Origin of the sequence: Halobaculum sp. CBA1158 (assembly GCF_021431925.1) — an archaeon.
In the GTDB taxonomy this organism is placed as follows: Archaea; Halobacteriota; Halobacteria; order Halobacteriales; family Haloferacaceae; genus Halobaculum.
On record NZ_CP090371.1, the window covers coordinates 660,639 to 715,440 of the forward strand.

General features: G+C 71.0%; 58 protein-coding genes, 1 tRNA gene and 1 pseudogene (1 of these 60 running past the window's edge). 35 read left to right on the forward strand and 25 right to left on the reverse strand.

Annotated features, from left to right (window positions below; all coding sequences use genetic code 11):
* The 5 genes from Hbl1158_RS03480 to Hbl1158_RS03500 all read right to left on the reverse strand — a co-directional run.
* Positions 1 to 8 carry the 5' portion of a PfkB family carbohydrate kinase gene (locus tag Hbl1158_RS03480; protein ID WP_234298679.1) on the reverse strand. It extends 931 nt beyond the left edge of the window, so 8 of the gene's 939 nt are visible here — the first part of the coding sequence; its start codon is at positions 6 to 8; the stop codon falls past the left edge of the window.
* A 65-nt stretch (positions 9 to 73) separates the two neighbouring features.
* Entirely contained in the window at positions 74 to 583 is a 510-nt protein-coding gene (locus Hbl1158_RS03485; RefSeq protein WP_234298680.1) for a copper resistance protein CopD, read from the reverse strand.
* Between the two features lie 121 nt (positions 584 to 704).
* Complete coding sequence (locus Hbl1158_RS03490) at positions 705 to 1,013, reverse strand: cupin domain-containing protein (protein WP_234298681.1); 309 nt, start codon at positions 1,011 to 1,013, stop codon at positions 705 to 707.
* Positions 1,010 to 1,396 carry a cupin domain-containing protein gene (locus tag Hbl1158_RS03495; protein WP_234298682.1) on the reverse strand — a complete coding sequence of 129 codons (387 nt, stop codon included), beginning with the start codon at positions 1,394 to 1,396 and terminating at the stop codon, positions 1,010 to 1,012. Before Hbl1158_RS03495 ends, Hbl1158_RS03490 begins: the two co-directional genes overlap by 4 nt.
* Positions 1,397 to 1,644: 248 nt before the next feature.
* On the reverse strand, positions 1,645 to 2,055 hold the full coding sequence (locus Hbl1158_RS03500; RefSeq protein WP_234298683.1) for a DUF2237 domain-containing protein: 411 nt from the start codon (positions 2,053 to 2,055) through the stop codon (positions 1,645 to 1,647).
* A gap of 101 nt (positions 2,056 to 2,156) precedes the next feature.
* On the opposite strand from Hbl1158_RS03500, the gene Hbl1158_RS03505 reads away from it, so the two are divergent.
* Positions 2,157 to 2,792: a hypothetical protein gene (locus Hbl1158_RS03505; RefSeq protein ID WP_234298684.1), complete on the forward strand. Its 636-nt coding sequence runs from the start codon at positions 2,157 to 2,159 to the stop codon at positions 2,790 to 2,792.
* A gap of 51 nt (positions 2,793 to 2,843) precedes the next feature.
* On the opposite strand, the gene Hbl1158_RS03510 is transcribed toward Hbl1158_RS03505, so the two are convergent.
* The gene (locus Hbl1158_RS03510) at positions 2,844 to 3,905 is read right to left on the reverse strand and encodes a zinc-dependent alcohol dehydrogenase family protein (protein ID WP_234298685.1); all 1,062 of its coding nucleotides are present in this window, start codon (positions 3,903 to 3,905) and stop codon (positions 2,844 to 2,846) included.
* A 100-nt stretch (positions 3,906 to 4,005) separates the two neighbouring features.
* Positions 4,006 to 4,803: a creatininase family protein gene (locus Hbl1158_RS03515; protein ID WP_234298686.1), complete on the reverse strand. Its 798-nt coding sequence runs from the start codon at positions 4,801 to 4,803 to the stop codon at positions 4,006 to 4,008.
* Between the two features lie 171 nt (positions 4,804 to 4,974).
* Between Hbl1158_RS03515 and Hbl1158_RS03520 the strand changes: the two genes are divergently transcribed.
* From Hbl1158_RS03520 to Hbl1158_RS03540, 5 genes and pseudogenes are all read left to right on the forward strand, one after another.
* On the forward strand, positions 4,975 to 6,105 hold the full coding sequence (locus tag Hbl1158_RS03520; protein WP_234298687.1) for an ABC transporter ATP-binding protein: 1,131 nt from the start codon (positions 4,975 to 4,977) through the stop codon (positions 6,103 to 6,105).
* Positions 6,102 to 6,917 carry an ABC transporter permease gene (locus tag Hbl1158_RS03525; RefSeq protein WP_234298688.1) on the forward strand — a complete coding sequence of 272 codons (816 nt, stop codon included), beginning with the start codon at positions 6,102 to 6,104 and terminating at the stop codon, positions 6,915 to 6,917. The genes Hbl1158_RS03520 and Hbl1158_RS03525 overlap by 4 nt, the downstream gene beginning before the upstream one ends.
* A 58-nt stretch (positions 6,918 to 6,975) precedes the next feature.
* Entirely contained in the window at positions 6,976 to 7,404 is a 429-nt protein-coding gene (locus Hbl1158_RS03530) for a DUF6684 family protein (RefSeq protein ID WP_234298689.1), read from the forward strand.
* 54 nt (positions 7,405 to 7,458) lie between these two features.
* Positions 7,459 to 7,800, forward strand: a pseudogene (locus Hbl1158_RS03535) (glutaredoxin domain-containing protein); the annotation flags it as partial.
* 166 nt (positions 7,801 to 7,966) lie between these two features.
* Positions 7,967 to 9,076: an NAD(P)-dependent alcohol dehydrogenase gene (locus Hbl1158_RS03540; protein WP_234298690.1), complete on the forward strand. Its 1,110-nt coding sequence runs from the start codon at positions 7,967 to 7,969 to the stop codon at positions 9,074 to 9,076.
* A gap of 41 nt (positions 9,077 to 9,117) precedes the next feature.
* On the opposite strand, the gene Hbl1158_RS03545 is transcribed toward Hbl1158_RS03540, so the two are convergent.
* Both Hbl1158_RS03545 and Hbl1158_RS03550 read right to left on the reverse strand, forming a co-directional pair.
* Entirely contained in the window at positions 9,118 to 9,768 is a 651-nt protein-coding gene (locus Hbl1158_RS03545) for a nucleotidyltransferase family protein (protein ID WP_234298691.1), read from the reverse strand.
* On the reverse strand, positions 9,765 to 10,982 hold the full coding sequence (locus Hbl1158_RS03550; RefSeq protein ID WP_234298692.1) for a molybdopterin molybdotransferase MoeA: 1,218 nt from the start codon (positions 10,980 to 10,982) through the stop codon (positions 9,765 to 9,767). Before Hbl1158_RS03550 ends, Hbl1158_RS03545 begins: the two co-directional genes overlap by 4 nt.
* Positions 10,983 to 11,197: 215 nt before the next feature.
* Here Hbl1158_RS03550 and Hbl1158_RS03555 point away from each other — a divergent pair, with 215 nt between their 5' ends.
* The 18 genes from Hbl1158_RS03555 to Hbl1158_RS03640 all read left to right on the forward strand — a co-directional run bounded on the left by Hbl1158_RS03555 (position 11,198) and on the right by Hbl1158_RS03640 (position 29,286).
* Positions 11,198 to 11,845: an SRPBCC domain-containing protein gene (locus Hbl1158_RS03555; RefSeq protein WP_234298693.1), complete on the forward strand. Its 648-nt coding sequence runs from the start codon at positions 11,198 to 11,200 to the stop codon at positions 11,843 to 11,845.
* Positions 11,842 to 12,456 (forward strand): (2Fe-2S)-binding protein, encoded by a 615-nt coding sequence (locus tag Hbl1158_RS03560; RefSeq protein WP_303647435.1) that lies wholly within the window; start codon positions 11,842 to 11,844, stop codon positions 12,454 to 12,456. The genes Hbl1158_RS03555 and Hbl1158_RS03560 overlap by 4 nt, the downstream gene beginning before the upstream one ends.
* A complete protein-coding gene (locus tag Hbl1158_RS03565) occupies positions 12,453 to 14,933 on the forward strand; it encodes a xanthine dehydrogenase family protein molybdopterin-binding subunit (protein ID WP_234298694.1) in 2,481 nt (826 codons plus the stop codon). The genes Hbl1158_RS03560 and Hbl1158_RS03565 overlap by 4 nt, the downstream gene beginning before the upstream one ends.
* Entirely contained in the window at positions 14,933 to 15,820 is an 888-nt protein-coding gene (locus Hbl1158_RS03570; RefSeq protein WP_234298695.1) for a xanthine dehydrogenase family protein subunit M, read from the forward strand. The genes Hbl1158_RS03565 and Hbl1158_RS03570 overlap by 1 nt, the downstream gene beginning before the upstream one ends.
* 93 nt (positions 15,821 to 15,913) lie before the next feature.
* Positions 15,914 to 16,831 carry a MoxR family ATPase gene (locus Hbl1158_RS03575; protein WP_234298696.1) on the forward strand — a complete coding sequence of 306 codons (918 nt, stop codon included), beginning with the start codon at positions 15,914 to 15,916 and terminating at the stop codon, positions 16,829 to 16,831.
* On the forward strand, positions 16,828 to 18,147 hold the full coding sequence (locus Hbl1158_RS03580) for a VWA domain-containing protein (protein ID WP_234298697.1): 1,320 nt from the start codon (positions 16,828 to 16,830) through the stop codon (positions 18,145 to 18,147). The genes Hbl1158_RS03575 and Hbl1158_RS03580 overlap by 4 nt, the downstream gene beginning before the upstream one ends.
* Before the next feature lie 3 nt (positions 18,148 to 18,150).
* Positions 18,151 to 19,293, forward strand: coding sequence for an XdhC/CoxI family protein (locus tag Hbl1158_RS03585; RefSeq protein ID WP_234298698.1), 1,143 nt, complete (start codon positions 18,151 to 18,153; stop codon positions 19,291 to 19,293).
* Entirely contained in the window at positions 19,290 to 19,487 is a 198-nt protein-coding gene (locus tag Hbl1158_RS03590; protein WP_234298699.1) for a hypothetical protein, read from the forward strand. The genes Hbl1158_RS03585 and Hbl1158_RS03590 overlap by 4 nt, the downstream gene beginning before the upstream one ends.
* A 202-nt stretch (positions 19,488 to 19,689) precedes the next feature.
* A complete protein-coding gene (locus tag Hbl1158_RS03595; RefSeq protein WP_234298700.1) occupies positions 19,690 to 20,856 on the forward strand; it encodes an ABC transporter substrate-binding protein in 1,167 nt (388 codons plus the stop codon).
* Positions 20,857 to 20,919: 63 nt separating this feature from the next.
* Positions 20,920 to 22,032, forward strand: a complete 1,113-nt coding sequence (locus Hbl1158_RS03600; RefSeq protein ID WP_234298701.1) for an iron ABC transporter permease — start codon at positions 20,920 to 20,922, stop codon at positions 22,030 to 22,032.
* On the forward strand, positions 22,029 to 22,919 hold the full coding sequence (locus tag Hbl1158_RS03605; protein ID WP_234298702.1) for an ABC transporter ATP-binding protein: 891 nt from the start codon (positions 22,029 to 22,031) through the stop codon (positions 22,917 to 22,919). Before Hbl1158_RS03600 ends, Hbl1158_RS03605 begins: the two co-directional genes overlap by 4 nt.
* Positions 22,920 to 23,026: 107 nt before the next feature.
* Positions 23,027 to 23,761, forward strand: a complete 735-nt coding sequence (locus tag Hbl1158_RS03610; protein ID WP_234298703.1) for a molybdopterin-binding protein — start codon at positions 23,027 to 23,029, stop codon at positions 23,759 to 23,761.
* A gap of 134 nt (positions 23,762 to 23,895) precedes the next feature.
* Positions 23,896 to 24,975, forward strand: coding sequence for a zinc-binding alcohol dehydrogenase (locus Hbl1158_RS03615; RefSeq protein WP_234298704.1), 1,080 nt, complete (start codon positions 23,896 to 23,898; stop codon positions 24,973 to 24,975).
* Positions 24,976 to 25,103: 128 nt separating this feature from the next.
* Positions 25,104 to 25,478 (forward strand): DUF5684 domain-containing protein, encoded by a 375-nt coding sequence (locus Hbl1158_RS03620; protein ID WP_234298705.1) that lies wholly within the window; start codon positions 25,104 to 25,106, stop codon positions 25,476 to 25,478.
* Positions 25,479 to 25,662: 184 nt separating this feature from the next.
* Complete coding sequence (locus tag Hbl1158_RS03625; protein WP_234298706.1) at positions 25,663 to 26,742, forward strand: DUF4129 domain-containing protein; 1,080 nt, start codon at positions 25,663 to 25,665, stop codon at positions 26,740 to 26,742.
* Positions 26,739 to 27,458, forward strand: a complete 720-nt coding sequence (locus Hbl1158_RS03630) for a hypothetical protein (RefSeq protein ID WP_234298707.1) — start codon at positions 26,739 to 26,741, stop codon at positions 27,456 to 27,458. The genes Hbl1158_RS03625 and Hbl1158_RS03630 overlap by 4 nt, the downstream gene beginning before the upstream one ends.
* 41 nt (positions 27,459 to 27,499) lie before the next feature.
* The gene (locus tag Hbl1158_RS03635; protein WP_234299463.1) at positions 27,500 to 28,795 is read left to right on the forward strand and encodes a DUF58 domain-containing protein; all 1,296 of its coding nucleotides are present in this window, start codon (positions 27,500 to 27,502) and stop codon (positions 28,793 to 28,795) included.
* Entirely contained in the window at positions 28,783 to 29,286 is a 504-nt protein-coding gene (locus Hbl1158_RS03640) for a hypothetical protein (RefSeq protein ID WP_234298708.1), read from the forward strand. The genes Hbl1158_RS03635 and Hbl1158_RS03640 overlap by 13 nt, the downstream gene beginning before the upstream one ends.
* Before the next feature lie 43 nt (positions 29,287 to 29,329).
* Here Hbl1158_RS03640 and Hbl1158_RS03645 read toward each other — a convergent pair whose 3' ends face one another.
* Complete coding sequence (locus Hbl1158_RS03645) at positions 29,330 to 30,304, reverse strand: AAA family ATPase (protein ID WP_234298709.1); 975 nt, start codon at positions 30,302 to 30,304, stop codon at positions 29,330 to 29,332.
* Positions 30,305 to 30,416: 112 nt separating this feature from the next.
* Between Hbl1158_RS03645 and Hbl1158_RS03650 the strand changes: the two genes are divergently transcribed.
* Positions 30,417 to 30,501: transfer RNA gene (locus Hbl1158_RS03650), tRNA-Ser, on the forward strand.
* A gap of 660 nt (positions 30,502 to 31,161) precedes the next feature.
* On the opposite strand, the gene Hbl1158_RS03655 is transcribed toward Hbl1158_RS03650, so the two are convergent.
* From Hbl1158_RS03655 to Hbl1158_RS03670, 4 genes are all read right to left on the reverse strand, one after another.
* A complete protein-coding gene (locus Hbl1158_RS03655) occupies positions 31,162 to 31,635 on the reverse strand; it encodes a redoxin domain-containing protein (protein WP_234298710.1) in 474 nt (157 codons plus the stop codon).
* A gap of 243 nt (positions 31,636 to 31,878) precedes the next feature.
* A complete protein-coding gene (locus Hbl1158_RS03660; protein ID WP_234298711.1) occupies positions 31,879 to 32,208 on the reverse strand; it encodes a hypothetical protein in 330 nt (109 codons plus the stop codon).
* A 132-nt stretch (positions 32,209 to 32,340) separates the two neighbouring features.
* The gene (locus tag Hbl1158_RS03665; RefSeq protein WP_234298712.1) at positions 32,341 to 32,679 is read right to left on the reverse strand and encodes a hypothetical protein; all 339 of its coding nucleotides are present in this window, start codon (positions 32,677 to 32,679) and stop codon (positions 32,341 to 32,343) included.
* Positions 32,680 to 32,869: 190 nt separating this feature from the next.
* The gene (locus Hbl1158_RS03670; protein WP_234298713.1) at positions 32,870 to 33,250 is read right to left on the reverse strand and encodes a DUF192 domain-containing protein; all 381 of its coding nucleotides are present in this window, start codon (positions 33,248 to 33,250) and stop codon (positions 32,870 to 32,872) included.
* Positions 33,251 to 33,404: 154 nt separating this feature from the next.
* Between Hbl1158_RS03670 and Hbl1158_RS03675 the strand changes: the two genes are divergently transcribed.
* From Hbl1158_RS03675 to Hbl1158_RS03690, 4 genes are all read left to right on the forward strand, one after another.
* The gene (locus tag Hbl1158_RS03675; protein ID WP_234298714.1) at positions 33,405 to 33,548 is read left to right on the forward strand and encodes a rubrerythrin-like domain-containing protein; all 144 of its coding nucleotides are present in this window, start codon (positions 33,405 to 33,407) and stop codon (positions 33,546 to 33,548) included.
* A 33-nt stretch (positions 33,549 to 33,581) separates the two neighbouring features.
* Positions 33,582 to 34,178, forward strand: coding sequence for a hypothetical protein (locus Hbl1158_RS03680; RefSeq protein ID WP_234298715.1), 597 nt, complete (start codon positions 33,582 to 33,584; stop codon positions 34,176 to 34,178).
* 115 nt (positions 34,179 to 34,293) lie between these two features.
* Positions 34,294 to 34,848, forward strand: a complete 555-nt coding sequence (locus tag Hbl1158_RS03685) for a GMP synthase subunit A (protein ID WP_234298716.1) — start codon at positions 34,294 to 34,296, stop codon at positions 34,846 to 34,848.
* Positions 34,849 to 35,032: 184 nt separating this feature from the next.
* Positions 35,033 to 36,967 carry a DUF2070 family protein gene (locus Hbl1158_RS03690; protein WP_234298717.1) on the forward strand — a complete coding sequence of 645 codons (1,935 nt, stop codon included), beginning with the start codon at positions 35,033 to 35,035 and terminating at the stop codon, positions 36,965 to 36,967.
* A 54-nt stretch (positions 36,968 to 37,021) separates the two neighbouring features.
* On the opposite strand, the gene Hbl1158_RS03695 is transcribed toward Hbl1158_RS03690, so the two are convergent.
* The 7 genes from Hbl1158_RS03695 to Hbl1158_RS03725 all read right to left on the reverse strand — a co-directional run bounded on the left by Hbl1158_RS03695 (position 37,022) and on the right by Hbl1158_RS03725 (position 43,574).
* On the reverse strand, positions 37,022 to 37,963 hold the full coding sequence (locus Hbl1158_RS03695) for a methyl-accepting chemotaxis protein (RefSeq protein WP_234298718.1): 942 nt from the start codon (positions 37,961 to 37,963) through the stop codon (positions 37,022 to 37,024).
* 101 nt (positions 37,964 to 38,064) lie between these two features.
* Entirely contained in the window at positions 38,065 to 38,709 is a 645-nt protein-coding gene (locus Hbl1158_RS03700; RefSeq protein WP_234298719.1) for an HAD family hydrolase, read from the reverse strand.
* Positions 38,710 to 38,924: 215 nt separating this feature from the next.
* Entirely contained in the window at positions 38,925 to 39,227 is a 303-nt protein-coding gene (locus Hbl1158_RS03705; RefSeq protein WP_234298720.1) for a hypothetical protein, read from the reverse strand.
* 87 nt (positions 39,228 to 39,314) lie between these two features.
* A complete protein-coding gene (locus Hbl1158_RS03710) occupies positions 39,315 to 40,499 on the reverse strand; it encodes a Xaa-Pro peptidase family protein (protein ID WP_234298721.1) in 1,185 nt (394 codons plus the stop codon).
* Positions 40,500 to 40,627: 128 nt separating this feature from the next.
* Positions 40,628 to 41,683, reverse strand: a complete 1,056-nt coding sequence (locus tag Hbl1158_RS03715; protein ID WP_234298722.1) for a metal ABC transporter permease — start codon at positions 41,681 to 41,683, stop codon at positions 40,628 to 40,630.
* The gene (locus Hbl1158_RS03720; RefSeq protein ID WP_234298723.1) at positions 41,680 to 42,492 is read right to left on the reverse strand and encodes a metal ABC transporter ATP-binding protein; all 813 of its coding nucleotides are present in this window, start codon (positions 42,490 to 42,492) and stop codon (positions 41,680 to 41,682) included. The genes Hbl1158_RS03715 and Hbl1158_RS03720 overlap by 4 nt, the downstream gene beginning before the upstream one ends.
* The gene (locus Hbl1158_RS03725; RefSeq protein ID WP_234298724.1) at positions 42,489 to 43,574 is read right to left on the reverse strand and encodes a metal ABC transporter substrate-binding protein; all 1,086 of its coding nucleotides are present in this window, start codon (positions 43,572 to 43,574) and stop codon (positions 42,489 to 42,491) included. Before Hbl1158_RS03725 ends, Hbl1158_RS03720 begins: the two co-directional genes overlap by 4 nt.
* Before the next feature lie 248 nt (positions 43,575 to 43,822).
* Here Hbl1158_RS03725 and Hbl1158_RS03730 point away from each other — a divergent pair, with 248 nt between their 5' ends.
* The 3 genes from Hbl1158_RS03730 (at position 43,823) to ftsZ (ending at position 46,128) form a co-directional block, all read left to right on the forward strand.
* Positions 43,823 to 44,497 (forward strand): zinc ribbon domain-containing protein, encoded by a 675-nt coding sequence (locus tag Hbl1158_RS03730; protein WP_234298725.1) that lies wholly within the window; start codon positions 43,823 to 43,825, stop codon positions 44,495 to 44,497.
* A gap of 220 nt (positions 44,498 to 44,717) precedes the next feature.
* Complete coding sequence (locus Hbl1158_RS03735) at positions 44,718 to 44,909, forward strand: ribbon-helix-helix domain-containing protein (RefSeq protein WP_234298726.1); 192 nt, start codon at positions 44,718 to 44,720, stop codon at positions 44,907 to 44,909.
* 1 nt (position 44,910) lies between these two features.
* Positions 44,911 to 46,128: a cell division protein FtsZ gene (ftsZ, locus tag Hbl1158_RS03740; protein ID WP_234298727.1), complete on the forward strand. Its 1,218-nt coding sequence runs from the start codon at positions 44,911 to 44,913 to the stop codon at positions 46,126 to 46,128.
* Positions 46,129 to 46,272: 144 nt separating this feature from the next.
* Here the strand turns inward: ftsZ and Hbl1158_RS03745 are convergent, their stop codons facing one another.
* Positions 46,273 to 47,289, reverse strand: a complete 1,017-nt coding sequence (locus Hbl1158_RS03745; protein ID WP_234298728.1) for a TIGR00269 family protein — start codon at positions 47,287 to 47,289, stop codon at positions 46,273 to 46,275.
* Between the two features lie 83 nt (positions 47,290 to 47,372).
* Between Hbl1158_RS03745 and Hbl1158_RS03750 the strand changes: the two genes are divergently transcribed.
* Positions 47,373 to 47,840 (forward strand): DUF4442 domain-containing protein, encoded by a 468-nt coding sequence (locus Hbl1158_RS03750; RefSeq protein ID WP_234298729.1) that lies wholly within the window; start codon positions 47,373 to 47,375, stop codon positions 47,838 to 47,840.
* A gap of 68 nt (positions 47,841 to 47,908) precedes the next feature.
* Positions 47,909 to 48,556, forward strand: a complete 648-nt coding sequence (locus tag Hbl1158_RS03755; protein WP_234298730.1) for a hypothetical protein — start codon at positions 47,909 to 47,911, stop codon at positions 48,554 to 48,556.
* 48 nt (positions 48,557 to 48,604) lie between these two features.
* Here Hbl1158_RS03755 and Hbl1158_RS03760 read toward each other — a convergent pair whose 3' ends face one another.
* The 3 genes from Hbl1158_RS03760 to Hbl1158_RS03770 all read right to left on the reverse strand — a co-directional run bounded on the left by Hbl1158_RS03760 (position 48,605) and on the right by Hbl1158_RS03770 (position 52,742).
* Complete coding sequence (locus tag Hbl1158_RS03760; protein ID WP_234298731.1) at positions 48,605 to 49,477, reverse strand: class I SAM-dependent methyltransferase; 873 nt, start codon at positions 49,475 to 49,477, stop codon at positions 48,605 to 48,607.
* A gap of 531 nt (positions 49,478 to 50,008) precedes the next feature.
* Positions 50,009 to 51,538: a carboxypeptidase M32 gene (locus Hbl1158_RS03765; RefSeq protein WP_234298732.1), complete on the reverse strand. Its 1,530-nt coding sequence runs from the start codon at positions 51,536 to 51,538 to the stop codon at positions 50,009 to 50,011.
* A gap of 58 nt (positions 51,539 to 51,596) precedes the next feature.
* A complete protein-coding gene (locus tag Hbl1158_RS03770; protein ID WP_234298733.1) occupies positions 51,597 to 52,742 on the reverse strand; it encodes a M20/M25/M40 family metallo-hydrolase in 1,146 nt (381 codons plus the stop codon).
* A gap of 134 nt (positions 52,743 to 52,876) precedes the next feature.
* On the opposite strand from Hbl1158_RS03770, the gene Hbl1158_RS03775 reads away from it, so the two are divergent.
* A complete protein-coding gene (locus Hbl1158_RS03775; protein WP_234298734.1) occupies positions 52,877 to 54,754 on the forward strand; it encodes a PINc/VapC family ATPase in 1,878 nt (625 codons plus the stop codon).
* Positions 54,755 to 54,802 lie beyond the last annotated feature (48 nt).

Here is a 54,802-nt window from a genome sequence, read left to right on the forward strand (position 1 = left end):
TCCGTCATCGCCTGTCTGGTATACCCGTCCGTGCTTCAAAAGAAGTGCTCTGTCGACATCGGCAGGGGCGATGTCACGGTGCGACCCCGCCGGCGAGCAGCGCGGCGTCGACGAGCAGCAGGACGGTGAGCGCGGTCGCCGCGAGGAAGTACGGCCGGGCGACGCCGACCAGCGCACGAGGGTCGGCATCGGCCCCCAGCCCGAACCGTTCGACCGTGTGGCGAGCGAGTCCCGGCGGGTCGCCGTCGGCGACGCGCATCCGGTAGACGCCCAGCTCGACCAGGCCGTTCATCACGCCCCACAGGAGCAGCATGCCGAGTACGAGGTGCCCACGCGTCGTCCCCAGCAGCCGCGAGGTGGGGTAGAGCCGCCAGATCTGGTACGCGCCGGTGAGCGGCAACACCACGCCCGTCGCCCGCGTCACCTGGAGGAGCAGATCGACGGCCCGCCCCAGGCCCTGAGCGGTCACCTCGCCGCGTCGGGCTGCCGGCAGGAGCGCGACGGTACCGTACGCGACGCCGCCGGTCCACAGGCCGCCGGCGACGACGTGCAGGACGTACGAGAGCGTGAGCAGCGCGGTCACGCGTGAGGGTCGAGGGCGGGTGGGAAATAAATCCGCTCCGACCGATGCGCTCCGGTTCGGTTCACTCCGGTGCGATTCATTCCGATTCGGTTCATTCCGATTCGATTCGCTCCGGCTCGGTTCACTCGTCCTCCGATCGCTCCGCCAGGACGATCACAGCGACGCTGTCGTCGAGGGCACGGGGCGAGATATCTCGATCGCCGGAGAACCGGGCAACGTCGCCGGCGGTCACCTCGTGGGTCGCCCCGCCGACCTGCAACTCGATCGCTCCCTCGATCAGGTGGAGGACGATGTCGCGGCCGGGGTGCGTGTGCGGGGCGACCGACTCGCCGGCGTCGAGGGCGAGTCTGATCGTCTTCGGTTCCGCGTCCGGGAAGACGGTCGCGTGCGGTTCGCCCGTCAGTTCCTCGAGGGTTCGGACCGCCGTCACGCCGACTCACCCCGCGGGTCGAACTCGCCCGAGCGAAGCCCCTCCCGCACCGGTTCGTGTTCGGCGTCGGTCGGCGGTGGGGCGGTGACGAGCAGCGCCTCCAGGCGTCCGTCGGCGTCGGCTCGCACGCCCCGCTCGGTGCCCGCCTCGACGGCGACCACGTCGCCCGCCTCGACCCGGTGGTCCTCGTCGCCGTCGCGGACCACGCCGGTCCCCGACCGGACGTGGATCACCACGTCGCTGTCGGGCGCGTGGACCGGAATGAACTGTCCGGGCTCGAAGTAGCCGCAGACGGCCTTCACCCGGTCGGTTCGGAACGCCTCGACGGCCGAGAAGCGCTCGTCGTCGTACCGCCGCTCGGCGTCGAAGTCGGTCGCCGTCACCGCGATCCCTCCGCGTGAACCGCGCGGTCGACGGGGCCGCCGCCCGCGACGTGGGTGCGGGGCCGACCCGTCCCGTCGACCGGGTGTTCAGGATGGCCTACGTCCATGCGGTGGGAGTACGCCAGAGGGAGCAATGGGAGTTCAGCCGAACGTGTTCCGCGGCGTGGTCGGCCGTCGCGGTCGACCGACCGTCCGCACCGCCGACCGACCGTTCGCACCGCCGACGGATCGTCCGCATCGCCGACGAGTCAGTCGGCGTCGACGGCGTGGTCCCGGAGCGTCGCCAGCGGCACTTCCTCCAGCACGGCCTCGTTCGTCGCCGCGAGAACGACCGGCGGCGCGACGCCGGCGGTCCGCGCCTCCTCCCACCGCGGGAGACACAGACACCAGCGGTCGCCGTCCGAGAGCCCCGGAAACCCCAGGTCCGGACGCGGCGTGATCAGGTCGTTCCCGCGGTCGCGGGAGTACTCGAGGAACTCGTCGGTGACGACCGCGCACACCTCGTGGCGTCCCGGATCCCGGGCGAGGTGGCGGCAGTTGCCGTCGCGCAGAAATCCGGTCTCGGGATCGCCGCTGCACTCCCGGAGCGGCTCGCCGAGGACGTTCCGCTCCGGTTCCTCGGCGTCGACGCCGTCGGTGTCCGTCTGTGGGTCACTCATGCCTGACGGACGAACGGACGCGACGATGAAAAGACCGCGGCGGTCGACGGAGGCGGCCGCGGCCGGAACACCGAAGTCCCACCCCCGAGACACGCCCCCCGATGCCCTCCCTGCTGGAGCGACTGCTCGGAGCCGACACGCCCGACGAACAGGCCGACCTGGAATCGCGCCAGGAGACCGCCGACGAGGCGCTTCGGGACGCCGTCGACCACGCCGGTCATCCGGTCGAGGACTGCGGGATCACCGCCGTCGCGGTCGTCAACGAAGGACCGGACGGCGAGCCGGTCGTCGTCCCGGTCGCGCGGTTCTCGCTCGGCGAGCACGTCGAGGAGCCGGACCGCGACCTCGTGTGGGATCTCGTCGCCGAGGCCGCCGCCGCGCTGCGCGAGCCGTTCTGGGACGTGTTCGTCCGCCACTACGACGTGCAGTTCACCTTCGATGGCGACGAACTGTTCGAGGCCGAGACGTGCCGACGAGTGCTGCTCACGACGGACCTCGTCGACCGCTTCGCGACCGAGGCGGGCCGCTCGGTCGCGGACCTCCGTGCGGCCGTCGAGGCGGCCGACGACATCGACGACGAGGTCGCCCCCGTCGCGTGGGGCGAGCCGGTCGATTACAGCCGGACCGACGACGCCGCGGTCGTGGTCGGCGGGACCGCCGCCGCGGCGGCCGCGAGCGCGAGCGCCGCCAGTTGCGCCGGTGCCGGCGCTGCGGCGGGCGGCGGCGGCACCTGCTGACCGCTCTGCCGCCGACGTGGCGGCCGACACGCCCTCGCAGCCGCCCGTTTCTCAGAACTCGTCGATGACCGGGATCCCGACCGTGCCGAAGTCGGTCATCGCCGACAGCTTGTCGTTCACGTCGTCCAGCGACACCGTCTCGCTGACGACGGCGCTGGGGTCGAGTTTGTCGCGGGCGACCATCCGGAAGATCTCGTCGTAGCGCGTCGGCGGCAGGCCCAGCGAGCCGACGAACTCGATCTCCTTCATCACCATCGCGTCCGTCGGGAGGCTCACCATCCCCTCCTCCTCGGCGGTGGTGAGCCCGATCTGGACGTGCGTGCCGCGCGTGCCGAGGCTGTGCACCGAGTTGCGACACGTCTCGGCGATGCCGAGCGCGTCGACGGAGACGTGACAGCCGCCGCCCGCGAGCGCCTGCACCGCTCCCGGAACGTCGTCGGCGTCGCCGGCGTTGACGGTCTCGGCCGCGCCGAGGTCCTCCGCCGTCGAGAGCTTGTCGTCGTCGAGGTCGACGGCGACGACGTTCGCGCCGAGGGCGTCGGCGACGTGGACCGCCGAGAGGCCGACGCCGCCGCAGCCGTGGACGGCGACCCAGTCGCCCGCCTCGACGGGTGCCCGGTGGGCCAGCCCGTGGAAGGCGGTCATGAACCGGCACCCCAGCCCCGCCATGTCGACGGAGTCCACGCCGTCGGGCAGGTGGACGAGGTTGTGGTCGGCCGCGGGGACGTGGACCAGCTCGGCGAACGCGCCGGGGACCGGCTCGACGAACCCCAGCGGCATCGGGCTCTCGCAGGTGTTTCCGTGACCGGTCCGACACTGCATGCAGGTGCCGTCGCCGAGGTTGAACGGCACGGCGACGTGGTCGCCCTCGGCGAAGTTCGTCACGTCCTCCCCGACGGCGGTGACGCGTCCCGCCGGCTCGTGACCCAGGATCTGCCCGGGCTGGGGCTGGATGCCCAACCAGTCCCAGTCGCCCTGCCAGCCGTGCCAGTCGGACCGACAGATCCCGCACGCCTCGACCTCGACGACGACCCCCTTCGGCTCGGGCTCGGGATCGTCGACCTCGGTTACGTCGAGCGGTTCGCCGTGTTCGCGCAGGACTGCTGCTCGCATTATACACGATCATTGGTCACAATTAACATAGCTGTTCCTGTCAGTTCGGCCGACGCGGTCGATCGGCGTACGGTCGGTGGCTACCTCCACGGACGACCGGCTATCCGTCGGTCTCGTCGTCGAGTCCGGCGAGCGCGTCCACGAGCTGCGCGACGTTGGTCACCACGTCCTCGACCATCGCCTCGCCCTTCTCGCGGGTGGCGACGCTCGCGTCGCCGAGGTTGCCAGTGTCGGTCAGCTCGTCCATCCGGTCGGCCGACAGCGCCCACCCGACGCGGTTGTCGCCGTAGGCGTCGTAGTCGGTCATCGGGAGCGCGTCGTCGGGGGGGTCGACCGACGCCGCGCGGTCCATGTCGACCAGGTCCGGGAACAGCTCGAGCATCATGCTGGTCTCGAACTCGGAGGCGTGAAACGACACCTCGCTCGTCCGGACCGCCGTCGCGGCGTCCTCGAACCCGGAGACGAGCGGGACGTGGAACGCCCGCACGCCGTGTTCCGTGGTGAGTTCGCGAACGACCACGTCGAGTTCCGGGTCCTGGACGAGGTAGTGTCCGTTGACGAGCAGGACGTTCTCGACGCCCCAGTCGGCGGCGGACACGCAGACGTCGCGGACGTAGTGTTGGAACGTCTCGCTCCGGACGGTGAACGTGCCGGGCTTGAACGTGTGATGCGGGCTGACGCCGTACCAGATAGGCGGCGCGAGCAGACAGTCCGTCCGTCGGGCCACGCGCTCGGCGACGGCCTCGGGCATGTACACGTCGACCCCGAGGGGCATGTGTTCGCCGTGCTGTTCGGTGCTGCCGACCGGCAGGAGCATCGTCCGCGTCTCCTCGAGGGCCGCCTCGACCTCCCGCCAGGTCATGTCCGCGAGTCGGTAGACGTCGTCCGTTGCGAGCACGTGGAGCCGTTCCTCGGCGATCGGCTTAGTGTCGAGTGTCGACGGAGGCGATCGCCTCCGACGCCTCGACCGCGGCCGCCGGCGGACGGACCCGCGGGGCCGCCGGCGACCGGGAGGGTGGCCACCGCCGTCGCCGCGCCCCTTATCGGCCTCGCGCGACTACACCGTTCGATGGCAGCGACGACGCCCGCCGACCGCGACGCGGTTTCCGAGTCGACGCCCGCACTCGTCGCCGAGGGGGTCTCGAAGCGGTTCGGCTCCGGCGGCGACGCCGTGCTGGCGGTCGACGACGTGTCCCTCACGGTCGAGCGCGGCTCGGTCGTCGGCCTGCTCGGCCCCAACGGCGCGGGCAAGACGACGCTGATCAAGTCGATCCTCGGGACGGTGATACCCGACGAGGGGACGATCCGCGTGCTCGGCCGCGACGTGCGCGACGGCCGCCGCGCCACCTACGCCGACGTGGACGCGATGCTCGAGGGCGCGCGCAACGACTACTGGCGGCTCACCGTCCGCGAGAACCTCCGCTACTTCGCGACGATCGGCGGCGTCGCCCCCGACTCCGTCGCCGACCGCCACGACCGGCTGCTCGAGCGCCTCGACCTCGCGGACAGGGCCGACACGCCGGTCCGCGAGCTCTCGCGGGGGATGAAACAGAAGGTGTCGCTGGCGAGCGTGCTCGCGGGGGGCGCGGAGCTGGTCTTCCTCGACGAGCCGACGCTCGGGCTGGACGTGGAGGGCTCGCGGACGCTCCGTCGGGAGATCCGCCGGCTCGCCGACGAGGAGGGGCTCACGGTCGTCGTGAGCAGCCACGACATGCAGGTCATCGAGGACACCTGCGACCGCGTGGTCGTCATGCGCGACGGCTCGGTCGTCGCCGACGACGCGGTCGAGAGCCTCATCGGCGGCGTCGACGACCGCCGCGTTCGGGTCGAGAGCGCGGACCTCACCCCGGCGACGATCGACCGACTCCGAGAGGCGGTCGACCTGCTCGCGGCCGACCCCGTCGTCGACCCCGTCTCCGACCCGACCGCGGGTCCCGGCCGCGTCGAGGTCGCCGCCGGCGGCGACGCGGTGTACGAGCTGTTCGAGGCGCTCCGCGCGGCCGGCGTCGCGATCGACCGCGTCGACACCCTCGAACCGGATCTGGAGGACGTGTTCGTCCGACTCACCGGCGGCGACGCGGCGGAGGTGGCCGACGGCGACGCGGTGGACGTGACCGACCGCGACCGCGACCGCGACGGCGACGAATCGGGCCACGCCCGGCCGCCGACCGCGGCCGGCGACCTGGGGGAGACGCCGTGACGGCCGCCGACGCGACCCCCGGCGACGACGAGCCTCGGCCGGCGACGTACCTCGACCTCGCCCGGGCGGTCCTCTACCGAGAGTTCCTGATCTTCGTGCGGTACCCGGCGAACGCGATCGGCGGGATCGTGATCTCGCTGGTGTTCTTCGGGCTGTTGTTCTTCGGCGGTCGGATCCTCGCGGGTCGGGCGCTCGACGACTCGCTGGCGGGGATCGTCGTCGGCTACTTCCTGTGGACGCTGGCGGTCGGGGGGTACTCGTCGGTGTCCAACGACATCGCCAGCGAGGTGCAGTGGGGCACCCTGGAGCGCCACGTCGCCACGCCGTTCGGCTTCGCGCCCGTCGCGCTGCTGAAGGGCGTCGCCAAGGTGATCCGGACGTTCCTCACCTCCGCGGTGATCCTGGCGGTGATGCTGCTGGTCACCGGGGCGCGACTCCGGATAGACCCCGTAACGGTGGTCGTCGTCGCGGGGCTGGCGATCGTGTCGGTGTTGGGGCTGGGCTTCGCGGCCGGCGGGATCACCGTGTTGTACAAGCGGATCGGGAACTGGCTGAACCTCCTGCAGTTCGGCTTCGTCGTGCTCGTCTCCGCGCCGGTGCTCGACGAGCCGTGGCTGCGGGCGCTGCCGCTGGCGCACGGGAGCGCGATGCTCCAGCGGGCGATGGTCGACGGCGTCCGGCTGTGGGCGTTCCCGCTCGCGGACCTGGCGCTGCTGGTCGGCGTCGCCGTCGGCTACCTCGCGGCCGGGGCCGTCGTCTTCCACTACGCGACGCGGCGGGCGCGTCGCCTCGGCATCCTCGGCGACTACTGAGTCGCCGACCGCGGACGAAACGTTCAGGCCCGATCAGTCGCTGGGATCGCGTGACTCCGTGACCGACGACAGCGCCGGCGACACCGACCGCCGCGACGGTGACAGCGCCAGCGACGCCAACAGCGACGAGGGATCCGCAGACGGCACCGATTCCGTGTTCTCCGGGCGAACGCTCTCCGACCTCCTCGTCAACGCGGTGCCGCTCGCGATGCTCGCCGCGTTCGTCGCGGGGTTCGAACTGCTCTCGCCGGCCGGCCTCGACACGGACCCGCTGGTGGGGTTCCACGCCGCGCTCATCGCGGGCGTCGTGCTCGTGAGCTACGTCGCCGCCCGCGCCGTCGTCGCCGCCGGCGGCGACCTCGACGGCGAGCGTTCGGTGTCGCTGTACGACGATGGCGACGATGGCGACGAGGGCGACGATGGGAGCGACGAGGGCGACGTGGGCGACGACGGGAGCGACGATGAGGGGGATCGCGACGACGCGTGATCGCCGTCCGCCTCACGCGCCACACCTAACACGCTCGGGCCGGTACGGTGTGGTATGACGTTCGACCCGGCGAACCAGGGGATCGACGCCGAGGAGGCGCGCGAGCGCGTCGCCGACGCGATCGACGACCACGAGGTTGTGTTGTTCATGAAGGGCGACGCGCGGATGCCGCAGTGCGGCTACTCCAAGCGGGCGCTCGGACTCATCTCCCAGTACCGCGCGGACGTGGCGACCGTCGACACGCTGCAGAACCTCGACGCCTTCCGCGAGGCGCTGGAGGAGGAGAGCGGCTGGGAGACGATCCCGCAGACGTTCGTCGACGGGGAGTTCGTCGGCGGCAGCGACGTGCTCGCCGAACTTGACGAGCGCGGCGAGCTCGCGGAGACGCTGAACGCCGACGCCGGGGTCGACGCGGCGGACTCGACCGCCGGCGACGCCGCGGAGTCCTCGGCCGGGCCTGACGCCCCGTTCTGAGGTTCGATCGTCGTCCGGCCGCGGCGGATTCTCCTCTCACACGGAATGATGGGAGCGCTATTAGTAGGTGTGGTATCATGGAACGTCCATGGAGATCCGTGCCGCGGTGACCGAGGAGGAGGGCGGGGCGTTCGAGGTACAGACGCTCGAACTCGAGGAGCCGGACGCGAACGAGGTGGTGGTCCGGGTCGTCGGGGCGGGCGTGTGTCACACCGACATGATCGTTCGGGATCAGGAGTACCCCTCGCCGCTGCCGATCGTTCTCGGGCACGAGGGCTCCGGCGTCGTCGAGTCGGTCGGCTCGGCGGTGTCGACGGTCGAGCCGGGCGACCGGGTCGTGATGAGCTTCGACTCCGACGGCACCTGCCGCCACTGTCGGGAGGGGCACCCGGCGTACTGCGAGGACTTCTTCGCACACAACTTCGGCGGCCTGCGTCCGGACGGGACCTCCCCGCTGTCGCGCGACGGCGAGCCGGTCCACGGCCGCTTCTTCGGGCAGTCGTCGTTCGCGACCCACGCGATGGCGACCGAGCGCAACGTCGTTCCCGTGGACGACGACGTGCCCCTGGAGCTGCTCGGCCCGCTCGGCTGCGGCGTCCAGACGGGTGCCGGCGGCGTGATCAACACGCTCGACCCGCAGGCCGGGTCGACGATCGCCGTCTTCGGAGCCGGCTCGGTCGGTCTCTCGGCGGTCATGGCCGCCGACCTGAAGGGCTGTACGGACGTCGTCTCGATCGACCTGAAGCGAAACCGCTTGGAGAAGGCGGCCGAGTTGGGCGCGACCGCGACGGTCAACCCCGAGGCGGTCGACGACGTCGTCGCGGCCGTGCGGGAGGCGACCGGCGGCGCGGTCGACTACGCGGTCGAGACGACGGGCGTCGCGGCCGTGGCTCAGCAGGCGATCGACTCGCTCACCCAGCGCGGGACGGTCGGGATCATCGGCGCGCCGCCGCTGGGGACCGAGGCGAGCTTCGACGTGAACGACCTCATCCTCAACGGCCGCACCGTCACCGGGATCGTCGAGGGCGACTCCACCCCCACGGAGTTCATCCCCGACCTGATCGAGCTGTACCGGCAGGGGAAGTTCCCGTTCGACGAGCTGGTGACGTACTACGACTTCGAGGAGATCGAACAAGCGGTCGCCGATTCCGAGTCGGGCGAGACCATCAAGCCCGTGTTGCGCGTGAGCGAGCCGTGAGAACGTAGCGTCGGTCCGACGTTTTGACTCGCACTCTTCGGTCACCGGTGCCGCGCGAGGTCCGCGGGCGTGTCGACGTCGACGGCGACGCCCCGGTCGTCGACGGCGACGAGCGCGGCGTCGTCGCTCCCCAGCAGCACCGCCCGTCCGCCGGTGTCGCCCTCGATTCCGGCGAGCGCCTCGAAGTGGCGACGGTCGAACAACACGGGGTTCCCGCGGCGGTCCTCGTGTGCCGGCGCGAGCGCGTCGCCCGCGCCGGCGGCGTACGCGTCCACGAGCGTCCGGACCGTCTCGGCGTCGACGAACGGCATATCGCCCGGGAGAAACGTCGCCGCTGCGGCGTCGTCCGCGGCGTCGACGACGGCGGCGATCCCGCGTCGGACCGATGCGGCCTGCCCCGTCGCGTAGTCGTCGGCCTCGACGACCCGTTCGCCGTCGTCGGGGAGCGCCTCTCGAACCGCCTCGGCCTCGTGACCGACGACGACGATCACCGGGTCGAGCTCGGCCGCCGTGAGCGTTCGGAGGGCCCGCCGGACCAGCGGCTCGCCCTCGACGGTCGCCAGCAGCTTGTTGGCCGCCCCGAAGCGACTGCTCGTCCCCCCGGCGAGGACGACTCCGGCGACGCGGGGGGACCGCGTCCCCGACTGCTCGATCGCCGCGGGGTCGACGATCGGGAGGTCGGGATCGGTCACTCGATCACCCCGTAGGGCGTGACGGCGACTCGGTCGCCGGCGGCGACGTCGTCGTCGGTGACGAGCAGCCCGTCCGCGAGCGTCGCCCGAGTGGCGGAGGCGACTCGACCGGGACGGAATCGCTCGCCGTACAGGGCCTCCGGGCCGTCGCCCTGCCCGACCGGCGTCACGTCGCCGTCGTCGAGGGCCACCGGGACCGCGTACTCGACGGAGTCGGACGGGAATGCGACCCGGCTCGTCGCCGTCGCTGTCACGGTCGCCGCGTCGGCCGAGTCGACCAGCGCCGGTCCGAGCACCAGCGTCGCGGCGGTGTGTGCCGCCAGCGGCTTCCCCGGAAACGCACAGACGGGCGTCCCGTCGACGACCGCCGCGGTCGTCGGGCGGCCGGGACGGAGCGCGACGCCCGCGAACAGCGGGTCGTGGTCGGCGAGCGCGTCGCCGACGTGATCGCCCGCGCCGACGCTCGTGCCGCCGGCGGTGACGACGAGGTCGTGGTCGGCGGCGGCGGCCTCGATCGCCGACGCCACGCGCTCGCGCTCGTCCGGGACCGGGTCAAGCACCGTCGGCACGCACCCCCACCCGCGGAGGAGGTTCGCCAGCATCGCCGAGTCGCGGTCGGGCTGGTCGCCCCGGACGATCTCCGTTCCGGTCGCGAGCACGGCCGCCGAACGGCGGGGCGCGACCGCGAGGCGATCGATCCCCAGATCGCACAGCAGCGCCGCGTGACGCGGCGCGAGCCGTCGCCCCGGCTCGAACAGCACCTCCCCCTCGGTCGCGCTCGCGCCCGCCGGGAACAGGTGTGCACCCGGCTCCGGTACCGGTGCGGCTCCGACGAGGCGGTCCCCCTCGACGGTCGCGTGCTCGACGGGCACGACGGCGTCGGCTCCCTCGGGAAGCGGCGCGCCGGTCGCGATCCGGACGGCCGTTCCGTCGGCGAGCGCGCCCGGGTCGTCCGCCGGGTCGACGCGGCCCGCGATCCGCCGCGGCGCGTCGTCGCCGGCGGCGAGGGCGAACCCGTCCATCGTGGCGAACGGGCGCGCCGGAACGGTCGACGGGGCGACGACCGCCTCCGTAAGGACCCGTCCCCCGATCGCCTCGGGACCGACGGTCTCGCTCGCGGACCCGCCGGTGTCGGTCGCCTCGATCGCCGTCGGTCCGGCGTCGAACCGCGTTCGCAGGCGATCGACCGCCGCCTCGCGCTCGATCTCGTCCATCATCGCACCCCCGTCGCGATCGAGGGCTCTCGCCGGCCGCTTCGTCCCCGAGGGCCGTCGGTTGTGCGCACTACCGATTTCGATGGATCGCTTGAAGTTACTAGTTGTGGTTTCATTTTTCCATACTGACTGATTATTGCAAACACTTATGCTAACATAGTCGCGGTACCATATGTATGTGTTTCACACGCACACCGCGGAGGTAGGATCGACTGATGAACTTCAACGGCACGTTCGAACTGGAGGACACGACCGTCGAGGAGGTGTGGCTCGCGCTGTCGGACCCGGTGTTGATCGCCGACTCCCTCCCCGGCTGTGAGTTCCTGTTGCACGTCGAGAGCGACGACGTGGACTTCGAGGAGCTCTCCGAGCGGGCGAGCGAGCGCGACGAGGAACTGACGGGCGACCCGGAGACGATCGCCGAGCGGGCGTTCCGCGAGGGCGAGTGGTACGCCGGGCTGGTGCAGGTGAGCGTCGGGCCGGTGAATCCCACCTTCGAGACGGTCGTCCGGATCGACGAGCGCGACCAGCCGCGGATGCGAGCGTCGGGCGAGGGAAGCTCCGGGGACAGCTCCTTCGAGATGTCCTCGGGAATGGAGCTCCGCGAGACGGACGACGGCGGCGTCGCCGTCGAGTGGGAGACGGACGCCGACGTGTTCGGCAAGGTCGCCGGCATAGGCCAGCGCGTCATCAACCCCGTCGCCAACCGCATCGTGAAGCGGTTCTTCTCCGGGGTACAGTCGACGCTTCGCGACCTCCAGCTGTCGGACGCGGACACGCCCGACCCCGAGGATGCCGACGAGGGCGAGGGCAGCGGTATCGTCGATCGACTACTCGGGCGGTCCTCCGCCGACTCCTCATGACTGAACACGACATCACACTCACGGTCAACGGCACGGAACACGAGCTCACGGTCGAGGCGCGCACCCTGCTCGCGCACGCGCTTCGCGACGAGCTGGGATACACGGGAACGAACATCGGCTGCGAGAGCAGCCTCTGTGGCGCGTGTACGGTCGAGATAGACGGCGAGGCGGTCAAGTCCTGCACGGCGCTTGCGGTGCAGGCCGACGGCGCGGAGATCACCACGGTCGAGGGGCTCGCCGAGGGCGGCGAGATGCACGCCATCCAGCGGGCGTTCCAGGAGGAACACGGGCTCCAGTGTGGCTACTGCACGCCCGGCATGATGATGACCTCCGTGGAGATCCTGCGGGAGAACCCGAACCCCACGCGCGAGGAGATCCGCGAGGGGCTGGAGGGGAACCTCTGTCGGTGCACCGGCTATCAGAACATCGTCAACGCCGTCCGGAACGCCGCCGAGTCGATGGGCTCGGGCGCGGTCGCCGACGGCGGCACGCCGACCGGGGGCGGCACAGCCGGCGACGGCCCGGCCACCGACGGCGGGACGGTCGCCGACGCCTGCGACGCGCCGGGCGGCTGTGGCTGTTTCGACGGCGACGGGGGTGACTCGCGATGAGCATCGAGTCGCTCGACCCGGACGAGGTGACCGCGGCGGACATCCTCGGCTCGGCCATCGAGCGGCGGGAGGACCCGGCGCTCATCACCGGCGACGCGGAGTACACCGACGACATCCAACTGGCGGACATGGCTCACATGTCGGTCGTCCGCAGCCGGTACGGCCACGCCCGGATCGAGGGCGTGGACACGAGCGACGCCGAGGAGATGCCCGGCGTGATCGGCGTGTACACCCACGACGACCTCCACCGCGAGGACACGCCCGGCGGCGGCTCGTTCGAGCTTCCGGTCGGCTGGCTGCTTCCGAGCCTCAACAACGTCTCTCACCCGGTCCTCGCTGAGGACCACGTCCGGTATCAGGGCGACGCCATCGCGGTCGTCGTCGCGGAGGACCGCTACCAGGCGGCCGACGCGGCAACGGCCGTCGACGTGGACTACGACCGCCTCGACGCGGTGACGAACCCCGACGAGGCGCTCGGCGAGGACGCCCCGGCGCTCCACGACGACGCCGAGGGCAACGTCGCGTTCGACTGGGAGATCGGCGACGAGGAGAAGACCGCCGAGGCGTTCGAGTCGGCCGCCCACACGACGAGCATCGACATCACGAACCAGCTGGTGATCCCGAACGCGATGGAGCCGCGGGCGGCGGTCGCCGACTACAGCCCGGGGACCGACGAGTTGGACGTGTTCATGACGACGCAGAACCCGCACCTCCACCGCCTGCTCATGTCGGGAGTGATCGGCCACCCCGAGCACAAACTCAGCATCACGGCCCCGGAGGTCGGCGGCGGGTTCGGCTCGAAGATCCACCACTACGGCGACGAGGCGCTCGTCTCGTGGTGTTCGAAGCTCCTCGAACGCCCGGTCAAGTGGACCGCGACGCGCTCGGAGACGTACCTCACGGACGCGCCCGGTCGCGGCCACGAGACCGACGCCGAGATCGCGATGAACGACGACGGCGACGTGATCGGCCTCCGGGTCGACACCCGCGCCAACCTCGGCGCGTACCTCTCGACGTTCGCGCCGGCGGTGCCGACGTACCTGTACGGGACGCTCCTGTCGGGCCAGTACGACATCCCCGCGATCTACGGGCACGTCACCGGCGCGTACACGAACGTCCCCCCGGTCGACGCCTACCGCGGCGCGGGCCGCCCGGAGGCGTCGTTCCTCGTCGAGCGGCTGATGAACCGCGCGGCCAACGAGATCGGGATGGATCCGGTGGAGTTCCGGAAGCGGAACTTCGTCCCCGACGACGCGTTCCCCTACGAGACGGAGGTCGCCGTCGTCTACGACAGCGGCGAGTACGAGAAGCCGATGAACGAGGCGCTGGATCTGCTCGACTACGAGAACTTCCGCGAGCGTCAACGGGAGGCGCGCGAGGAGGGGCGCTATCTCGGGATCGGCTTCTCCTGCTACATCGAGGCGTGTGGACTCGCGCCCTCCGAACTCGCCGGGCAACTCGGCGCACAGGCGGGACTATGGGAGTCGAGTCTCGTTCGCTTCCACCCCTCGGGCACCGTCACCGCCTTCTGCGGCACCTCGGGCCACGGACAGGGCCACGCGACGACGTACGCACAGATCGTCGCCAACGAGCTCGGCATCGACTACGACGACGTGGACATCGTCGAGGGCGACACCGACGAGATCCCGCACGGGATGGGTACCTACGGCTCCCGGTCGGCCGCCGTCGGCGGGAGCTCGCTCGTGAAGAGCGCCCGCAAGGTGGTGGACAAGGCGAAGGAGATCGCCGCCCACCAACTGGAGGCGGACCCCGACGACCTGGAGTTCGAGGGCGGCGAGTTCCGCGTCGCCGGCGCGCCGGACCGCGCGATCGGCATCCAGGACGTCGCCCAGCAGGCGTACCTCGCACACGACATGCCCGAGGACACGGAGCCGGGACTGGAGGCAACGTCGTTCTACGACCCGGACAACTTCGTGTTCCCGTTCGGGACGCACGCCGCGATCGTCGAGGTCGACCCCGAGACCGGCGAGATCGACTTCGAGAAGTACGTCGCCGTCGACGACGTGGGCAACCAGATCAACCCCAAGATCGTCGAGGGACAGGTGCACGGCGGCGTCGCGCAGGGCGTCGGCCAGGCGCTGTACGAGGGCGCGGAGTACGACGACAACGGGACGCTGCTCACCGGGTCGATGCAGGACTACGCGGTCCCGAAGGCCGAACACGTCCCCGAGATGACGACCGAGTCGACGGTGACGCCGAGCCCGCACAACCCGCTCGGGGTGAAAGGCGTCGGCGAGGCCGGCACCATCGCTGCCCCGCAGGCGATCGTCAACGCCGTCTCGGACGCGCTGGAGCCGTTCGGGGTCGACGGCGTCGAGATGCCGATGACGCCGGAGCGCGTCTGGAACGCCGTCAACGAGGGCGCGACCGCCGACGGCGGAGAGCCCGTTGACGGCGCTGCTGCCGACACGACGGACGACCCGGACGCCGACGCGGCCGACGGGGGTGAGCGCTGATGTTCCCCGACGAGTTCGACTACTACGCTGCCGAGAGCGTCCCCGAGGCGCTGGAGCTGCTCGACGAGCACTCGGACGCGGAGACCGAACTCCTCGCGGGCGGCCACAGCCTGCTCCCGGCGATGAAAAGCGGGCTGTCCAGCCCGGACGTGCTCGTCGACGTGAGCGGGATCGACGCGCTCCACGGCGTCTCCGTCGAGGGCGACACGCTGTCGATCGGCGCGATGACGACCTACAGCGACCTGCTCGAGGTGGATGCGGCCCACGAACACGCACCGGCGTTCACCGCCGCGGTGGAACAGGTCGGCGACGAGCAGGTCAGGAATCGCGGCACCGTCGGCGGCAACCTCGCGCACGCGGACCCGGCCTCGGACCTTCCGGGGGCGGCGCTCGCGTCGGACGCGACCGTCGTCGTAGAGGGACCCGACGGGGAACGCGAGATCCCGATCGACGACTACTTCTTCGGGATGTACGCCACGGCGCTCGATCCCGGAGAGCTCGTCACGCGCGTCGAGATCCCGTCGGCCGCCGACGCCGCGGGAGCCTACGCGAAGAAGCCGTCGCCGTCGTCGGGCTACGCGATGGTCGGCGTCGCCGCGCTCGTCGAGACCGACGGCGACACCGTCACCGCCGCACGCGTCGGCGCAAACGGCGTGCTCGATCACGGCGTTCGGCTCGAGCCCGTCGAGGAGGCCCTCGTGGGCTCGACGCTCGACGACGACGCCGTCGAGGCGGCGGGGTCGGCCGCGACCGACGGCGTCGACGAGGTGATGATGATGAGCGACCTGCAGGCGTCGGCGGAGTTCCGCGCGACGCTGCTCGAGGCGTACACGAAACGGGCGCTCGCGAGCGTCGCCGACACGGCGACGCCGCAGGCGGCCGACTAACGTGGCTCACCCCGGTCCGCGACCGTGGGCACGCACGCGGGCCGGGGGTCACGCAGCCATCCAGCACACCATGTACTCCGAACACGACATCCGATGAGCGAGAGACGGCCGACGGCCTTCGCCGACGTGACCGACGAGCGGCTTCGAGCGCTGTTCGACGAGCAGTCGTACGTCGCCGACGACGACGTGGTGACGAGCGTACTGCTCGCGCTGCGACTCGGTAAGCCCCTCCTCGTCGAGGGCGAACCCGGCGCGGGCAAGACCGAACTGGCGAAGGTGCTCGCGGCGGGGTTCGACACCGACCTCGTGCGCCTCCAGTGTTATGAGGGGCTGACCGCCGAGCACGCGCTGTACGAGTGGAACTACACGAAGCAACTGCTTGCGGTGCAGTCGGGCGACGACGACGCCTCGGTGTTCGCCGAGGAGTACCTGCTCGAACGGCCGCTGTTGCGGGCGCTGCGGGGCGAGGGCGACGCGCCGCCCGTGCTCCTGATCGACGAGATCGACCGGGCCGACGAGGAGTTCGAGGCGCTGTTGCTGGAGGTGTTGAGCGACTACCAGGTGTCGGTGCCGGAGCTGGGGACGATCCGCGCGGAGACGCCGCCGATCGTGATCGTCACCTCGAACCGCACCAGGGCGCTGAGCGACGCGCTCAAGCGCCGCTGTCTGTTCTGTCACGTCGCGCCCCCCTCCCTCGAGAAGGAGCGAGAGATCCTCGCGCGGAAGGTGCCGGAACTCGACGGTGCCGTCGCGACCGAGCTGTGTGCGATGGCCGCCCGCATCCGCGAGGAGCCGCTGCGCAAGCCGCCCGGCGCGGCCGAGACGATCGACTGGGCGCGGGCGGTCGCGGCGCTCCGGCGCGACGGCGACGAGCCGCTCACACCCGCGGAGGTCCACGACACGCTCGGGTGCCTGCTGAAGGAGGTCGAGGACGTCGAGCGCGTCGACGAGTCGCTGCTGGAGACGCTCGTCGAGGCGGCCGCCGAGGCGCGGGCGGAGGTGCCGTCGTGAGCCGCGACGGCGAGCTCCCGGCGTTTCGCGCCGCCCGCGACCACGTCCGCGAGGAGCTGGTGCGGTTCGTCCGATCGCTGCGGCGCGCCGGCGTCGCGGTGCCCGCGAACGCCGGGACGACCGCGGCGCGGGCGCTCGTCGAGGTCGGCTTCGACGACGAGGCGACCGCCCGGGCGGCGCTGCGTGCGTGTCTCGTCGCCGACGCCGACGATATCGCGACGTTCGACCGTCTGTTCCCCGAGTTCTGGCGGCGGCTCGCCACCGGCCTCGACCCCGACGGCCCGGCCCCTCGCAGGGACGGTCCCGAGGGCGGGCTCGCGCCGATCGACGGCGACGCGGCCGGCGAGGACGCCGACGCCCCGGCGACGGACCGCTCCGACCGTGCGGACGACGGCGGCGAGCCGGACGTCGAGTCGGCCGCCGCGGCGGCGCTGGGCGGCGTCGTCACGGATGCGGGGCTCGCCGACGACGCCGAGCGCGTCGAGCGAGCGTGGTACAGCCCGACCGGGAGCCCGACGCACGTGTCGGGGGTCGCGGGCGCGGAGCCGGATATCGACGCCGCCGTCGAGGAACTGGCCGGCGGGCTCGCGACCCTTCGGGGTCGCCGGTGGCGTGCCGGCGACGAGCGCGCCGACGGTCGTCGGTCGCTTCGCGCGAGCCTCGCAACCGGCGGCACCGTCGTCTCGATCCCCCGGCGCGAGCGCGAGCACGACCGTCTCCGAGCCGTCTGGTTCGTCGACGTGAGCCGGTCGGTGCTCGACACCGTCGACCGGTCGGTCCTGCTCGGGACGCTCCGGCGTGCCCGCGCGGCGTGGCGCGAGTGCCGGATCGTCTTCTTCGACGAGACCGCCCGTGACGTCTCATCGGCGTTCGACGAGCCGACGGCGGCGGCCGCGCTCGACGCGCTCGCGCGGGCCGAGACGGAGTGGGGCGGCGGCACCCGGATCGGCGAGTCGCTCGCGGGCTTCCTGCGGGAGTCGCCGACGGCGGTCGACCGCCGGACGGTCGTGTTCGTCGTCAGCGACGGGCTGGAGACCGGCGACGCCGACGAACTCGAACGGGCGATGGCGACGCTGTCGCGCCGGAGCGCGGCGGTGGTGTGGTTGAACCCCCTGGCGGCGGCGTCGGCCTACGAGCCGACCGCCCGCGGGATGGCTCGCGCGCTGTCGTTCGTCGACGGGCTGTTCGCGTTCGGCGGCCCGGACGACCTCGCAGAGGTGGGTAGACAGCTCCGGCGGCGCGGCGTCGGCGGGCGAATCGGCTACGAGTACGACCCACGGCGGGGGGGACCGCGGCCCCGCCCCGACCCAGCGTGACCCATGGACACGAACGAGTGGAGCATCCCCGAGACGGAGCTGTTCGACCGCATCGCAACCGCCCTCGACGACGGCGACGGGGCCGTCCTCGCGACCGTCGTCGCCGTCGAGGGGAGCGCGTACCGCCGCCCCGGCGCGAAGATGCTGATCCGACCCGACGGGGGCGCGGGCAGCATCACCGCCGGCTGTCTGGAGGACGAGGTCCGCGACATCGCACGCGACGTGCTGGCGACCGGGGAGGCGCGCGTCGAGACGTGGGACCTGACCGGCGACGACGACGTGTGGGGCATGGGCGTCGGCTGCAACGGCGTCATCACCGTGCTGCTCGAACCGCTGTCTGCCGACTACGCGCCGGTCGTGGCCGCCCGCGAGCGCGGCGACGCCGTCGCCGTCGCGACCGTCGTCGGCGGCGACCTCCCGGTGGCGACGCGGGGGCGCTACGCCGGCGGCGACGGCGACGATCGCGGCGTCGTCGCCGGCGACCTGCCCGACTGGGTCGCCGAGGCGGTCCGCGAGGACGCACAGCGCCTCCTCGAGACCGGCGGCGGCGACGTGGTCGCCGTCGAGAGCGAGGACGGCGCGACCGCCGAGGTGTTCGTCGACGGGGTCCGCCCGCCCCCGGAGGTGGTGGTGTTCGGCTCCGGTCACGACGTGCGGCCGGTCGTCGAACTGGCGACGCTGGTCGAGTTCCGGGTGACGGTCGTCTCCTTCAGGGGGGTCGACGCCGACGGCGAGCGCGTCTCGGGGGCCGACGAGGTGATCTCCGCGAGCCCCAGAGACGTGCCGGACCTCCGGGAGTGGGACGACGACACCCACGCGGTCGTGATGACGCACAACTTCGTCGACGACCGGCTCACGCTCGATGCGCTGTTGGAGACGCCGGTGTCGTACATCGGGCTGATGGGTCCGCGAAAGCGCCTCGCGGAGATGCGCGAGGCGTTCGTCGAGGAGGGGCGAGCGTTCACGACCGCCGAACTCGATCGGATCTACACGCCGATCGGGGTGAACCTCGGCGGCGACACCCCCTATCGGATCGCGTACAGCATCGTCGCGGAGCTGCTGGCGGTCGCCAACGACCGCGAACCGGCCCACCTCGCCGACTTGGCGGGGCCGATCCACGACCGCGCGGGGATCGATTCCCCGTGACCGACGACGACTCCGGGGCGATGCGCCACCGGGCGTGGACGATCGCGGCGGCGTTCCACGAGCCCGCAGATTACGACGTCCCGTCGGCACCGCAGTTCGAGGGCGCGGTCGGCGACGGCGGGGAACTTCGGCTCCTCGACGACGACGGACGGCTCGTGTTGACCGCGGGCGTCCCCGTCCGCGCCAGGCGGTGAGTCGCGGCCTCCGACCGCACCGACCGCGACGGCCACATCGACCGCACCGACCGCGACGGCCTCCCCGGTCCCCGACGCCACGCTCGGGCCGAGTCGACGACGGTGCGTCGGCTGGCCTAGACATATATTCGTGGAGTCCGTTCGTTGTTCCGACAATGAGACAACGACCCACACGTCGCGATCGCGGTCGCTGATCGGGACGATGACACGAACCGAACGCACGCGGCGTCGGCTGCTCGCGACGGTCGCCAGCGCCGCGACCGTCGGGGTCGCCGGCTGTGGCGGCGCTGGCGGCGGGACCGACGGGACGGCCGAGTCGGCGACGGCGACCGAGACGCCGACCGAGACGGCCGCTCCGACGACCGCCGCTCCCGAGTACGAGGCGTGCATGGAGCCGGTGGGCTGTCTCTCGTTTGACGAACCGCCGGAGACGTGGGTCGCGAACGCCGGCATCTACTGCGACATCGGCGTCGCGCTCGGGCTGGTCGACCGGCTCGCGGCGATCGGGTCCCCTCGCCGCTACTACACCGGCTACTACGACGAACTACCGGGCGTCTCGCTCGACAAGTCGCAGTTCCCGGCGCTGTCGCGCGGGACGCGCATGCCCAAGGAGTCGTTCTACGCGGTCGACGCCGACGTGCACGTCATGGATCCGGTGTGGATGATCAACACCTTCGGGTGGACCGAGGCAGACGTCGAGGAGATCGCGACCAACATCGGCCCGTTCTTCGGGAATTACATCCGCGAACAGCAGGACGCGTGGCACACCTACCCGTACCCGACGCTGTCGGAGGCGTTCGGCAACGTCGCGGCGCTGTTCGGCCGACGTGAGCGCTACGAGCGCATCGAGCAGGTGCGCACGGAGCTGGCGGAGACGATCCGCTCGCGGCTGCCCGAGGAGCGAACGGAGGTGCTCCTGCTTCGCCCCCAGGGGGTCCCGCCGAACTCCTTTTTCCCCCAGTACATGGACGACTCCGTCTCGGATCTGCAATGGCAGATCGTCGAGGTCGACGACGCCCTGACCGACAGCGGGATCCCCGAGTGGGGTGTCCGCATCGACTACGAGACGATCGCCCGGATCGACCCGGAGGTGATCGTCATGGAGACGCAGTTCGCCGACGACTTCGTGCTCGACGACGACAGCTTCCGGGAGTTCACCCTGAACTTCATGCGCGAGCACCCGGTCGCCCGCGACGTGACCGCCGTGGAGAACGGCCGCGTCCACGCCGGCGGCATCAACTACCAGGGCCCGCTCGTCTCGCTGTTCCAGACCGAACACGCCGCGCGAGTGGCGTACCCCGACGAGTTCGGCGACGAGGAGCTGTTCGACCGCGAGCGCGTCGCGGGGATCGTCACGGGCGAGGGATGAGCCGCCGGCGCTCGCGGGCGCGGCTTCGACGGCGGCCGGCGACCCGACCGCCGGGGTGTCGCGATGGCCGGTGAATACGGGGAGGAGACCCGGACGGCCGCCGACCGGCGGCTCGCGTGGGTGAACCGCCAGCTCGTCGCCGTCGTCGTCGCCAGCGTCGCCGTCGTCGCCGTCGCGACGACGCTCCAGTTGAGCTTCGGCGCGTATCCGGTCTCGCCGCTGGAGGCGTGGCGCGCGCTCGCGGATCCGGCGGTGCTGTTCAGCGCGGCCGCGTGGCGGGCGTTCCTGCTCGGCGAGAGGGTGCCGGATTACGGGACGGCGACGCTCGTCGTGTGGACGATCCGACTCCCGCGCGTGCTCGTGGCGGTGCTCGTGGGCGCGAACCTCGCGGTGTCGGGCGCGGTACTTCAGGCGATCACCCGCAACGAGCTCGCCAGCCCGTTCGTCCTCGGCGTCTCCTCCGGGGCCGGCCTCGCCGTGCTGCTCACGGTCGTCGTGTTCACCGGGCTGCTCCCGCTGCTCCCGCTGTTTGCGGCCGTCGGCGGCGGGGTCGCGTTCCTGCTCGTGTACGCCATCGCGTGGCAGGGCGGCACCAACCCCGTGCGGCTGGTGCTGGCGGGCGTCATCGTCTCCAGCGTGTTCGGCTCGGTACAGACGGGGCTGTTCCTGCTCATCGAGGACATCGGGCTCGTCCAGAGCGTCGTCGCGTGGACGACCGGCTCGCTCGTGGGCACCGACTGGGCGCAGGTCCGGATGCTGCTCCCGTGGTCGGTCGTCGCCGTCGGCGCGTCGCTGCTGGGTGCCCGCGAGCTGAACGTCCTGACGCTGGGCGAGGAGACGGCCGCCTCGCTCGGCCTGTCGGTCGAGCGGGCGCGGTTTCTCCTGTCGGGGCTCGCGGTGCTGGCGGCGTCAACGAGCGTCGCCGCCGCGGGGATCGTCGGCTTCGTCGGCCTCGTCGTCCCGCACATCGTCCGCCGGAGCGTCGGCACCGACCACAAGCGCCTGCTCGTCGGCTGCGCGTTCGCCGGCCCGGCGCTGCTGGTCGCCGCCGACGCCGGAGCCCGGCTCGCGCTCTCGCCCGCGCAGATCCCCGTCGGCATCGTCACCGGACTGCTCGGCGGACCGTACTTCCTGTACCTCATGCGCAAACACGGCGATTTCGGGGGGTTCCGATGACCGACCGGTCCGGTCCCGTCGACGACGGGCACCGCGACGGCGACCGCCGCCGCGACGCCGGGGGACGGTCGGCGCACGCGTCCGACGGCGTCCTCGTCGCCGAGGACCTGGTGTTGGCGTATCCCGACTCGGACGCGCCGGTGATCGACGGCGTCACCCACGGGTTCCCCGAGGGCCGGGTCACCGCGCTCGTGGGACCGAACGGGAGCGGCAAGAGCACACTCCTGCGCGGGCTGGCCGGGCGGCTCGAACCCCGGTCGGGGACCGTGGCGCTCCGGGACCGCCCGCTCGACGACTACGGCGACCGCGAACGCGCCCGCGAGCTCGCACGGCTCCCGCAGGAGCCGACCGCGCCCGACGGCATCTCGGTTGAGGAGCTGGCGTACCACGGCCGCTACCCGCACCGCGGCTTCCTCGACACCGTCGACGACGCGGACGTGGCGGCCGTCGATCGCGCGGTGGGACTCGTCGGCATCGGCCACCTCCGGGATCGGCCGCTGGCGGACCTCAGCGGCGGACAGCGCCGGCTCGCGTGGGTCGCCATGGTGCTCGCCCAGGAGGCGGACGTGCTGTTGCTGGACGAGCCGACGACGTTCCTCGACCTCAGACACCAACTGGCCGTGATGGAGGTGGTTCGGACGCTCCGCGAGGATGACGAGACGACGGTCGTACTCGTCCTCCACGACGTCGAACAGGCCGCTCGATACGCCGACGAGATGGTCGTTCTTCACGAGGGGCGGATCCACGCCACCGGGCCGCCCGCGTCGGTGCTCGAGCCGGCGATGTTGGCTGAGGTGTTCGGGATCGACGCCGAGGTCGACGACGGTCGCTTCGGCCCGCGGCTCACGCCGATCGGTCCCGCCGACTCGGCGATCGGGCCGCGATGACGCTCCCGCGGACTCATCGACCCCGCCGCCGCGCTCGACCGTGGACCCGTCGCGACCGTCTCTCGACGCCCGTGTGCTTTTGACTCCCGGTCGCGTCCGTCCGGTCGATGGACGTGGCTATCGTCACCGTGGGCGACGAGGTGCTCGCGGGCGAGACGGCGAACACGAACGCCTCGTGGCTGGCGTCGGCGATCGCCGACCGCGGCTCGCGCGTCCGGCGGATCTTGACCCTGCCGGACGACCGCGCGGCGATCGCCGACCGGGTGGCCGAGTGGTCGGAGGCGTTCGACGCGGTGATCGTCACCGGCGGACTGGGCGGCACCCACGACGACGTGACCGCCGACGCCGTCGCCGACGCGTTCGAGCGCGACCTCGTGGTCGACGACGCGGTCCGGGCCGACGTGCTGGAGACGGTCGCGGCCTACCGCGACGAGAACCCCGACCTCCTCGCGGAACACGACCTCGACATCGACGTGGCGGCGTGGGCGGCGCTGCCCGAGGGCGCGCGACCGCTGATCAACGACGAGGGGCTGTGTCCGGGCTTCGTCTGCGGCAACGTGTACGCCTTCCCGGGCGTGCCCGCGGAGATGCGGTCGCTGTTCGAGGGGGTCGCCGACGAGTTCGCCGGCGACGAGGTCGCCCGGACGGTCTACACGCCCCAGCCGGAGGGGTCGATGCTGGAGACGCTGACCGCGTTTCGCGACCGCTTCGACGTAGCGGTCGGCAGCTACCCCGACACCGAGGGGCACAACCGGCTGACGGTCCGCGGGACCGACCCGGCGGCCGTCGAGCGCGCGACCGAGTGGCTCCGCGAGCGGGTGGCCGTCGTCGAGGAGGAGTGACGTCCCGCTAGCGGCCGTCCCGACCCGGTCCCGGCTGTCGATCCGCCTGCCCAGCAGTTATGCCGTTCGAACCCGTGGTACGGTAGATGGCAGCGATCACCGCGGTCCGAGACGTATCGGAGGGGATCTGATCCGTGTCGTCGCGGACGGTGTTCTTCACCGGTCCCCGCGAGGTGGAGGTGCGCGAGACGAATGTGCCCGACCCCGGGCCGGGCGAACTCGCCGTCGAGGCGCTCGTGTCGGCGGTGAGTCCCGGGACGGAACTGCTGTTGTACCGCGGAGAGATGAACCCCGACCTGGCAGTCGACGAGACGCTCGACTCGCTGTCCGGGTCGCTTACGTATCCGTTCCCGTACGGCTACGCGACCGTCGGCGTCGTGACCGCGGTCGGCCCCGACGCGGACCCGGCGTGGCGCGGCGAGCGCGTGCTCGCGTTCCACCCGCACGCCAGCGAGTTCGTCGTCGACACCGACGCGGTCACGCGCGTCCCCGAGGGGATCGCGCCAGAGGAGGCGGTGTTCCTCCCGAACGTCGAGACGGCGGTGACGCTGTCGCTCGACGGCGAGCCGGCGGTCGGCGAGCGCGCGGTCGTCTTCGGACAGGGCATCGTCGGCCTGCTGACGACGGCGATCCTCTCGTCGTTCCCGCTCGAGGAGCTGGTGACGCTCGATTATCACCAGTCGCGTCGCCGTCGGTCCGAGCGCCTCGGGGCCGACCGGTGTCTCGATCCGGCGGACGCCGATCCCGCGACGCTGTTCGCGACGGCGACGGACGCCGACGGCTCGGCCGACTCCCCGGTGGCTGCGACGCCCGAGAGCGCCGCCGGCGACGCCGACGCGCCCGACCGGGCGGACCTGACCTACGAGCTGTCGGGCAACCCCGCGGCGCTGGACGACGCGATCGACGCGACGGGGTACGGCGGCCGCGTCGTCGTCGGCTCGTGGTACGGGTCGCGGCCGGCGGAGCTGTCGCTGGACGGGCGCTTCCACCGGAGTCGGATCGAACTCCGGAGCAGCCAGGTGAGCACGCTCGCCCCCGAGCGACGTGGCCGGTGGACCACCGACCGGCGGCTGACGACGGCGTGGCGACGCCTCCGCGACATCGACACCGACCGGCTCCGAACCCACAGGCTACCCGTCGAGGACGCCCCGGAAGCGTACGACCTGCTCGACCGCGAGCCGAACGAGGCGCTCGGCGTGTTGTTGACGTACTGATCCACCGAGGGTCGGTCCCTGCCGCCCTCCACCTCGCCCCCCTCGCCGCCGGCCCCCCGCCGTCCGGCATCTGTCCGTTCGAATCGGACGGAAAGAATTATCATGGATCCTACGGGAGGGGGTGAACGATGCTCGATCCGATACTCCTCCAACAGAACGGCGGCGCGCTCTCGGCGGTCGTCCTGATCGTGTACCTCGTCGTGCTCGTGGCGACGATCGCCGGGCTGGCGAAGATCTTCTCGAAGGCCGGCGAGCCGGCGTGGGCCGCGATAGTTCCGATATACAACATGTATCTCCTGATCACGATCGGCGGGAACCCGTGGTGGTACCTCCTGCTGCTGTTCGTCCCCCTCGTGAACGTGCTCGTGCTGGCGAAGGTGTCGATCGACGTGGCGAAGGCGTTCGGGAAGGGCGTCGGGTACGGCCTCGGCCTGTGGCTCGTCCAGCCGGTGTTCTACCCTCTGCTTGGCTTCGGCGACGCGACCTACCAGGGGCGACCGTAGCAGGACCCGACGCGACGGCGTCGCGGATGCGGTCGCCGTCACCGACGCGGTCGCGGATGTGGTCGCCGTCGCCGACGCGGTCGCGGTCGGCGAGGGCACCCCGGCAGGTACTGACACGGTCCCCGCGGCGTCTCCCGACTCCCCCGTAACCTTTGAATCCGCAGCCCCGTTAGCGACTCACATCGTGGAGCGACGAACGGTCGCCACCGCGGTCCTGGCCCTCCTCGCGGTGCTCGCGCTCGGCGCGGCGGCCGCGACGCTGGACTCGGCGACGACCACTGCAAGCGGCGGATTCGGTTCCGGCGGGGCGAGCGACCAGTCCGGCGTCGGCGACGGCGAGGACGGCCCGGTCGACCTGGGCGGCGACTCGGCCACCGGATCCGCGAGCCTCCAGCTCAGCGTCTGCGTCCAGTTCCTGACCGAGCCGATCGTCCAGGCGGTCCTGCTGCTCGGCGTCGTCGCGTTCATGGGCGGAATGTACCGAACCACCGGCTCGTGGGTGCTCAGCGGGCTGTTCGTCGTCTCGGCGCTGTTCCCGTTCGGGGTGTTGTACCTCGCGCTCGTCTCGTGTGGCGCGTCGCCTGCGGAGGCGGCCCTCGGGTTCGGCGAATCGGTCGCGGCCAACGCCTCGGTCCTGCCCGACGGCGCGGGCTCGGCCGGCTCGAACGCCGACGGCGAGGCGGTGTCCGCGCCGACGTTCGCCGTCGGCCTGTTGCTCCTCGTCGCCATCGCGGGCAGCGTCCTCCTGCTGTTCGTCTCCACCGGCGACGACGACGACGAGCTCGCGGAGTCCGCGCCCGACCCGCCCGCGCCCGAGCGCCGCGCCGAGGTCGGGCGCGCGGCCGGCGCGGCCGCCGACAGGCTGGAGGGCGACGCCGACCTGGAGAACGAGGTGTACCGCGCCTGGCGCGAGATGACGGGCGCGCTCGCCGTCGACAGTCCCCGGTCGACGACGCCGGCGGAGTTCGCCGACGCCGCCGTCGACGCCGGGATGGACCGGCGCGACGTGGCCGCGCTCACAGAGGCGTTCGAGGCCGTACGCTACGGCGGCGAGCCCGCGACGCCCGAGCGAGAGCGCGAGGCCGTCGACGCGCTCCGCCGGATCGAGGGGACGTACGCCGACGGTGACAGCGCGGGCGACGCCATCGACAGCGACCGCCCACGCGACGGCGACCACGACGGGCACGGTGATCGGCCCCGCGACAGCGACCGCAACGGCGACCGCGACGGCGACGACCCGACCGATCCGGGTGATCCGCGGTGAGGCGCTCGGCGATTCTCGGCGTCGCGGCGGTGACGTTCGGCTTCGTCGTCGTCCTCCAGCGCGGGCTCGCGGCGGCGTTCGACCTGACGTACGTGTTCGTCACCGCCGCTGGCGTGCTCGCGCTGGTACAGGGGCTGCGGTACGCGAACGAGGCGCGCACGGCCGACCGCCGGGCGATCGAGACGGGCGACCCGGAGGAGCGGTACGTCGTTCCCGTCCCGGGCGACGACGCCGACGACCTCGTGTACGGGAGCGGTCGCGACCGGGCGAGCATCAAGCGCCGCCGACAGTTCCGTCAGCGACTCCGCCGGGCGGCCGCGGGGACGCTCCGAGCGCGGGGGGACTACGCCGACGGCGACGAGGACGGCGACGGCGACGCGGTCGAGGTCGCACTCGACGACGGCACCTGGACCGACGACGCCGTCGCCGCCTGGTATCTGGGCGAGGACGTGCCGCCGCCGCGCGCCGTGCGCGTGCGGAGCCTGTTCGGGGCCGACACGGAGTTCCGGTTCGCCGTCGACCGGACCGTCGACGCGCTGGCGGCCGCACGCGACGGGGCCGCCGGCGACGACGCTGACGCGGTCGATGCCGCCGGTGCGGACGCCGCGTTCCCCGAGACCCGCCGGTCGGCGCGACGGGTCGCCGAGTCGGTCGCCCGGGCGGGTCGCCGCCGGATCGACGCCGTCGGCGACGCGCTCGCGGGGGTGCGGCGGTGAGCGACTCGCGTTCGGCCCCGACGGAGACTAACGGCCGCAACGTGGCCGAATTCGACCGGATCCGCCCGCGGGGGGTCGTCCCCACCGGGCGGTGGACGGGGGTGGCCGCGCTCGCGCTCGTCCCCGTCGGACTGGGCGTCCTGCTCCGACACCCGCCGCTCGTGCTCGCGGGGGCCGTCGGCGTCGCCTTCGCCGCCTACGCCCGCGGTGACGCCGCACCCGACCCCGACGTGACGCTGGAGCGGTCGCTGTCGGATCCGACCCCCGACCCTGGCGACGAGGTGACCGTGACGCTTCGCGTCCGCAACGACGGCGACGGGGTGCTCCCGGACCTCAGGCTGGTCGACGGCCTCCCGGCGGCGCTGGCGAGCGACGGGCCCGCACGGTTGGGGACGGCGCTCCGGCCCGGCCGGACGGCGACGCTGCGGTACGACGTGACGGCGGTTCGCGGGGCCCACGAGTTCGACCCGGTGCACGTGCTGGCGCGCAACCCGAGCGGGTCGCGCGAGCGCGACGCCCGGCTCGTCGCCGAGGGGGAGACGACCCTGCGGTGCACCCCCGAACTGGAGGCGTCGTCGTCGCTTCCCCTGCGCGGACTGACGACCGTCCTCTCCGGGCGGGTCCCGACCGACGTGGGCGGGTCGGGGCTGGAGTTCCACTCCACTCGCGAGTACCGGCACGGCGACCCGGCCAAGCGGGTGAACTGGGCGCGATACGCCCGGACGGGCGAGCTGTCGACGCTGGAGTTCCGCGAGGAGCGCGCGGCGACGGTCGTCGTCTGCATCGACGCCCGCGAGGAGGCGTACCTCGCGCCCGACGAGGACGCGGCCAACGCCGTCGAGCGGAGCGTCGAGGCGGCGACGCAGGCTGTGCCGGCGCTGCTCGCCAGCGGCGACCGCGTCGGGATCGCCGCCTCCGGGCCCGGGGACTGCTTCCTCGATCCCGGCATCGGCGACGGGCACGCCGCCCGCGCCCGGGAGCTGCTCGCGACCCATCCCGCGCTCGCGCCGACGCCCGACGACGAGCGGTTCCTCCCGACGACGTGGGTGCGGCGCTTTCGGCGGTGGCTCCCGGCGGACGCGCAGGTGCTGTTCTGCACGCCGCTGGCCGACGACTACGCCGTCACGGTCGCCCGCCGGCTCGACGCCTACGGGCACGCGGTGACGGTCATCTCGCCGGACCCGACGGCCGACGACACGCCCGGTCACCGGCTCGCGGGCGTCGAGCGGTCGAACCGCGTCTCGCGGCTCCGATCGTCGGGGCTGCGGGTGATCGACTGGGGCGAGGAGCCGCTGGCGACGGAGCTGGAGCGCGCCGCCGCGCGGTGGTCGCGGTGACGGTCACCCGCAAGCCCCCGCGGCTGGGCGTCGCGCTCGCGGCCCTGCCGGCGGCCGTCGGCGCGGCGGCGCTGGGGCTGGCGTCCGGGGCCGCCGCCGGGGTCGCGGCCGCCGGGATCCTGCTCGCGGGCGTCGGGACGCTCGTCGGCTCCCGGCGAACGCTCGGAGCCGGAAGCGCCGCGCTCGCGGGCGGCGTCTTCGTCGCGGGCGGGCTCGCCGGCGCGGGGGCCGCCCCCCTGCTCGTGGGCGGGCTGTCGGCGGCGCTGACGTGGGACCTCGGCGAGCACGCGATCGGACTCGGCGAGCAACTCGGGCGGGAGACGGACGCGACCCGGAACCTCGCGACCCACGCGGCCGCCTCGATCGCGGTCGGCGCGGTCGCGGGGGCGGTCGCGTTCGGCGTGTACGTCGCCGCCGCCGGCGGTCAGCCGGTGGTCGCGCTCGTGTTCCTGCTCGTGGGCGCGGTCGCGCTGGTGAGCGCGGTCCGGTGATCGGGCGGGGGAGACGCCCTCCGAGGAGAACTGGGTGTCGGCGCTACTCGGCGGCCTCGGGCTCGGCGTCGCCGACGGTCGGCACCTCGACGCGGTCGAGCACGGCCGCGAGCACGTCGGTCTTCGCCACGTCGTCGACCTTCGCGTCGGGAGTGAGCACGAGCCGGTGGGCGAGCGTCGGCGTCGCCACGCGCTTGATGTCGTCCGGCGTGACGAACTCCCGGCCCGCGAGCGTCGCGGCCGCGCGGGCGGCCTCGAACAGGCGCTGGGTCCCGCGGGGGGAGACGCCGACCTCGACGCGGCGGTCCTGCCGGGTTGCCCGCGCGACGGCCGCCATGTACTCCAGCAGGTCGTCTTCGACCCTGACGGACTCGGGGGCCTCGCGCGCCCCGCGGACGCGGCCCTCGTCGAGCACCGTCTCGACGCTCGGGTCCTGTTCGAGGCGGCCCGCGCGTCGCTGGAGCAGTTCGATCTCGCCCGCCAGATCCGGGTAGCCCATCGAGGTCTTCACGGAGAAGCGATCGAGTTGCGCCTCCGGCAGCGGGAAGTTGCCGGCCTGCTCGACGGGATTTTGCGTCGCGATGAGAAAGAACGGCTCCGGCAGCTCGTAGGTGGTGCCGTCCACGGTCACCTGCTCCTCCTCCATCGCCTCCAACAGCGCGGCCTGCGTCTTCGGCGGCGCGCGGTTGATCTCGTCGGCGAGGACGACGTTCGCGAAGATCGGCCCCTCCGAGAACTCGAACTCGCCGGTGCCCTCGTCGTAGACGGTCGTGCCGGTCACGTCCGAGGGAAGCAGGTCGGGCGTGAACTGCACGCGCGAGAACGACAGCCCCAGCGCCGTCGCCATCGATCGGGCGGTGAGCGTCTTGCCCGTCCCGGGCACGTCCTCGATGAGCACGTGGCCCCGCGAGAGCAGTCCCAGGAGGATGTCCTCGAAGAAGGCGTCCTCGGCGATGATCGCCGACCGGAGGGTGTCGAGCACGTCCGAACAGGCCGCGCTCGCGTCGGGAACGTCCATGGCTGATCGCCGAACGCGAGGGGAATAAGCCTCGGGATCCGTCTGGGGATCGGTGACACGGGATCGACCGAACCGAAACGGTTTACAGGCTCACCGCCGGACGTGAAAGTGAGCCGAGGTAGCCTAGCCTGGCCAAGGCGGCAGATTCGAAATCTGCTGTCCATTCGGACTCGGGAGTTCAAATCTCCCCCTCGGCGCTTCTGGCGGCACACCGCGACGAACGGTGAGCGGAGCGAACCGTGAGGAGCCGTGCCGCAGACGGCTTCCGGAGAGATTTGAACACGGAAGACGCAGCGCCGAGCGGAGCGCGGTCGAACGAAGTGAGACCGCGAATGCGAACGGGGAGTGAAGCGAGCCGTGAGCGAAGCGAGGCGACCGTCTCGGCGAGGTTCAAATCCTCCCTCGGCGCTTCTGACGCGAGCAACGCCGCGAGCAGCCGGTGGGCTCGCGCCTCGCTACCGGACGTATATCGCATATCGCGATATCAAATCTCCCGGAGGAGTGGGATCCACGAGCAGCCCCGCCCCGACCGCCGCGGCGACGGTCGGCGAACTGCGGGAGTAAGCGACCGGACGCGTACCTGCGAGCGGTGCGGGACCTGCCCGTCACGGTCCCGGCGTTTCTCGCGATTCGCGCGAGCGCGTACGGGTCGCCCGGGTCACGGCTCTCGGGCGCGCTCCACCGGAGACTCATCGGCCCGCGCGCGACGACCTCGTCGGCCCCGCGATGACGACCGCCGGCGACGTCTTCTGGATGGCGTCGCTGTACGTCGCAGCGAGGCTGGCGCTGGCGGTGGTCTGATCAGCGGGAGTATCCGAATCCGAGAAGACTCCGAGGGCTCGACGCCGACGGCGACCTCAGAGCGACTCGACGGCCGCCAGCAGTTCCTCGTAGTCGGGTTCGTTCGTGGGGTCGTCGGCGACCCACTCGTACGTCACCGTCCCGTCGTCGTCGAGGACGAACACGGCGCGGTTGGCGATGCCGTACAGTCCCAACTCGGGGATGTCCATCGAGAGGCCGTACGCCTCGATGGCGTCGCCGGCCATGTCGCTGACGAGGTCGAACTCGAGGTCGTACTCGTCGGCGAACGCCTCCAGCGAGAACGCCGAGTCGGCGCTCACGCCGAACAGCGTCGCGCCGGCGGCCGCGAAGTCGTCGTGGTGCTCCTGCAGGGCGACCATCTCGTTGGAGCACGGCGGCGTGAACGCGCCTGGGAAGAAGGCGAGCACGACCGGCCCGTCGCCGAGGTGGTCGGCGAGGTCGAACGTCTCGTGGTCGCTGCCCCTGTACGTCGCGGTGAACGTCGGTGCGGCCTCGCCTGTCGTGACCATTGTACCCGGTAGTTCCGTCGCCCGCCCCCTAAACCCATCTCGGTTGTGCACCGAGTCGGTCGGTTCCCGGAGCTGTTTCGACGATGGCCAGGGTCCCCGCGGTGGTCAGGGCCTCTGCAGCGGCCAGGATCTCCACGGTGGGCGCATATCGTCGTGAGCGGGGCGTCGTCCGATTTCGTCCCGTGAGACACGACCGAGTCCGCGACCGCGATCGATCCCGCGACCGCGACCCGTCCCCGGCGCTCAGGTTCCGCCGTCCGTGTACGCGCCGAGCGTTCCGGGTTCGCCGTCGTCGTCGCCGCGGAGCCGGCGGCGACGCTTGTCGTACGCGCCGTCGAGATCCAGCAGTTGGCGCTGGCGGGAGACGAGGTACGCGTCGACCTCGCTGTCGTCGGCGGGGTGGGCCGCGTGGATCCAGACGGGTCGGTCGGCACCCGTCGAGAGGCCCTCGGCCCACGCCTCCGCCGCCGAGCGGTCGCCGAACTCCCGGCGGACGCCCTCGTATAACACGGCGTGGCCGACCGCGGCGTTGGCCTTGCGCGCGGACGGCTTCACCTCGACGACGTAGCTCACGGCGACCGTTTGGACCCCATGCGATAAATACCTCCGGAGCGCGCCGCGGCCGGGGACCGATGCGTCGAGGCGTCGACACGTAGCGGTGGGCGTCGACGACGCGGCCTCGAACGCGCGGTTCCGGCGTCGGCGCTACACTAACAGCGAGACGTTCCACAGGCCGACCAGGGCGAACCAGACCGCGCAGCCGAGGTAGACGGTCGCGCGCAGGCGCGGGACGTACCGGTCGGGCGTGTCCCCGCCGGCGAGGCGGTCGATGAGGACGCCCGACTCCGCGAGCAGGGCGACCACGACGAGCGTGATGACGGTGAGGATTGCCATCCCGAGTTCGGGGCCGAACCGCGCCATCAGCGCCCGCGACAGCGGCACCGACTCGCGGACGGAGTCCGACAGCCGGAGCACGACGACCGTCGAGACGGCGTCGAACCCCTTCCCGATCAGGAGCGCGGCCGCGAGGGTGAGACGCCGCATGACCGGCGTGAGGGGGCCTGTCGGTATAACGATATCTCCGGGGATCCGCCGAGGCCGTGCTCGTCGCGGGCGGCGGGTCGCTCTCGTCGGAGGTAGCGGGTCGCTCTCGTCGCAGGCAGCGGATCACTTCCGTCGCGGGACCGGTCTAGTCTGCGGCTCTGCCCCGGTCGCGTCGCCGCCGGCCGCTCCGCTACCCCTCGATCTCGACGGTGTCCCCGGGCTCGACGCCGTCGGCCGCCCCCGCCGGGAGCTCGACGACGGCGTCCGCGGTCCCCCACCCGAGACCGATCCACGGGCGAAGCCGCTTCACCTGCGTCACCTCGCCCTCGACGAGCCAGACCGCATCGATCGCGAACGGGACGAACAGCATGTGGAGGCTCCGGGAGTCGACCTCGTCGAACGGGAACACGAGCGCGTAGTCGTCGGGGATCGACCGCCGGAACATCAGCCCCCGCGCCTGCGACAGCGCCGAGTCGGCGACCTCGGCGTCGGCGGCGAGGACGCGCTCCGGCGGACTCGTGGGCTCGCCCGCTTCGGGGTCGACCGACGCGGGTCGGTGGATCACGCGCACGGCGATGGATGCTCGCGCCCGCGACATGAACGTATCCGTTCGTCGAGGTCGCACCCGTTCGTCGAGGACGTGTCGTTCGCTCGGGCCGGGAACGCCTCCGTTCGGGGATCGCCGGCGACGGAATTAATATCATGTGCAACGTTACCATACAACGATGCGCACCGATCCCTACCACGCCGGCACCGAGCGGGTGTTCGAGTGCCGCGCGTGCTCGACCCGCATCGAGGCGGCGCACAGTCCCGGGACGTGTCCGGCCTGCGGCGGCGAGATGCAGGACATCAGCGTCCCGCGGGAGTGAGCATTTTTCACCGAGCGCGCCCCGGACGACGGTATGGAGGAGACGCCGGAGGGGACGCCGGTGGGCGTCGACGACCCGTACGAGGTCGCCGGCCGGTGTGACCACCTCACCGACGACGGTCGCTGTCGCTTCGCGCTCGACCGCGCTGGCGACGACCCCGAGTTCGCGGCCGACCGTCGCCGCGAGGGGTACGCCTGCGTCGTCGCCGACGAGGACACCGACTGGCGCGACTGCCCGCACTACCGCTGGACCACCGACGCCAAGGAGTGCGTCCGCTGCGGTCTGACCGAGCGTCGCGTCGCTCACGACGAGCGCCGCCCGCTGGTCGAGGAACACCACCTCTCGTACGGCGATGCGTCATCTTCCGAGAAAGACCGGAGTACCGCGATCGATAGATCGAACACGAATCCAGAGAAACCACACGACGGAACCGGAGATCGGAGTATCTCTCACGAGATCACGGTCGGGCTGTGTCGCTGGTGTCACACGAAGGTCCACAGGTCGTTCGCGCGGATCGACGACGACGCGAGCCCGGACCCCGAGGCGGTCGCGGAGCGCGAGTCTCGCCGGGGCGACGAACTCGGCGAGGCCGGCTTCTCGACGGCCGCGGAGCGATACGGCGAGGAGTGAGGCGACCCGCGCCGATCGTCGACGGTCTCGCGCCGATCGCCGACGGCGTAGGCACGTCCGTGCATCCCCGCGCGAAAAGCGGGCGGTTTTTCACCACGTCCGCGCAACCTCTCGTATGAGCGAGCCGCGCATCGTGGTCATCGACAACCACGGACAGTTCACGCATCTGGAGGGTCGGGCGCTTCGCGACGTGGGCGTCGACACCGAGATCCTCGACAACGACACGGACCCCGCCGAGATCGACGCCGACGGACTCGTCCTCTCGGGCGGTCCGAGCATGGACCGGGTGGGTCGCTGCGCCGAGTACCTCGAGTTGGACGTGCCGGTGTTGGGTATCTGTCTCGGGCACCAACTCATCGCCGAGGAGCTCGGCGGCCGCGTCGAGTCGGGCGACTACGGCGGCTACGCCGACGTCGACGTGCGGATCGCGGACGAGGAAGATCCCCTCGTCGGGTCGCTCGCGCCCGAGACCAGAACGTGGGCGAGCCACGCCGACGAGGTGGTCGACCCGCCCGAGGGGTTCGCCGTCACCGCCGACAGCGACGTCTGCGGCGTCGAGGCCATGAGCGACGCCGAACGCGACCTCTACGGCGTCCAGTGGCACCCCGAGGTGTCCCACACGGAGCGCGGCCAGGAGGTCTTCGAGAACTTCGTCGCGATCTGCGAGTAGTACCTCTCCGAGTGGTACCGTTTCGGAAGCTCTCCGATTCTGCTCGCAGTAGTGCGGTTTTTCAATCGATCCGGCTCAATCCGAGATACGACGGACGTGACTGCATGGCGAACCACACCGTGACCGCTCGAGACGAGTACGTCTGCTTTTTATTACTCGGGCTCGTTCCTCACCGGCAACGCGCATGACTGCGACCCAGAGCAACCTCGCCGGCCTCTCGCGGTTCATCTTCCGCGCGCCGTCGTGGTACACGTCGGTCGCGTTCGCGCTCCTGCTGGCGGCGGTCGCGGGCGTCGGGGCGTTCGAGCGGCCGGAGACGACGCAGGTGTGGCGCGGCGTGTTGTTCGTCGGCCGCGACGCCTGGGAGGGCGTGTTCTTCATCGGGATCCCGACGGTCGTCGCCGGGCTCGCCACGGCGTGGGTCGACCGTCTCGTCGGCGGAAAGCTCACCCCGAACCGCTCGTCGCTGCTCGCGCTTGTGTGTGAGGTCCTGATCGTCGCCTTCCTCACGGTCGGCGCGCTCGTGGCGTACCTCACGCCGCTGGGCCAGCGGTTCGTCTTCGACGTGCTCGTCGTCGCGCTGGCGTCGGTGTTCGCGCTTCGACTGCTGGTTATCATGGCGGTCTCGCGGTCGTCGCTCCCGGTCGCGGCGGTGCCCGCCAGCATCCAGACGGCTACTGCGGCGGTGCTGCTGTTCGTGTACAGCGGGACGCTTCGCGTGCTGGAGGTCGGCGGTCCCCTGCTCGACACGTTCCTCACGCCGTATCTCGCCCGACCCGACGAGGCACCCTCGGAGCTGTCGGCGATCAGCCCGGATCACTTCCTCGTGCTCGGGCTCACCTGCGCGCTGTACGCCGTCGCGGTCTGGATCTTCCTCTACGTGGTCGACCGACCGTGGCGGAACACCCTCGGCGTGTCGGTGCTCGATTTCCTCCAGGGGTTCATCGGTCACGTCGCCGAGGGGAGCCGCGAGCTGGAGGACTTCTTCGAACAGCTCGGCGAGGACGCCGTCGTCCCCGTGACTGTGCTGTCGATCCGCACCGCCGACGGCGACGAGAAGGCGCGCTGGGTCCTGCCGATGATCCACCCCGGACCGATGGGCGAGATCGGCGGCGGCAACCTCCCGGTCCGCGTCGCCGCCGCGACCGACGGCCTCGCGTTCCCGCCGCACGCGACCGCCGGCCACGACTTCAACCTCGTCACCGAGCGGGAGATCGATCCCGTTCTCGAGGCGGCCGACCGCGCACACCGACGGCTCTCGTACTCCTCGGCGGCGACCGAGAGCGTCCGCGAGACCGCCGGCGAGGCGTCCGTCCTGGGCCAGGCGTTCGGCGACGACGCGCTGCTCGTCTCGACGTTCGCGCCCGGATTCGCCGACGACGTGGAGTACGCCGTCGGGCTCTCGACGGCTGCCGAGGCGCGCACGACCGGTCTCGACGACGTGCTGCTCGTCGACGCGCACAACTCCAACGACGGCCTCGAGGGACCGGACCTTGGCCACGTGACGCCGGGGTCGAGCCGCTCGTTCGACATGATTCGGGCGGCGGGGCGCGTCGGCGAACGGCTCGCGACCGCTCCCCGGGGAGGCCTTTCGGTCGGGGTCGACTGGGACCCCACGGACTGGGACGCCGAGGAGGGTATCGGTCCGCTCGGGGTCCGTGCGATGGTGACCGAGGTGGACGTCGCCGGCGACGGCGACGACACACAGACCACGGCGTACGTCCTCGTCGACGGCAACAACATGGAGCCCGGACTGCGCGATCACCTCGTCGACGCCGTCGCGAGCGCGGTCGACGCCGACGCGGCGGAGGTGATGACGACCGACACGCACATCGTCAACACCGTCGAGGCGGACAACCAGGTCGGGGCGGCGATCGATCGCGGGGAGCTGACGGACGTGGTGGTCGACGCGGTCACGCGGGCCGCCGCCGACGTCGAACCCGTCGAGGCGGGGATGGCGACCGAACACGCCGAGGTGACCGTCTTCGGCAACGACCGCACGGAGTCGCTCGCGAGCCACGCGAACGCCGCCGTGTCGATGGGCGGCGCGCTCGCGGCCGCCGTCGTGCTCGCGTCGCTGGCGATCTCGGTGCTGCTGTTCTTCGTCACCGGGGCCTGAGCGGCGGCGAAGGCGGGTCGGGATCCGGACGCCCGTCCGTCGCGGCGACTCCCCTCAGGTTCGCATCGAATCGACGACCGAGCCGATCTCGTCGGTCTGCTCTTCCACCGCGGCGGCGATCTCGTCGGCCTCCGCAGCGATCTCGTCAGCGGTCTCGGCGGCCCCGTCCACCATCGCAGACACCTCCTCGGCGGAGGCCGCCTGCTCGTCGGTCGCGCGGGCCACCTCGCTCACGCCCGCGGAGGCCTCCGAGACCGTGTCGGAGATCTCGCTCAGGTGGTCCATCGCCTCCTCCGTCCGCGAGACGCCGCGGTCGATCCGCTCGTTGCTTCCCTCGATCTCCGAGACAACCTCCGACATCTCTGATTTGATCTCGTCGACGGTGTCCTCGACGGCCTCGGCCTCCTTCTGGGAGTCCTCCGCGAGGCTCTTCACCTCGTCGGCGACGACGGCGAAGCCGTCGCCGTGCTCGCCCGCCCGCGCCGCCTCGATGTTGGCGTTGAGCGCCAGCAGGTTCGTCTGCTCGGCGATGTCGTCGATCACGTCGACGAACTCGTCGATGTCGTCGATCCGTCGACCGATCCGCTCGATCCCGTCGGTCATCGACTCGGCGGCGTCGGCGACCGAGCGGATCGCCTCCATGGCCTCGGCGGCCGATTCCTCGCCCTCCTCGGCGGCCGCCTCCGCCTCCGAAGCCGCCTGCGCGACCTGCTCGGCCGAGGAGGCGACCTCCTCGACGGCCGCCGAGAGGTTCGTCATCTCGTCGCTCACGGTCCGCATGTCGTCGGACTGCTCGCCCGCCATCCCGGCGATCTCGGTCGTCGAGGTCGCGACCTGCTCGGACGCGGCCCGGAGCCCCGAGAGGGCGTCGATCGCCTCCGCGTTCGCCCCGTCCGCCGCCTCGATATCCGTCTCGATGTCGGCGTCGACGGCGGTATCGATCTCCCTGTTGTCGATCTCGACTGCCGCCGCGTCGTCGACGTCGGTGGAGTCCATAGACGCCGAACACCTTCCCGCGTGTTATTAATTAGCATCAGAATATTATAGTTGAGATCCAGGGGTCGAGTAATAAAATCGGTTCCGGGATCGACACGACCTCATTCGATCGCCGACAGTCGGTCGGAGATCGCTCCCGGCCGGGCGTCGAAGAACCGACCGCCGCACGCGGTCACGCCGCCGCCGACCTCGGGGTCCGAGCCGACGTGCGTCAGCCTCGCGGCGTCGACGCCGAGCGCGTCGGCGACGCGCTCGAACGCGCGGGGGTCGGGCGCTCGCCACCCGCAGGCGACGCTGGAGACGACGGCGTCGAAGTCGTCGCGCGCGAGGTCCGAACGGACGAGCACGCGTCCAACCAGCTCCGGCACCGCGCAGTTCGCGAACACGCCGACGGGACCCCGCTCCCCGGCGGCCGCGACGGCCTCGACCGCCCCCGCACGCGTCCGGACCGAGGGGTCGAAGGCGGCGACGACGGCCCTGCGGGCGGCGTTGCCGGGGGCGTCGACGCCGCGCGAGGCGAGCGCGCGGCTCACGTGCGCCGGCAGCGGCACCTCAGCGCCCGCGGGTGCGTCGACGTGGGTCTCGTCGTAGGCGTCGGCCCAGTCGTCCGGCACGGGGACGTCGCGGGCGCGTAGTTCCTCGCCGACGGCCCCCGCCGGGTCCGGCGGCAGGTCGGCCTCGACGAGCGTGTCGAACAGCGCGAACGAGGTGGCGGACACGAGCGCGAGTCGCCGGCGCGTCGCCATCAAGGCCCCGGAAGCGGCCGTCGCGCGGATGCGCGTCCACGTCGGGGTCCAAACTCTCGTCTCCCGCGTTCCCGCCCGGCCACGGGCATCGGGGACCGACTCCCGCCATTTAATATCGCGATATTCGATTTATCGACCCGACGGCCGCTCGGCTCTGGACCGACGTCCGACGACGCGACGACCGCGAAAAATACGGACCGGGGCGGACCGGAGCGCTATCCGGCGCTCGGCAACACCAGGTTCGAGACGGACACGTCGGGCGCGCTCGGCTCCGGCAGCGGGAGGTACGACTCCAGTCTGCGGTACTCGTAGGCGAGCGCGGGCAGCACCATCAGCCCGACCGTTCCCGCGACGGCGACGTAGTCGCCGTACCGGAGGTTCACGGACGCGATGGCGAGCCACGTCGCGGTCCACCCGAGTACTGTGCTGGCTATGGCGACTTCGACCACCACGGTCACGGCGCTCGAGAGCCGGTCCTCGAGGATCGACCGTGCCTCGGCAGTCGATGTCTGTGTCACGTCCGGGCGGCGCTGTGTACCGTCCGACTGAAAAGCGTGGGGCGCGCTTTCGGCGTTGAAAACGCTCCGGAAAATCCCCCCGCGAGGCTATCGGACGATGTTCGACTCCAGGTCCCGCGGGAAGTAGGTGAGCCACTCGGTCCCGTTCTCGGTGATCGCGATGGTGTCTGAGTGGCGGTAGCCGTACTCGTCGGTGTAGATCCCGGGCTCGATGGTGTAGATCTGCCCCGGAGCCATGACGGCGTCGCCCTCGTCGACGTGGTCGTAGTCGTCCCAGCCGCGGTCGATGTACGGCGGCTCGTGGCCCCCGAGGCCGATGTTGTGGCCGACGTGGTGCTGGGCGGTGTCCTCGATCCCCTGCTCGAGGAAGTAGTCGCGGACCGCTTCGTCGACGCCGGCGATGGACTGGCCGGGGCCGAGCGCGTCGATCGCGATGTCCTGGGCCTCCAGCATCAACTCGAAGTAGTGGACCTGCTCGTCGCTGGGCTCCCCGACGAACATCGTGCGCTCCAGCTCCGAGTGGTAGCCGTCGACGTTCGCGGACGCGCCCGTGATCAACACGTCGCCCTCCGAGAGCCGTTCGTTGGGGGTGTGGCCGTGCGGGAGGGCGGTCTCTTCGCCGGAGATGTAGCCGGCGTGTACGGGGCCGGACCCCCGGGTCCGGACGGCGTAGCGATCGCCGAGCGTGTCGAGCATCGCGCGGGAGGCGTCGGTCGTCGCCTTCTGGCTCACCGTCACGGGGTGGGCCCCGACCTCGGTGTAGTCGGCGAGGTAGCGGTGTGCGAGGTTCGCCCACTTGGCCGACTCGCGCACGAGGTCGACCTCGGCGTCGGTCTTCTCCCAGCGCATGCGGTCGACCCACGACTGGTCTTCCACGTCGACGAACTCCGAGAGCGCGGGGCCCTCGTACCCCATCACGCCGGGCGCGCCGTCGGCGTCGGAGACGACCGACTCGACGCCCATGCCCGCCAGCATCTCGGCGGCCGTCTCGACGGGGGTACCCTGCGGGTAGTCGAAGTACGGGTGGACGGCGTCGATCCGGGGGTTCGGCTCGACGCGCTCGACCTCCAGGCGGGGGACCGTGATCTCCATGCCGTCCTGCGTGACCGCGAGGACGACCGGGCGCTCGGTCTGGATGTGGTGAAAGCCCGAGAGATACTCGATACTGGTCGCGTCGAAGAACGTCGCGGCGTCGGCACCGGTGTCCGCGAGTCGCCCGCGAACCTCCGCGAGCCGCGCGTCGAACTCCGATTCGGGGAGTCTGGTCGCCATACGCGCCACCTTCGCCGCTCGCGGGATAAGCCCAGGGGAAGCGGCTCGGGGTGCAGTCACGTCCGTCGGTTCCGAGAGTAAACGGAATACCGCGATACGAAATCGCGTCGGCGACGCACGGACGCCCGTCAGTCGGAACTCACGGCGGCTTCCTTCTCTCCGGCCTCGATGCTCCCCACCTCGGGCGCGTCGTCGTCGCCGCGAGCCTCACGGAGCTTTCCGACCGCGACGGCGACGACGTAGATCGCGACGGCGACGAGGACGATGACGCCCCCGGCGGTCGCCTCGCCGTAGTAGGAGAGACCGATGCCGAGCAGGACCGCCAGTTCGGCGAGCACCACGGAGATCAGCAGCGACCCGGTGAAGCTGCGCGACACCTGCGAGGCCCCCGCGACGGGGACGACGAGCATCGCCGCGACGAGGATGACGCCCATGATCTGCATCGCGCCGACGACGACCAGCGCGGTGAGCATCACCATCACGCGGTTGTACCAGTCTACTGGAATGCCCGACACCTCGGCCGCCGTCTCGTCGAAGGTGACGTACAGCAGTTGGTTGCGCGTGAGCGCGACCGTGGCGACGATGATCCCGAACAGCACCAGCAGGATCGCGGCGTTCTCCGCGGAGACCGTCGAGAGGTTCCCGAAGAGGTACTGGTTGATGCCGACGGCGAGCCCGCCGGCGTTGAGGCTGATCAACACCGTCCCGAGCGCGAACCCGGTCGAGAGCACGATCGCCATCGACACGTCGTTGTACGCGTCGGTCACCTCGGAGATCACCTCGATCAGCAGTGCGGCGATCACCGCGACGACCACGGCGGTGAGGTACGGGGAGACGCCGACGCTGAACACGCCGTTGAGGAACAGGCCGACGGCGACGCCGGCGAAGGCGGTGTGGGCGAGCGCGTCGCCGATGAGCGCCAGCTGGCGGTGGACGAGGAAGGTGCCGATGAGCGGTGCCATCACGCCGATACAGAGCCCGACGAGGATCGCGCGGTGCATGAATCCGTACTGGAGCAGCTCGATCCCCGTGGCGTCGCCGAGCGCGCCCAACAGGAGCGACCACAGGTCGAGGAGGGTATAGATGGGCGCGAGCACGGGATCGAGCGGGCTCCCCTCGGACTGGAGGGTCGGCGTCGCGAGCGCGGAGACCGCGCCGGTCGAGAGTCCGGCGGCCACGGTCATCGGTCGTCCCCGCCGAGGCCGACGGCGGTGCCGAACGCCCGCGCGAGCGCGTCGCTCTCGACGAACTCGTCGGTCGGGCCGTCGAAGTACACCTCGCGGTTCAAGCAGACCACGCGCTCGGCGTGGTCGACGACGGCACCGAGGTCGTGCTCGATGAGGAGCACGGTGATGCCGTCGTCGTTGAGCGCCTCCAGGAGGTCGTAGAACGCCTCGACGGACTCGGCGTCGACGCCGACGGTCGGCTCGTCGAGCACGAGCAGGTCCGCCTCGCTCGCGAGCGCCCGGGCGATGAAGGCGCGCTGGCGCTGTCCCCCCGAGAGCTTCGTGATCCGGCGGTCGGCGAAGTCGCTCATCCCGACTGTCGCGAGCGCCTCGTCGACGATCCGCCAGTCCTCGGCCGACAGCAAGCCGAAGCCGACGTGGGGGAACCGACCCATCTTCACCACCTCGCGGACGGTGATCGGCATCTCCTTGGCCGCGCTGGCGTGCTGGGAGACGTACCCGACGCGCTCGCCGTCGTCGAAGCGGTGGGCCGGCTCGCCGAACAGGCGCGTCTCGCCCACGTCGGGGCGAAGCAGGCCGAGCATGAGCTTCATCAGCGTCGACTTCCCCGAGCCGTTCGGGCCGACGACGGCGACGTACTCGCCCGCGGCGATGTCGAGGCTCACGTCCTCGACGACCGGCGTCGCCGTGTAGCCGAACGTCACGTCCGACAGGGAGATCACGTCGTCGTCGGTCGACCGGGTCGCCCCGTTGTCCGCGGGGTCGGCGGCGCTCGTGGACTCGGCCGTCGCGTCGGCGCGGCTCATTCGAAGTTCCTCCACTCGTCGTTCCAGCCGTCGTATCCGGCCTCCTCGGGGGGCGTGTTGCCGAGGACGACCTCGAAGGTGGGCATGTTGATGTTGTACGCGATCTCCTCGTAGCCCCAGTCGTTCTCGACCCAGTCCTCGCGCACGCCCGCGTACGGCGTCACGGGGTAGTACGCCTCCACGTCGGTCTCGGCGATGAGCTGTTTCGCGGGCCGGCGCGTCTCGAAGACGCCCGCCCCGATGTAGCGGATGTCGTTCTCGTCGATGACGCGCTTGGCCTCGGTGATGTCCGAGGGCTTCACGTCGCCGCTTGCGGCGAGGTTGACGACGAGCGGTCGCATCTGGACGCCGTAGCGGTCTGCGATGTACTGGAAGGCGTTGTGCGCGGCCAGTTGAACCACGTCGCGCTCGGCAGCGTCGAAGATCGCCTCGTAGTCGGCGTCGATGCGATCCAGTACCTCCTTGTACGACGCCGCGTTGTCGCGGAGCGCGTCCTCGTGGGCGGGCGCGAGTTCGACCAGCCCCTCGACGATGTTGTCGACCGCGACCTTCGCCCGCCGGGGATCGAGCCAGAAGTGCGGGTCCCGCCCACGGCCCTCGCCGACGCCCTCCTCGTCGCGGTCGAGGGTGTCCGCGAGGGGAACGAGATCGACGCCCTCGCGGACGTTGATCAGCTGCGTGTCCACGTCGTCGTCCTTCAGCGTCTGGATGGCGCGGTCGGCCCACGGCTGGAAGTCCTCGCCGACGTGGATGAACGCGTCTGCGTCGACGATCTGTCTGGTGATGGTCGCGTTCGGCTCCCAGCCGTGGCCGTGCAGGCCGGTCGGCACGAGGTTTCGAACGGTGATCGGCGTGTCGTCGGCGATCTCCCTGGCGAAGTCGTAGAAGCTGAAGAACGACGCCACAGCGACCGGTCCGTCCGCTCCGTCGTCGGTTCCCGATCCGGCGTCTCCCCCGCGGCCGCTCCCGGCCGCACCGCCGAGACACCCGGCAGATCCGGACGCGAGCAGGGCCGTCCCGCCCGCGAGGAACCGGCGTCTGGTCGGTCTCGGCGAACCCGTCGGGTCACGTGCGTCGGTCATACGTACTCGAAGAAGAATCCCCGAAGGATATAGTTGTATCGAACAAAGCTCTAGATTAGACTATTCTAATCTTTGGTGCTACGTGTCGTCCGGGCGCGGTTCCGGTTCACGTCTCGATGCCGTGTAAGACGGCCGTGCCTCGGCGGGCGGGCGACCGCAAGAGGGAGGCGGCCCTCGGTCGGTCGGTGTGAGTCACGCGTCGGACATCGGGGATACATTAATATGGGCGGTGTCGTAAACGGAGGGTGATGAGCAAGATCACCTTCCGCGCGGACTCGGACCTCGTGGACCGCCTCGACGAGTTCGAGGCGTCCAAGAGCGAGGTCATGCGGGAGGCGCTCCGCGCGTATCTCGACGACGCGGAGCGGCGGGACGCGGTCGGCTCGGGATCCGACGGTGTCGCCGAGGAGCGCTCTCCGCTGGACGACGCGTTAGCGGCCCGCGTCGACGAACTGGTGACCGCGCGCCTCGACGAGGAGTTCGGGACCCGGCGCGGTGATCGCGGCGGTTACGCGGACCGAGGGCGTCCCTCCCGAACCCCTCGCGTCGCCGATACCGTTCCGTCGGTGGACCTCACCGTGAACGTCGACGGCGTCGGGGCCGGAGTCGACGGACCCGCAGACGGAGACGAAACGACAGCCACAGCCCCGAACGCGCCCGCGACGACGGCGAACGACGGATCGCGTTCGGAGACTGACCGGGAGACGGAGGCGGCCGCGGGAACCGCGTCGGACGCGGACTCACGAAGCTGCGCGCAGTGCGGAGAGGACGTGTCCGACGACCACGTCTTCTGCCCGAACTGCGGGGAGAAGGCGACCCGGCGGCTGTTCTGCGAGTGCGGGGACGAGGTTCGTTCCGACTGGGGGTTCTGTCCGGGATGCGGTCGACGGACGCCGACTGCCGACGTGCTCGACGCGCCGTAAGACGCCGCGCCGGTTTGCCGGGGACTGACACCGGATGTAAGACAACTTGGCGGTATCGGTCATACAACCGCCGGTAACTTTATATATAATCGGTATGTTGGTAGGGGTGCGTAAGACGGCATGTCTTACGACTCGGTCGGTCGGGGCGGGGAAACTCCGGCCGCTGGTCGTGAGGACACGTGTGATCGTGTCTGTCGTCTTACCGGGGGAATGCAAGAATATGGAGCGTGTGACACTACGAATCCCGAAACAGCAGATCGAGGAGGTCGAACAGATGGTCGAGACGGGGGAGTTCCCGAATCGCAGCGAGGCGATTCGCTCCGCCGTCCGCGACATGCTCAACGAGCAGGCTGACGCCTCCGGTGAGCGGACGCGCGGCGAGCGCAGTAAGCGCAGCTGGGCGAAGGTGTAACATGCAGGACATCGTCCAGGACGCCCTCGCGAACGCGGAGGCGGAGCAGCGGAGCATGGACGCCGGCGGCGACGACGACGAGTTCGGGGAGCCCCGGATCGTCATCGTCGGCGCGGGTGGTGCCGGCAACAACACCATCAACCGACTGTACAACATCGGCGTCGACGGCGCGGAGACCGTCGCGATCAACACCGACAAGCAGCACCTCAAGATGATCGAGGCCGACACGAAGATCCTCGTCGGCAAGTCCCTGACCAACGGGCTCGGCGCGGGCGGCGACCCCTCGATGGGCGAGCGCGCCACCGAGATGGCCCAGGGAACGATCAAGGAGGTGCTCGGCGACGCGGACCTGGTGTTCGTGACCGCCGGCATGGGCGGTGGAACGGGCACCGGCGCGGCCCCGGTCGTCTCGAAGATCGCCAAAGAGCAGGGCGCGATCGTCGTCGGCATGGTGTCGACGCCGTTCAACGTCGAGCGCGCCCGCACCGTCAAAGCCGAGGAGGGGCTCGAGGAGCTCCGCAACGAGGCCGACTCGATCATCGTTCTGGACAACAACCGCCTGCTCGATTACGTCCCGAACCTCCCGATCGGCAAGGCGTTCTCGGTGATGGACCAGATCATCGCCGAGACGGTGAAAGGGATCTCCGAGACCATCACCCAGCCGTCCCTGATCAATCTGGACTACGCGGACATGTCCACGATCATGAACCAGGGCGGCGTCGCTGTGATGCTCGTCGGCGAGACCCAGGACAAGAACAAGACCCAGGAGGTGGTCAACGACGCGATGAACCACCCCCTGCTCGACGTGGACTACCGCGGCGCGTCCGGCGGGCTGGTCCACATCACCGGCGGTCCCGACCTCACGCTGAAGGAGGCCGAGGGAATCGCCGACAACATCACCGAGCGCCTCGAGGCGAGCGCGAACGTGATCTGGGGCGCGCGCATCCAGGAGGAGTACAAGGGGAAGGTCCGCGTCATGGCGATCATGACCGGCGTCCAGAGCGCGCAGGTGCTCGGTCCGAGCACGCAGAAGCAGGCCGACAAGTCGCGCCAGAGCATCGAGGGCGGCCAGGCGTCCGAACTCGACTTCGACGCGAAGTCGAACGCCGAGGCCGCCGCAAACGGCGGAAACGGTGGGAACCAGGAGGCGGCCTGGCAGTCCGACGGCGGCCGCGACTCCCGCAACGAGCGGAACAACGGCCTCGACGTCATCCGCTGAGGGCCGGTCGCTCCTCGCGGACCCGGCGTCGACGCGGTCCCCGCGCCCCCCGGTACGGCGCGGTACGGTTCTCTCGATTTCTCGCGCCCACAGCGTCGCGACGGAGGTCGGCGTTTACGTGCGCTGACTCCCCGAGAAGCGCGTTTACGCGGCCTCGATCGACGCGACGAGTTCGCACTTGCGACACACGTCGCGTGCGGTCTTCGACCCGCAGTTCTCACACGGCGACAGGTCCGGACCGCCGTCGTCGACCGTATCCCCGTCGTCGGACGCGTCGCCGTCGTCGGTCGCGTCGTCGCCGCGGTACTCGTCGGCCAGCACGCCCGACACCTCCTCGTACCCGGCCATGATCGAGTGTCTCACGCCGGGGTGCCGCTCCTCAAGTTCGAGCAGCAGCTCCTGAATCTCCCCGCGGTACGCCTCGCTCGCGTGGGGGCACTCGGCCACGTGCGAGGGCAGATCCCGCAGGTGGCAGTACAGCGCGACCTCCTTCTCGGGCACCTCGCGCAGCGGCTTCGCCCGGGGGACGAAGTGATCGCTCTCGCGTCGCTCGGGGAACGGCCCCAGCGAGGCGTCGAAGTGCTTGGCCATCTGCGCGGCGTCGCCCTCGAGGAAGTTCATCAGGGCGGTCTGGGCCTCGTCGTCGAGGTTGTGGCCCGTGAGGAGTTTGTCGGCACCCAGGTCCTCGGCGTACGTCTCCAACAGGTCGCGCCGGAACACGCCGCAGTAGGCACAGGCGGCCATGTTCTCGGGGTCGTCCTCGACCACGTCGTCCATGCGGACGCCGAGCTCCTCCTCGTAGCTCACCACCTCGTGGCGCATGTCGAGGTCGGCGGTCAGCGCCTCGCAGGCGTCGAGCGACTCGTCGCGGTAGCCCTCGATCCCCTCGTGGATCGAGAGCGCGACCATCTCGACTCGGGGGTCCTCGGCGAACGTCTCGTCGAGGATCGTCGCGAGCACGACGCTGTCTTTCCCGCCAGAGAGGCCGATCACCCAGCGATCGGGATCGTCGGGCGTCGCGTCGTCGGGGAGGAGGTCGTCCTCGCGCACGCGCCGGCGGACGCGTCGCTCGACCGACTCCAGGAAGTGCGACTCACAGAGATGTGCCCCGGAGTAGGCGGCGTGCATCACAGCGTCCGCGCCGCACCTGTCGCAGTCCATCACCGCCGGCTTGCGCCCGCCGGGGGATACCCGTTTCGCACGTCGACGGACAGACTCAACCCCGCGACCGACGACGACGCCGTATGACACCGACGCTGCTTGACCGACTCCGGGCGCGGCTGTTCCGTCTCGCCTTCTCGTACTACCCGTCGTTCTGGTCCACCGGGGCGACGCTCGCCTCGTTGGCCCCGGACTTCTCCGCGGCCGAGGTGGAGCTCCCGCTGACGTGGCGCACGCGAAACGGCATGGGGACGCTGTTCGGCGGGAGCATGTACGGCGCGGTCGATCCGGTGTACGTCGTGCTGTTGCAGCGCCGGCTCGGCGACGGGTTCACCGTCTGGGACAGGGCCGCCGAGATACGCTTCCGGAAGCCCGGGCGCTCGACGCTGTACGCGACGTTCGAGGTGCCGGACGCCGAGATCCGGGAGATACGCGAGTCGCTCGACCCCGGCGAGTCGTGCGACCGCGTGTACGACGTCGATCTCGTCGACAGCGAGGGGACCGTCCACGCGGAGGTGGAGAAGACGGTGTACGTCCGCCGCGACGAGTGACGCCGACGCGACGAGCGACGACGGTGCGACGCGTAAGACGCTTCACCCGGGAGAGCCGATCAGACGCCATGGAGCGCGAGGCGGCCCTCGACCGGGTGGAGGCGATCATCGACGCCGTCGACGAGGGACCGACACCGGTGCCGGTTCGCGAGGTGTGGGTGTACGGCGACGTGGCGTTGGGCCTCGACCCGATCGACCGGCTCGACGTGTACGTGACGAAGGACCTCCTCATGCGGGGCGACGACGCCGACGCCGCCGAGTCGTTCGAGCGCTCGCACGGCGTGAAGGGCGTCGGCCGGTCGGTTTCGGCGGAGTGGGCTCGCGAGCACCCCGAGCACCTCCGCGCGAACGACGCCGGTCACGCGGCTCCGGAGAAGTGTCTGGCCGCGCAGTTGCTCCCGGAGGACGAGCCGGTTCACCTGGAGGTGTGTAACGCGCCGTTCGACCAGAACGTCAGACAGCGACTCACGGCGGGCCTCGACCGCGAGGCGTACGAGCAGGTGCTCGACCCCCGTGGAGTCCAACTGTACGCGGAGGGGCGGCGGGCGACGGAGACGATGGCGAAGCTCCGCGGCGGGGAGCTCCCGTTCCCGACGCTGTCGGGAGCGCTGGAGATGCTCGGGGTCGAGGATGCGGAGGCGACGGCGATCGCCGACGCGATGGCGACCGCCCGCGACCGACAGGAGGGCGCGACCGTCCGCGGGGACGTCGTCTGACGACGGGGAGCGCCGGAACGCGACGGTGACTCACACCCGTCCGACGACTCACACTCGTCCGACGGTCACGTCGAACGGCACCCACTCCGCGCGTTCGTACTCGCGGTCGGCCGCCTGCCCCGCGGCGGTTCGACCCATCTCGCGCCACTTCCTGCGGAGCGCGTCGTAGCCCTCGTCGCCGTCGGCGAGCGCCCGACGGAGTTCGGCCTCGTGGTCGGCGATCCCGTCGCCGCTCGCCTTGCGCGCGATGCCGCGGAGGTCCGCCTCCGAGTACGGCGGCTCGACGCGCTTCTCGTGGCGGTAGCGCCGCGAGTCGATGCCGGACAGGCCGGCGTCGTCGAACAGCTCGCGCACGCGGTCGCCCATCGCCACGTCGGTGTCGACGCCGGCGATGTACGCCTCGCGGACGCGGGCTTCCAGCGCCGCCTCGCTGTCGACGCTCGATTCGACGGCGACGTCGGCGTTGTCGGGCTCGACGGCGGCGACCAGCTCCCCGGAGACGCGGGCGAACTCCCGGACAGCGGCGGCGGGGTCCGGGAGGTTGATCAACAGCGCCTGACAGACGACGAGGTCGAACGCGTCGTCGGGGAACGGCAGCCGGGTGGCGTCGCCGGCGCAGTAGGCGATGTCGGGGACGGCGTCGCGGTCGCCGTCAGCGTCGCGGTCGCGGTCGCTGTCGGCGTCGCCGTCGCGGTCGGTATCGCCGTCGCGGGCGGCCGACAGCAGGTCCGTGTCCGCGTCGACGCCGACGACGGTCGCGTCTGGGGTCTCCTCGTCGAGGACGCGGGTGAGTTCGCCGGTCCCGCAGCCGACGTCGAGGACGCGCGATCGGTTCGCGAGGTCGAGCGGGTCGAGCGCCTCCCGCGACTCCCACATCCCGCGGCGCGTTCGGTCGAGGTAGTCGGCGGTGAAGCGGCGCATCGAGCGGTTGTCGTTGGACTAGTGGGGCGGTCCGGGTGAAAAGTGGGGGGATCGGGAGTGGTCTGTTCCGACTGTACTACTGCGGGTCAGCGGCTCTCGAAAGCCCCCGGGCGTCTCGTGGACTGCGACTCGCTGCGCTCCTCGGCTCGCTCCCTTCAGTCGCTCGCCTGTGGTGCTTGCTTCGTCTCGTCTCACGAGACGCCCGTCCCCTTTCATTCCCACCCCACCGCACCGCAACCACGTCCTCCCCAGCCGATTCGCTCGGTCGCTCACGCTCACGGGTCGCTTCGCTCCTCGTTCGCATCGAGACCTCGCTCCGCTCGGCCTCGCGCTCCCTCGCTCATCCCTCGCGCGCGACGACCGCACACGAGGTGCGGTCGGACGCGCGCCGACGGCAGCTTCGGATACGGCGTGCGGACAGCATCGACGCTCGGCCCGTCCGACCGCGACGCTCTAACGAGAACGAAGCCGAAGCCGAAATCGAAACCGAAAACGGCGGTTACAGGCGATTCTATCCCAGGATGTCCGTCCTCACACGGACTCTTCGAGGTCGTAGAGGTCGCCGTACTTCGTCGTCACGTAGTCGACGAAGTAGTCGGCGGTGAAGTCCTCGCCGGTCGCCTCGCGGACGAGTTCGTTCGTCTCGTAGCGGGAGCCGTGTTCGTGGACGTTCTCGCGGAGCCACGCCTGGAGCGCCTCGAAGTCGCCCTCGCGGACCTTCCCGTAGATGTCCCCGATGTCGTCCTCGGCGGCGTTGAACAGCTGGCTCGCCATCACCGATCCGAGGGAGTACGTCGGGAAGTAGCCGAAGTTGCCGTGGCTCCAGTGGATGTCCTGAAGACAGCCCGTGGAGTCCGTGTCGGGCCGGATCCCGAGGTACTCCTCGTACTTGTCGTTCCAGACCTCGGGCACGTCCTCGACGTCGAGGTCGCCCGAGATCAGCTCCCGTTCGATCTCGAAGCGGATGACGATGTGGAGGTGGTAGGTCAGTTCGTCCGCCTCGACCCGGATGAGGTTGTCCTCGTACACCTGGTTCGCGGACTCGTACGCCTCGCGCGCGGTGGCGTTGGTGTCGAAGCGGTCCTCGAACTTCGGGAGCACCAGCTCCCAGAACGCCGGCGAGCGCCCGACGTGGTTCTCCCACAGCCGCGACTGGCTCTCGTGGACCGACAGGTCGCGCGACTCGCCCAGCGGCGTGCCGAACCGCTCCTCGGGCAGCCCGAGGTTGTAGAAGGCGTGACCGAACTCGTGGACGGTGGCCATCAGCCCGCCCAGGGGATCCGTCTCGTCGTAGCGCGTGGTGACCCGGCAGTCGTACACGTTGCCGGAAGTGAACGGGTGCGTCGAGGGGTCGAGACGGCCGCGGTCCCAGTCGTACCCCAGCGTCGTGAGCACGTCGCGCGAGAGGCCCTCCTGTGCGTCCTCGGGGAACTCACCGGCGAAGGCGTCGGTGGTCACGTCGGCGTTCGACTCCCGGATCTCGTCGATCATCGGGACGAGCGTCTCCTTCAGGGTGTCCAGGATCTCCTCGGCCCGCTCCAGCGACAGGCACGGCTCGTAGTCCTCGAACAGCACCTCGTAGGCGTCGCGGTCGGGGTCGATGTGCTCGGCGTACTCGCGCTTCAGCTCGACAAGCTCTTCGAGGTACGGCGCGAACTGCTCGAAGTCGTCCTCCTCGCGGGCGGACTCCCACGCGCCCAGCGCCTCGGTCGAGGTCTCCGATATCTCCTCGACCAGCTCGACGGGGACCGAGTCGGCGCGCTCGAACTCGCGGCGCATCTCCCGCAGCTGCGCGGACTGCTCCTCGTCGAGGTCCATCGCCTCGACCTCCTCCAGCAGCTCCGCGGTGCGGTCGTCGGTGAGCAGCTCGTGGCTCAGCGAGGAGAGCACGGACAGCTGCTTCGAGCGGGCGGGCGTACCGCCCTCGGGCATCATGACCTGCTGGTCCCACCCGAGGACGCCGGCGGCACCCTGAACGCCGTTGATCCGCTCGAATCGTTCCACCAGTTCCGCGTATGCGTCGGCCGTCTCGGCATCGCTCGCGCTTGCGTCAGTAGCCATCGCGCAAACCTTGCCGGCCGGCGCTCTTGAAACGTCCGTTACGCAGAGCCGCTTCGGCTCACGCGAACGCGCCCGCGCGCTCGACCACTTCGCGGTAGATCCGGTAACAGCGGTCGAGCACGTCGAGCCCGACGCTCTCGGTCGCCGTGTGGGCCTCGCCCGACTCGGCGGCCCCACAGATCACGCAGGCCGTGCCCGTCTCGGCGAGCCACCCGGCGTCGGTCGCGTGCGGCTTCACGACGTGTTCTGGCGTCACCGACCCCGACTGCACGTCGCGTGCGGCCGCGAGCACCGCGTCGGCGAACTCGTCGTCCGAGCAGGCCATCGGGGGGAGGTCCTGGTCGACGCGCCACGTGACGCCGTCGATCGACTCGGCTCGCTCCAGCGGCGCGCGCTCGTCGGGGACGGTCCGCTCGTCGACCGTCACCTCGCAGGCGTCGGGCACGACGTTCCAGGCCGTGCCGCCGTCGATCCCGGTGACCGCGACGCTCCCGCGGACCGACTCGCCCATGACGGTCGTCTCGGGGAACGCGAGATCGCGGACCACGCTAACGGCGTCGCAGGCGCGGTAAACAGCGTTAACGCCCTCCTCGGGGATGCTCGCGTGTGTGCTCTCGCCGGCGGCGACGAGCGTGCTCGCGCGCCGGCCCTTGTGCGCGACGACCACGTCGGTGACGCCCGGCCCCGAGTAGTTCGTCGACCCCTCACCGACGACCGCGTACTCGGGAGCGAAGCCGTCCTCGATGGCCGCTCGCGCGCCGACGCCGCCGGCCTCCTCCCCGACGAAGGAGACGAAACACAGCTCACAGCCGTTCGGCTCCGCGTCGCGGAACGCGCACATCGCGGCCGCGACCGCGCCCTTCATGTCGGCGCTTCCGCGCCCGTACAGCCTGCCGTCGCGCTCCTCGACGACGTACGACTCCTCCGGGTCGCTTCCGTCGCCGTCGGCGGTCGTCTCCACCTGCGAGTCGTCCGGCGGCACCACGTCGTGGTGGCCGACGAGCGCGACCGTCGGCTCCGCGGGGTCGCCCGTGCGGGCGAACACGTTCCCGTGATCGTCGCGCTCTACGTCGCCGTCGGTCTCCGCCCGAAGCCACGACTCGATGGCGTCGCCGGCGGCGGTCGCGTCCTCGTGGCTCGGAATCGACACCAGATCCCGCGTCAGCGGGCGCAGTCCCGCGGGCGTATCGTCGGTCGCGTTCACATCGACCTCGGGGACCGGCGCGGGCATAACTCCGGCGTCGGCGGGCCAAAGCCCGCGGACACCTCCGAGCCCGACCGGACGCCGACGCCGTCCCATGCAAGCAGTCTTAAACGGCTCCCGACCCCAGCAGGCGTATGAACGTCGTGCCGGACACGAGCGCGGTCATCGACGGCCGCGTGTCGGAGCGCGTCGACGCCGGCGACTACGAGGGAGCGACTGTGTACGTCCCCGAGGCGGTCGTCGGCGAACTGGAAGCGCAGGCCAACGCCGGCCGCGACACCGGCTGGGACGGGATCGCGGAACTCCAGCGTATCGCCGAGCTCGCCGACGAGGGAGCGATCGACGCCGAGTTCGTCGGTCGCCGCCCGACCGCGGCCGAGCAGGAGGGCTCCGGGGAGGGCGACATCGACGCCCTGATCCGCGACCTCGCGGTCGACCACGACGCCGTGTTACTCACCTCGGACTTCGTCCAGGCGGAGGCCGGGAAGGCGACCGGACTCGACGTGGAGTACGTCGAGGCGGTCCCCCGCGGCGTGACCGACGACGACGGCCTCGACATCGAGCGGTTCTTCACCGAGGACACGATGTCGGTCCACCTCAAGACCGGCACGCACCCGAAGGCGAAGCGCGGCGACATCGCCGACCTCCACTACGTCCGAATCGACGACGCCGACGGCCCGTCCGACGAGACGCAGATGGCGGAGTGGGCCGACGAGATCGAGGCGACGGCTCGGGCGTCGAACCAGGGGTTCATCGAGCTGTCCGAGCCGGGGATGACGATCGTACAGTATCGCAACTACCGGATCGCCGTCGCGCGGCCGCCCTTCTCGGACGCCATCGAGATCACCGCCGTTCGGCCGATCGCGAAGACGACGCTCGACGACTACGAGTTCGCCGACGAACTGCGCGACCGCTTCACCGAACGCCAGCGCGGTGTTCTCATCTCGGGCGCGCCCGGCGCGGGGAAGTCGACGTTCGCGCAGGCGGTCGCGGAGTTCCTCAACGACGAGGAGTACGCGGTGAAGACGATGGAGAAGCCGCGCGACCTGCAGGTCTCCGAGGAGATCACCCAGTACACGGCCCTCGGCGGCGACATGGCCAAGACCGCCGACTCGCTGTTGCTCGTGCGGCCGGACTACACCATCTACGACGAGGTGCGAAAGACGCACGACTTCGAGGTGTTCGCGGACATGCGTCTCGCCGGCGTCGGGATGGTCGGCGTCACCCACGCGACCCGCGCTATCGACGCGCTCCAGCGCCTCGTCGGGCGCGTCGAACTCGGGATGATCCCGCAGGTGGTCGACACCGTGGTCTTCATCGAGGCCGGCGAGGTCGACACGGTCTACGACGTGACGACGCAGGTGAAGGTGCCCGAGGGGCTGACGGCCGAGGACCTCTCGCGACCCGTCATCCAGGTGGTCGACTTCGAGACCGGCACGCCCGAGTACGAGATCTACACCTTCAACAACCAGGTCGTCACGGTGCCGCTGGACGGCACCGACGGCGGCGACGAGACGGGCGTCGGCCGGATCGCCAAACAGGAGATCGAACGCGAGATCCGCTCGGTCGCCCGCGGTCACGTCGACGTGGAACTCCAGGGACAAAACGAGGCGGTCGTCTACGTCGAGGAGGACGACATCAGCTACGTGATCGGCAAGGGCGGCGGCCGGATCACTGACATCGAGAACCGCCTGGGAATCAACATCGACGTGCGCACCCACGCCGACCGCTCCGGCGGCGGCGCTGGCGGCGCGCCGCCGGCCGACGGAGCGGGCTCGACGCCGAAGCCGCAAGGCGAGGTCGTCCAGCCCGAGATCACCAGCCGTCACGTGGAGATCCGGATGGACGAGCACGTCGGCGAGACCGTCGAGGTGCGCGCGGACGACGAGTACCTCTTCACAGCGACCGTCGGCCGCGGCGGCGACATCCAGGTATCGCGCGGCAGCGCCATCGCCGAGGAGCTCGAGGACGCTATCGATCGAAAGCGGACGATCACCGTCGTTCCCGCCTGAGGCGGTCGCTCAACCGCTCGTCTGAGCACGGAGTAGACGGGGGCTGAC

What these genes read in the sequence shown, in the direction of transcription:
- Hbl1158_RS03500 (WP_234298683.1), bottom strand. Translation starts at nt 2,055, where the DNA reads ATGAGTGACCCACAGACGGACACCGACGGCGTCGACGCCGAGGAACCG.
- Hbl1158_RS03505 (WP_234298684.1), top strand. Translation starts at nt 2,157, where the DNA reads ATGCCCTCCCTGCTGGAGCGACTGCTCGGAGCCGACACGCCCGACGAA.
- Hbl1158_RS03510 (WP_234298685.1), bottom strand. Translation starts at nt 3,905, where the DNA reads ATGCGAGCAGCAGTCCTGCGCGAACACGGCGAACCGCTCGACGTAACC.
- Hbl1158_RS03520 (WP_234298687.1), top strand. Translation starts at nt 4,975, where the DNA reads ATGGCAGCGACGACGCCCGCCGACCGCGACGCGGTTTCCGAGTCGACG.
- Hbl1158_RS03540 (WP_234298690.1), top strand. Translation starts at nt 7,967, where the DNA reads ATGGAGATCCGTGCCGCGGTGACCGAGGAGGAGGGCGGGGCGTTCGAG.
- Hbl1158_RS03550 (WP_234298692.1), bottom strand. Translation starts at nt 10,982, where the DNA reads ATGGACGAGATCGAGCGCGAGGCGGCGGTCGATCGCCTGCGAACGCGG.
- Hbl1158_RS03555 (WP_234298693.1), top strand. Translation starts at nt 11,198, where the DNA reads ATGAACTTCAACGGCACGTTCGAACTGGAGGACACGACCGTCGAGGAG.
- Hbl1158_RS03560 (WP_303647435.1), top strand. Translation starts at nt 11,842, where the DNA reads ATGACTGAACACGACATCACACTCACGGTCAACGGCACGGAACACGAG.
- Hbl1158_RS03565 (WP_234298694.1), top strand. Translation starts at nt 12,453, where the DNA reads ATGAGCATCGAGTCGCTCGACCCGGACGAGGTGACCGCGGCGGACATC.
- Hbl1158_RS03570 (WP_234298695.1), top strand. Translation starts at nt 14,933, where the DNA reads ATGTTCCCCGACGAGTTCGACTACTACGCTGCCGAGAGCGTCCCCGAG.
- Hbl1158_RS03575 (WP_234298696.1), top strand. Translation starts at nt 15,914, where the DNA reads ATGAGCGAGAGACGGCCGACGGCCTTCGCCGACGTGACCGACGAGCGG.
- Hbl1158_RS03585 (WP_234298698.1), top strand. Translation starts at nt 18,151, where the DNA reads ATGGACACGAACGAGTGGAGCATCCCCGAGACGGAGCTGTTCGACCGC.
- Hbl1158_RS03595 (WP_234298700.1), top strand. Translation starts at nt 19,690, where the DNA reads ATGACACGAACCGAACGCACGCGGCGTCGGCTGCTCGCGACGGTCGCC.
- Hbl1158_RS03600 (WP_234298701.1), top strand. Translation starts at nt 20,920, where the DNA reads ATGGCCGGTGAATACGGGGAGGAGACCCGGACGGCCGCCGACCGGCGG.
- Hbl1158_RS03605 (WP_234298702.1), top strand. Translation starts at nt 22,029, where the DNA reads ATGACCGACCGGTCCGGTCCCGTCGACGACGGGCACCGCGACGGCGAC.
- Hbl1158_RS03610 (WP_234298703.1), top strand. Translation starts at nt 23,027, where the DNA reads ATGGACGTGGCTATCGTCACCGTGGGCGACGAGGTGCTCGCGGGCGAG.
- Hbl1158_RS03620 (WP_234298705.1), top strand. Translation starts at nt 25,104, where the DNA reads ATGCTCGATCCGATACTCCTCCAACAGAACGGCGGCGCGCTCTCGGCG.
- Hbl1158_RS03645 (WP_234298709.1), bottom strand. Translation starts at nt 30,304, where the DNA reads ATGGACGTTCCCGACGCGAGCGCGGCCTGTTCGGACGTGCTCGACACC.
- Hbl1158_RS03655 (WP_234298710.1), bottom strand. Translation starts at nt 31,635, where the DNA reads ATGGTCACGACAGGCGAGGCCGCACCGACGTTCACCGCGACGTACAGG.
- Hbl1158_RS03665 (WP_234298712.1), bottom strand. Translation starts at nt 32,679, where the DNA reads ATGCGGCGTCTCACCCTCGCGGCCGCGCTCCTGATCGGGAAGGGGTTC.
- Hbl1158_RS03675 (WP_234298714.1), top strand. Translation starts at nt 33,405, where the DNA reads ATGCGCACCGATCCCTACCACGCCGGCACCGAGCGGGTGTTCGAGTGC.
- Hbl1158_RS03680 (WP_234298715.1), top strand. Translation starts at nt 33,582, where the DNA reads ATGGAGGAGACGCCGGAGGGGACGCCGGTGGGCGTCGACGACCCGTAC.
- Hbl1158_RS03685 (WP_234298716.1), top strand. Translation starts at nt 34,294, where the DNA reads ATGAGCGAGCCGCGCATCGTGGTCATCGACAACCACGGACAGTTCACG.
- Hbl1158_RS03690 (WP_234298717.1), top strand. Translation starts at nt 35,033, where the DNA reads ATGACTGCGACCCAGAGCAACCTCGCCGGCCTCTCGCGGTTCATCTTC.
- Hbl1158_RS03695 (WP_234298718.1), bottom strand. Translation starts at nt 37,963, where the DNA reads ATGGACTCCACCGACGTCGACGACGCGGCGGCAGTCGAGATCGACAAC.
- Hbl1158_RS03700 (WP_234298719.1), bottom strand. Translation starts at nt 38,709, where the DNA reads ATGGCGACGCGCCGGCGACTCGCGCTCGTGTCCGCCACCTCGTTCGCG.
- Hbl1158_RS03710 (WP_234298721.1), bottom strand. Translation starts at nt 40,499, where the DNA reads ATGGCGACCAGACTCCCCGAATCGGAGTTCGACGCGCGGCTCGCGGAG.
- Hbl1158_RS03715 (WP_234298722.1), bottom strand. Translation starts at nt 41,683, where the DNA reads ATGACCGTGGCCGCCGGACTCTCGACCGGCGCGGTCTCCGCGCTCGCG.
- Hbl1158_RS03720 (WP_234298723.1), bottom strand. Translation starts at nt 42,492, where the DNA reads ATGAGCCGCGCCGACGCGACGGCCGAGTCCACGAGCGCCGCCGACCCC.
- Hbl1158_RS03725 (WP_234298724.1), bottom strand. Translation starts at nt 43,574, where the DNA reads ATGACCGACGCACGTGACCCGACGGGTTCGCCGAGACCGACCAGACGC.
- Hbl1158_RS03730 (WP_234298725.1), top strand. Translation starts at nt 43,823, where the DNA reads ATGAGCAAGATCACCTTCCGCGCGGACTCGGACCTCGTGGACCGCCTC.
- Hbl1158_RS03735 (WP_234298726.1), top strand. Translation starts at nt 44,718, where the DNA reads ATGGAGCGTGTGACACTACGAATCCCGAAACAGCAGATCGAGGAGGTC.
- ftsZ (WP_234298727.1), top strand. Translation starts at nt 44,911, where the DNA reads ATGCAGGACATCGTCCAGGACGCCCTCGCGAACGCGGAGGCGGAGCAG.
- Hbl1158_RS03745 (WP_234298728.1), bottom strand. Translation starts at nt 47,289, where the DNA reads ATGGACTGCGACAGGTGCGGCGCGGACGCTGTGATGCACGCCGCCTAC.
- Hbl1158_RS03750 (WP_234298729.1), top strand. Translation starts at nt 47,373, where the DNA reads ATGACACCGACGCTGCTTGACCGACTCCGGGCGCGGCTGTTCCGTCTC.
- Hbl1158_RS03755 (WP_234298730.1), top strand. Translation starts at nt 47,909, where the DNA reads ATGGAGCGCGAGGCGGCCCTCGACCGGGTGGAGGCGATCATCGACGCC.
- Hbl1158_RS03760 (WP_234298731.1), bottom strand. Translation starts at nt 49,477, where the DNA reads ATGCGCCGCTTCACCGCCGACTACCTCGACCGAACGCGCCGCGGGATG.
- Hbl1158_RS03765 (WP_234298732.1), bottom strand. Translation starts at nt 51,538, where the DNA reads ATGGCTACTGACGCAAGCGCGAGCGATGCCGAGACGGCCGACGCATAC.
- Hbl1158_RS03775 (WP_234298734.1), top strand. Translation starts at nt 52,877, where the DNA reads ATGAACGTCGTGCCGGACACGAGCGCGGTCATCGACGGCCGCGTGTCG.